This window comes from Bacillus cereus group sp. BfR-BA-01408 (assembly GCF_022663305.1).
Classification (GTDB): domain Bacteria; phylum Bacillota; class Bacilli; order Bacillales; family Bacillaceae_G; genus Bacillus_A; species Bacillus_A pacificus.
Genome location: NZ_JAKUFF010000029.1, coordinates 1 through 48706, shown reverse-complemented (window position 1 = coordinate 48706; position 48706 = coordinate 1). Strand labels below are relative to the sequence as shown.

Sequence of the window (48706 nt, the reverse complement as noted above, 5' to 3'; positions counted from 1 at the left end):
AGGGGGAAATGAAAAATGGGAACAATCGTATGCCAAGTATGTGAAGGAACAATCGGACATTTTGAAGATGAAAAATCAACAGTACTATACGGGAAATGTGGATCTCATTGCGACTGTGACCATAAAGAACATTCAAAAGCTTAAATAAAAAAAGCGCCTACATATGTAGGTGCTTTTTTAATAAACTGTAGTTGTGTTGCCAACTGTTGCAACAATTGCATCATCTCTAATCGGAATAAATCCTATGGATGTCTGTGGTGTGTTAGGAGAAGCGTGGTAGCTCATAAGACGGCTATCGATACGGGTAATAGTATCGGTTAAGAAAGCGGAAATAAAAGCGTAAGGGACTCGTCGCTCATTTAACGCGTATATAATTTCTTCTTTTGTTTTTACACCTACGCCATGCCCATAAAAAAAGAAATTTCCTAGATAGATTGTATTTTCTCCTTGCCACTCGATTGTAGCTGGGTTCACTTGTGGATTTTTAAAGTAAACGAGATCACCTGGGACAAGATCGCCACCCGTCTTTGTTATGAGCTTTAAATCTTGATCGTAGTCCCACGTATAAAGTAAAAGGTTTGCAAAGAGACGGTTGAAGGTTTCTTCCTCATATAATGCTAGTAAAGCTTTGTAAAAAATAATGATCATAGCGGTGGCACATTCAGTTCCATATAGTTTTCCGTTTTTGAAAATATCTTGTATGGCAATGGAAGGGGGTATGTTTGGAAGGAGCTCGAATCCTCCAAGAGATGTTCTTTTCCAATACTGAGGGTTACAAAAAGATTGTTGAAATGTGCGAAACTGAAAACCACTTTGAAAAAGTTCTAATGCAGAAGTAATAATATGAACACGCAAATTTAGATCAAAGCTGAGTTCACCAGATGTTCGGAAGGAATAGATTTCTTGATTTCCTGCCATTATAGATAAAATTTGTTGTTTCTCATTTGCAAATGGCTCATATTCATTTGTGATATAAGGATGTACAATAGAACGGCCTATTACAATCATAATAGTATCCCCACCTATACGTTACATTACATAATATCGTATGATAAAAGGCCAAAAAGGTGAAAGAAAAGCCTATCAACTGATAGGCTTGTGCTCTTTAATCACGCGTAATGTTTGTAATGTCATATCTTCAGGACCTTGTACAGGTAAACCTGCTTCTAAGTTTTTACGAATATACTCTAAGTTATCTTGTGTAATAATTTCCCCCGGAGTAAAGATTGGAATCCCTGGCGGATAAACCATAACGAAATCAGCTATAATACGACCTGCTGCATTTTCAAATGGGATGACTTCTGTTTCCGAATAAAAAGCATCTCGAGGAGAAAGTGCTAAAACAGGTATTTCTGGAATTTCTACTTGTACTTGAACACCTTTATCAGCTTTATTTTTAAATGTTGCTGATAAATCTTGTAATGCTGCAATAAGTGTATTTGTCTCACTTTCTGTATCCCCAAAAGTGACAAGACATAGTATGTTGTATAAATCTGAGAGCTCTACTTCAATGTTATATTGTTCTCTAAGCCATACTTCAGCCTGATGGCCTGTAATACCTAAATCTTTTACAGATACAATTATCTTTGTGGGATCATAGTTAAAAGTAGCATCCGTACCTAGCATTTCTTTCCCTGGACAGTAAAGATGTTCAATATCATTTATAGCATCACGAACTTGTTCCGCTAATTGTATTGTTTGTTCTATGAGTGCCGTTCCTTCTGTAGCAAGACGTTTTCTAGCAACATCTAGGGAGGCTAACAAGATGTAAGACGTTGATGTAGTCGTAAGCATGCTAATAATAGATTGAACATGTTTTACGTTCACAAGGCCTTCTTTTACATTAAGAATAGAACTTTGCGTTAAAGATCCACCTAATTTGTGAACACTTGTTGCTGCCATATCTGCACCGGCTTGCATCGCTGACATCGGCAGTTCATCGTGAAAATGAATATGAACACCATGAGCCTCATCAACGAGTACAGGGATATCGTAAGAATGTGCTAATTGTACAATCTGTTCTAAGTCCGCAGCAAAGCCAAAGTATGTTGGGTTAATAACAAGTAGGCCTTTCGCATCTGAGTGCTCTTCAAGTGCCTTTTTGACAGATTGAATTGTGATTCCATGTGAAATACCAAGTTTTGGATCAATTTCAGGATGCATGAAAATAGGTTTTGCACCTGAGAAAATAATAGCTGACATTACTGATTTATGCACGTTTCGTGGTACTAGTATTTTGTCACCAGGACCGCAAACGCTCATCACCATTGTCATAATTGCGCCACTTGTACCTTGAATAGAAAAGAAAGTATGATCCGCACCAAATGCAGCGGCTGCTAAATCCTGTGCTTCTTTAATCATACCTTTTGGATGATGTAAATCATCGAGCGGCGCAATATTAATTAAATCAATTGCTAATGCATTATGCCCAATAAATTCGCGAAATTCCGGATCCATGCCCTGTCCTTTTTTATGCCCTGGAATATGGAATTGAATTGGATTTCGCTTACTGTGCTCAACTAAAGCGGTAAACAATGGTGTTTCGTATTGGGACAATCTATACACCCCTTCTTTTTTTTATATTTATTAGAGTTTGTTTTATATAATCTTGTTCTAAAAAAGTTACGTTCTTTTTTAGAATGAGACTTGTTTTTCTGCCATTCACAAAAGCTTTTTTGAGATGGGAGCTTCACTTTATTTTCTATAAAACAAAAGCATTATATCACCAATAATTATAGATGTATAGCAAAAAATATTTTTACGGTGAGTATGTTAAATAGTAGCTTCCTACTAACTTCTAGTGGAAGGCAATTCCATTAAAATGAATAAATAGTGTATAATGCAAAGTGGCTATAGTGAAGTAGAAAAAATCACTTTAAGATAGCGTATTCAAATAAGAAGAAATGATAAATGAGGTGCGAAATGGAATATCAATATCCGTTAGATTATGATTGGTCAAATGAGGAAATGGTTACAATTGTGAAGTTTTATGAAGCGATTGAGAAAGCATATGAAAAAGGAATTGTAAGAGAAGAATTAATGGGTTTATATCGTCGTTTTAAAGAGATTGTTCCATCGAAAGCAGAAGAAAAGAAAATTGATAAAGAGTTTCAAGAAGTAAGTGGATATTCTATATACCGTGCGATTCAGAAGGCTAAAGAAATTGAAGAAGAAAAGCTTGTGAAAATGTAAAAAATATTTTGAAAAATAAAAACTGAAGTGATATAATGTGATAACAACTAAAAACGGACAATATAAATTGTCCGTTTTCTACTATCGATTACAAAGTGCATATAAAGGAAGGAGTGATTGCATCGTAGATTCAATCTTAGCAAGGAATTGTTCGTTGGTCATTGCTGAAAACTCCTCTGGTGATATATGAATACCAACTAATAATTCTGCTTTTTTCACAGTAGCTAGACGTTCAATCATCTTTTGTAAATCATTTGTTTCAAGTGTTTTATGTAATTTTACACTTGGTTTAGTATGGTCAATGGACCAAACGAAGTCATTTGGAATATTTGTTTTTAAATCATTTATATGTTCTAAGAAGGCGTGAGCCGTCTCCACTTTTTGTGGACACTCATAGATTAAACCAAAGTATATGAAGGCATGAGTACCCCATAATCCAATTTGGAAATGTGGTAGCATTTTATATCCGCGTTTATTTGTTGAAAAAGCAACCCAAGTATCGTTTGGTGGATTGACTTTGCGACGTGCGTGTTTTGCTACATGATAAAAAAAGTTCTCATCAGTTTGTTTGGATAAATACGCTGCAAACTGTTCCCCTAAAGCTTCTAGCTTAGGATGAATGTTCGTTTTAATTGCACTCATTCGTTCTTCGAGACCATCAACTGTAAAGACCTCAAAATCAGTTGATTTGAATGTTTGTAGTGTCATGATTGTTCCTCCAACTCCTATTTTGCTTTTATTTTAGCATAGCTTGTACTATTCATAAAAAAAACAGCACAAAAAAATTTAAATAAAAAAATATAATTTTGTTGCATAGATGATTTATCCAACATAGTATAGTATAAAACAAAAAATCAGAAAATTGAATCAATTCTAGTCCGAGGGCAGACGAATATTGGGAGGAGGCAAATAATATGAGACAGGTGATTAATGCGTTAAAGAGAACAGATGCTGAAAAGAGAATACCGGTGCTACGTTTGGAGCTAGATTATGAATTAGCGACTTTATATGATGCGATGATGGAAAATGATAAACAGAAAAAAGAAGAGTGTGTACAAAAGTTAGAAGTGTTAAGACTTGAAATGATTCGTTTAGAAGCGTAATAATAGTATATGTATAAAAAATTAGTTGGTGCGAACCTTATAAAGGGTTCGTTTTTTCTGTGAACAGTATAGATCGGAGTGTTTAAACATGCAAGAAGTATGGAAAGACATCGATGCACACGCCAAACAGTGGATTCGGGATGCGGGAGAGCGTTTAATGGCATCAATGAAAAAAGCACTTATTATAGAAACAAAATCAAATGCAGCTGATTTAGTAACAAATATGGACCGAGAAATAGAGCAGTTTTTAATTGGGAAAATTAAAGAAACATTCCCACATCATCATATTTTAGGTGAAGAGGGCTATGGAGACGAGGTAACTTCTTCTGACGGGGTTGTTTGGTTAATTGATCCAATTGACGGCACGATGAACTTTGTTCACCAAAAAAGAAATTTTGCAATTTCAATTGGAATTTATGAGAACGGTATCGGAAAGATTGGACTTATTTATGATCCAGTTCATGATGAATTATATCATGCGTTAAAAGGGGCTGGAGCATTTTGTAATGAAGTACCAATACCTTTATTACAAAAAGGTACTGTAGAGCAAGGTATTGTAGCTTTAAATGCGATATGGCTTACCGACAATCCATTGCTTAATATGGAAAGTATGATGGCACTTGTTAAGAAAGCAAGAGGCACGAGATCATATGGCTGTGCAGCATTAGAGATGGTATACGTTGCAACTGGAAGAATCGATGCATATGTAACGCCTAGATTATCACCATGGGACTTTGGTGGGGGACAGATAATTATAGAGGAAGTTGGAGGCAAGGTAACAACATTCTCCGGAGCGCCACTTTCTATCGTAGAGAAGAGTAGCGTATTAGTTGCGAAGCCAGGGGTGTATGAAGAAGTGTTATCGTTTATATCCAAGTAACAAAAAAAGTAAGAGGCTGTATACAGGCTTCTTACTTTTTGACGTTATTGCGATTTACGCATTTTTCTTTTTGTTACAAAACCGTATCCAACTGTAACAAATGTGCCGATAATGCAAATAATAATACCGATTGGACTATTTTCAGCAATCATAATGCCGATACCGATTAAGAAAATAACACCGATAATTGCAGTTAATAAAAAGCGATATTGAATGTGTTCCATTTCTTCACCCTCCAATCTCATTTTACTTTCACAAAAGTAAGAATACAACTATATTTTCATTCTTGATTTTATTTTAATTGCTATTGTATCCCCTTCGCTCTTATAATAGAGAAGGATTAAAAAGACATTAGGAGTTGGACATGTTGAAAAAACGACAAGATTTACGTAATATAGCAATTATTGCCCACGTTGACCATGGTAAAACAACACTTGTTGACCAGTTATTACGTCAAGCGGGGACTTTCCGTGCGAACGAACACGTTGAAGAGCGCGCAATGGATTCAAATGATCTAGAAAGAGAGCGCGGTATTACAATTTTAGCGAAAAATACTGCGATTCACTATGAAGATAAAAGAATTAACATTTTAGATACACCAGGTCACGCTGACTTCGGTGGAGAAGTAGAACGTATTATGAAAATGGTTGATGGTGTTTTACTTGTTGTTGATGCATATGAAGGTTGTATGCCACAAACACGATTTGTTTTAAAGAAAGCTCTTGAGCAAAACTTAACTCCAATCGTAGTTGTAAATAAAATTGACCGTGACTTCGCTCGCCCTGATGAAGTAGTTGATGAAGTAATCGACTTATTCATCGAACTTGGTGCAAACGAAGATCAATTAGAGTTCCCAGTTGTATTTGCATCAGCAATGAACGGAACAGCAAGCTTAGATTCAAACCCAGCAAATCAAGAAGAGAATATGAAATCATTATTTGATACAATTATTGAACATATTCCTGCACCAATTGATAACAGCGAAGAGCCACTTCAATTCCAAGTAGCACTTCTTGATTACAACGACTATGTTGGACGTATTGGAGTTGGACGCGTATTCCGCGGTACAATGAAGGTTGGACAACAAGTTGCTTTAATGAAAGTAGACGGAAGCGTAAAACAATTCCGCGTAACAAAATTATTTGGTTACATGGGATTAAAACGTCAAGAAATTGAAGAAGCAAAAGCTGGAGACTTAGTAGCTGTTTCTGGTATGGAAGACATTAACGTTGGTGAAACAGTATGCCCAGTTGAACATCAAGATGCGTTACCATTATTACGTATTGATGAGCCAACACTACAAATGACGTTCCTTGTAAATAACAGTCCATTTGCAGGTCGTGAAGGTAAATACATTACATCTCGTAAAATTGAAGAGCGTCTTCGTTCACAATTAGAAACAGATGTAAGTTTACGTGTAGATAATACAGAGTCTCCTGATGCATGGATCGTATCTGGACGTGGGGAACTACATTTATCTATCTTAATTGAAAACATGCGTCGTGAAGGTTATGAACTACAAGTATCTAAGCCAGAAGTAATTATTAAAGAAGTTGATGGCGTAAGATGTGAGCCTGTAGAGCGTGTACAAATCGATGTACCTGAAGAATACACTGGTTCTATTATGGAATCTATGGGTGCACGTAAAGGTGAAATGTTAGATATGGTGAATAACGGAAACGGTCAAGTTCGCCTTACTTTCATGGTTCCAGCACGTGGTTTAATTGGTTACACAACAGAATTCTTAACATTAACTCGTGGTTACGGTATTTTAAACCATACATTCGATTGCTACCAACCAGTACACGCTGGACAAGTTGGTGGACGTCGTCAAGGTGTTCTAGTTTCACTTGAAACAGGAAAAGCATCACAATACGGTATTATGCAAGTTGAAGACCGTGGTGTAATCTTCGTTGAACCAGGTACAGAAGTATATGCTGGTATGATTGTCGGAGAACACACTCGTGAGAATGACTTAACAGTTAACGTTGTGAAAATGAAACAACAAACTAACATTCGTTCTGCGACGAAAGATCAAACTTCAACAATGAAAAAACCACGCTTAATGACTTTAGAAGAATCATTAGAGTACTTAAACGATGACGAGTTCTGTGAAGTAACTCCAGAATCCATTCGTTTACGTAAAAAGATTCTTGATAAGAGCGAACGTGAAAGAGCTGCTAAGAAAAAGAAATCTGTAGAAGCGTAAAATAGTAAAACAGCTACCTTTAATTAAGGTAGCTGTTTTTTTATGTTTATTTTTTAGAATATTTACTCTTTTTGTGGACAGTATTTTTTTCACAGGTTACTCTTGTATTAAGTACATAAAGAAAAATGGTTTGATTTATGAGGAAGGGGGATAAATAGTGTTAGAAAGAATGTCGTTTTTTGCGAAGTTATGTAAAGTTGATGAAAATCCAGAACTAGGGATGTGGTTACTGTATGGCGTCATTATTATATTAAGTGCACTTGTGTATAATTTAGGTTTTGCAAGAAAGCTATCTATGATAAAAAATATAGTGATATATATATCGTTAGCGATTGGGTGTACAGTGTTAACTTTCTTTGCAGTTTTTTTACCTGTTGGAGAGGGGCTTGTTGTAGCAGCAATTGTACTTGGGATTTATAGGTTGAGATTACGTCAAGCAAGACAACAAAAAGCAGGATGAGGGGGAAGCTTTATGCGTTCCGTACAAGATGCGTTATATAATTGGTTAACAATTAAAACAGTTGCCGAAGCACGTCCGGATGATAGTGCTGCAAAAGAAACGTATTTGTTATTTCAAAATATGATATATGAAGAACATAAATTGAGAAATGTGGAAGTTAAGAAGAACGAGGAAATGTATGTAGTTACATATGAAATAAATGGAGAAAGAAAATCTGCAAGGTTTCCATTAGAAGCTATTGATTGTTTTTTGGATCAAATGAATCGCGAACCTGAAAAATATAAATAAGTCCTTTATCATATTGATAAAGGACTTATTTATATTTTACCAATCGTCTTCGACTTTTTTATCACGATATAATCGGAAATTACCACTTGCATGACGTTCCATCGTACGTTCAGCAATTCGTTCCGAACATTCCATGCACATATATGTATGAATAGGGCGATTACGCAGTTTTTTTGCCATAGGATTTTCATCATCTAACATATCTTTTTTATCACAAATCATACATTTGACTCTCATTTCGTCACCTCAATACGAATTCTATCAGTATAAGTATATCATGGAAGTGTAATGTTTTTGAATAATAGCGGGAAAAAATAATATTTTCGCAATTCAAAAAATAGGTTATGATAAGGATATATGAAGTATATTTGGAGGTGGAAATATGGCGAATGTAGTAGAGCCCACATTAACGGATGATTTAGTACAAACGTTACGTAAAGAGTGTATTGTTATGGTAGCAACAACAGATTTTGAAAAACAAGTTCCTAACGTAAGTGCTATTTCTTGGGTGTATGCAGTGAGTAAAACTAGTATTCGATTTGCAGTAGATCAACGTTCACGTATTGTGGAAAATATAAGACATAGTACTGGAGTGGTATTGACTATAATGGCGAATGAATCCGTATTTTCCATAAGTGGTGCAGGTGAAATTTTGACTGATAGAATGGAAGGCATTCCTTTAAAATTGACTGTAATAGAAGTAAATGTACAAGAAGTACGTGATGTTATGTTTTATGGTGCAAAACTTGCAATTGAACCAACATATGAAAAAACGTATGATCTTCGTGCAGCTAAAAAGCTCGATAACCAGGTGTTAGCAGGAATGAAAGAATTATAAATGTGATAAATAAGAAAGTCAGTTATTAACTTTTGTAATTACTTATTGTGATTTTATGTTAATAATTATAATTAAAAGTAATATATTGAATAGAAATGAATAAAAAATAAATAAAAGGTTTAATGGCTATAAATTTCGATTCTACCTCGTTTATACGGTACATATAATTATAACAATGGTTCGTCCATATTTTATGGATGAAACCCTTGTTCTACAAATTTAAAAGTGGAGTCAGGGGGTAACAGGTTGGATAAAATTTATGTGTTAGATACGAATGTACTTTTGCAGGATCCTTTATCTATTTTTTCATTTGAAACCAATGAAGTAGTGATTCCAGCAGTTGTATTAGAAGAGGTTGATTCGAAAAAACGTTATATGGATGAAGTAGGACGAAACGCTCGTTATGTATCTAAGTTAATAGACAAATTTCGTGAAATAGGAAAACTGCATGAAAGTATTCCGCTAGAAAACGGCGGTACATTTCGTATTGAATTAAATCATCGTTCGTTTGTCCAACTACAAGATATTTTTGTAGAAAAAACAAATGATAATCGAATTTTAGCTGTAGCAAAAAATCTATCTTTAGAAGAACAAGAAAAAGAGGACGGGAAGTCTGTTATTTTAGTAAGTAAAGACGTGCTCGTAAGGGTAAAAGCAGATGCAATAGGTTTAAAGGCGGAAGATTATTTAAGTGATCGGGTTATTGAAGTGGAAAATATATATTCAGGATTTTTAGAAGGATATATATCAAAAGAACAATTGGATTATTTTTATGAAAAAGGCGAATTGCCTTTATCCGAAATTGCAAATCATCCTTTTTATCCAAATCAGTTTGTAGTAATGAAAGATGCGTTAGGTGGATCTAGTTCAGCACTAGGTATTGTGGATCATTTAGGTAAGAAGGTAAAGAAACTTATTTTTCATAATGAACAAGTATGGGGAATACGACCACGAAATGTGCAGCAAATTATGGGATTAGAATTGTTGCTTCGTGAAGATATTCCGCTAGTCACGCTAACAGGGAAAGCTGGTACAGGAAAGACATTACTAGCTTTAGCTTCGGGGCTCATGCAAACGGAAGATTTAGGGTTATACAAAAAACTACTCGTTGCACGGCCAATTGTTCCAGTTGGGAAAGATATCGGTTATTTACCGGGAGAAAAAGAAGAAAAGTTAAGACCGTGGATGCAACCGATTTTTGATAATCTAGAGTATTTATTTAATACGAAAAAACCAGGAGAGTTAGATGCTATTTTAGCTGGAATGGGTTCGATAGAAGTAGAAGCTCTTACGTATATACGCGGGAGAAGTATTCCAGATCAATTCATTATAATTGACGAAGCACAAAATTTAACGAAGCATGAAGTGAAAACGATACTAACGAGGGTAGGAGAAAAAAGTAAAATCGTATTAATGGGAGATCCTCAGCAAATTGATCATCCGTATTTGGATGAGTATAATAACGGTTTAACATATGTTGTAGAGAAATTTAAAGAGCAACGTATTAGTGGTCATGTGAAATTTGTAAAAGGGGAGCGATCTAATTTAGCTCAACTAGCAGCAGATTTATTATAAAAAGGAGTGAGCTGAAGCTCACTCCTTTTCTTTAAATAATTGTAAATTTGCGGATGTTACGGATTGGATTTTGTCTATTAGATCCATCATTGTAATATAAATGAACAGGTCCATCTTCTTTTAATGGTTTTCCCTCTTTTGAAAAACCAAGAATAGCATGTTTGACAGTTTCTAATGGAAGCGTTATTGTATCATCTACTGTTTCGATCTCGACTTGCGTAGCGTCATCTGAAATTTCGGCGTTAGCAAGAAAAGGTTGAAATGGTATACCGAACGTTCCAGTAATTAGCTGTTCTTTTTTAAATTTCTTTACACTTTGTTGTATCGGCGGGAAAGCAGCACCATCACGGATTTCGCGATCCCAATGTTCCGAAGTGTTTTTTAAATAAGCTTCTAGTTCTGAAGTGTTTTCTCTCGTTTCATCAAAGTAAGTTGTCAAATCTACTTTTCGATCATCAAAGATCCAAACGGTTGGATCGATAGTGATTGGAAAACGAACTTTTCCATTAATAAATAAAATTTCGCTCATTGTTGTTCCCCCATTTGTGTTATACTCCCACTTTTCAGTATAATAGTATTAGACACTATTGTCACAAAAAATGTTTCTATTGCAATTTATTAAAACTATCGCTAATATTAATAGATAGGAGAGAGTAGGACGGAAACGGAGGGAATCAATTTGGCGTCTGAGACAGTATCAAATCATCAGGAAAAGGCACTAGCCCTTCTACAAGCGGATGCGGAGAAGATTTTAAGACTTATTAAGGTGCAAATGGACCATCTTACAATGCCGCAATGTCCATTATATGAAGAAGTGTTAGACACACAAATGTTTGGACTATCCCGCGAAGTCGATTTTGCAGTTCGCCTTGGTCTTATTTCAGAAGAACAAGGGAAAGCAATGTTAGGAGAGCTTGAACGTGAGTTATCTGCACTTCATGAAGCATTTACAAACAAACAACAATAACGGGTTCAAATAAGGGGGCTCAAACTGAAAAAGTTTGAGCTTTTTATTTGTATAATAAAGCAGGAAGAATCAATGTACATATGGAATACAACAATAATTAAATTGAAACAGAGAGAGGAAATGAAATGAAAAGAGTATGGAAATCAATGGATTATTCATTATTACTTCCTCTTGTTATCTTATGTGTGTTGGGAGTTATAATGGTATATAGTTCTAGTTCCATTGTTGCGATTTCGAGATTTGATAAACCAGCAAATTTCTTTTTTAAAAGACAATTAATTACTTTAGTTGTTGGGACAATGGTATTAATAATTATTGCTACTATCCCATATAAAGTTTGGAGAAAACGAATTTTTTTATTGGGGAGTTATGGTGCTAGTGTTGCCTTATTAGCTGCAGCTGCCTTTTTCACTAAGAAAGTAAACGGTGCAAACGGGTGGATATTTGGAATACAGCCTGCAGAATTTGTTAAGATAACAGTTATTCTCGTCTTAGCTCATTTTTTTGCGAAAAGACAAGAAACGAATACACCTGTTTTCAAAGGGTCAGGTCCAGTACTTATTGGTGTTGGAATAATCATGTTTTTAATATTAAAGCAAAATGATTTAGGTACTGATTTGTTAATTGCAGGAACAGTAGGAATTATGTTTCTTTGTTCGGGAGTACAGGTTAACTTATGGATTAAACGAATTGCTTTAACTTCTATAGTATGGATTCCGGCACTATATTTTCTTGGTAATTATGCATTAAATCCATATCAAAAGGCACGTTTTTCTGTTTTTCTTGATCCGTTTAATGATCCTCAAAAGGATGGGTTTCAATTAGTGAATTCATTTATTGGAATTGCTTCGGGAGGGCTAAATGGTAGAGGATTAGGAAATAGTGTACAAAAGTATGGTTACTTACCAGAACCACAAACGGATTTTATAATGGCAATTATATCTGAAGAACTTGGTTTTATAGGTGTGGCTATTATTTTAATCTGTTTATTACTTATAATTATTCGGGCCTTTAGAGTTGCACAAAAGTGTAAAGATCCATTTGGAAGTTTAATAGCTATCGGAATTGCAAGTTTGTTTGGAGTCCAAACATTTGTTAATGTTGGTGGTATGTCTGGATTAATACCACTTACAGGAGTTCCTTTACCGTTTGTTAGTTATGGTGGGAGTTCCTTATTAGCTAATCTACTTGCGATGGGGATATTACTCAATATTGCTAGTCATGTAAAACGACAAGAGAAACAACAGAACGAGACAGTTAAAGAAAGAGAACAAGGTGGACCACATCTTGTAGTTGTAAAATAAAACACATTGTGCTTTAGAGCATGATGTGTTTTTTTATTTTTAAGTAGTTTTTAAATATGATGTATTAATTTCTCTTTCAGGTAAAAGGTATATCACATTAATCCAAAAGTGATATACAATTAAGTTGTTAGAAAAGGAAGAGGTATGCTATACTATTTTTGTGAGACAAATTGCTCAGAAAACTTATCATTTGTTAAAAAATAAGGTATGATGGATAAAAATAAAGTGAAGCTTTCTAAGTATAATATAATGTAGAAAGTGAAGAACTTCACGCTCTTTATGGTGTGTATATATTTTATCTCTAGAGTGGTAGGAAAGTAGAGGGGGAAAATCATGACAAAGCTGCAACGTATTCAAAAAGTATTGGTAGCTAACCGTGGAGAGATTGCAATTCGTGTGTTTCGAGCTTGTTCGGAACTGGGATTAAAAACAGTTGCAATCTATTCTAAAGAGGATAGTGGTTCTTATCATCGTTATAAAGCCGATGAATCCTATTTAGTTGGGGAAGGAAAAAAGCCAATTGATGCTTATCTAGATATTGAGGGCATTATTGAGATTGCGAAAAGTAATCATGTAGATGCAATCCACCCTGGATATGGTTTCTTGTCAGAAAATATTCAATTCGCAAAACGTTGTGAAGAAGAAGGGATTATCTTTATCGGTCCAAAAAGTAAGCATTTAGATATGTTTGGAGATAAAGTAAAAGCAAGAACACAAGCGCAGCTAGCACAAATTCCAGTTATTCCTGGTAGTGATGGGCCAGTAGATTCATTAGAAGAAGTCGAAGAATTTGCTGAAAAGTATGATTACCCGATTATTATTAAAGCTTCCCTTGGCGGTGGCGGTCGTGGTATGCGTATTGTACGTACTAGTGAAGAATTAAGAGAATCGTATAATCGAGCAAAGTCAGAAGCGAAAGCAGCCTTTGGTAATGATGAAGTATACGTAGAAAAATTCGTTGAAAAACCTAAACATATAGAAGTTCAAATTTTAGCAGATGAAGAGGGCAATGTTGTTCATTTATACGAGCGAGACTGTTCTGTACAACGTCGTCATCAAAAAGTAGTAGAAATTGCACCTAGTGTGTCGCTTTCAGATGATTTGCGTCAGCGTATTTGTGATGCTGCTGTGAAATTAACGAAAAATGTAAATTATTTAAACGCAGGAACAGTTGAATTTCTTGTAAAAGATGATAATTTCTATTTCATTGAAGTAAATCCGCGTGTTCAAGTAGAACATACAATTACAGAAATGATTACAGGAGTCGATATCGTTCAATCACAAATTTTAATAGCTGATGGACATGCATTACATAGCAAATTGGTGGGTGTTCCAAAGCAAGAGGAAGTTGTTGTACATGGATTCGCAATACAATCTCGAGTAACGACTGAGGATCCACTAAATAATTTCATGCCGGATACAGGAAAAATTATGGCATATCGATCAGGTGGTGGCTTTGGAGTTCGTCTTGATACAGGTAATAGTTTCCAAGGTGCTGTTATTACACCGTACTATGATTCTTTACTTGTAAAAGTTACAACATGGGCGCTTACTTTTGAACAAGCTGCTGCAAAAATGGAACGTAACTTAAAAGAATTCCGTATTCGTGGTATTAAAACGAATATTCCATTCCTAGAGAATGTAGTAAAACATAAAAACTTCTTATCAGGGGAATATGACACTTCATTTATTGATGCGTCACCTGAACTATTCTTGTTCTCGAAACGTAAAGACCGAGGAACGAAAATGTTAAATTACATCGGGACAGTAACAGTAAATGGCTTCCCAGGAGTAGGGAAAAAAGAGAAACCAATATTCCCAGATGCTCGTATACCGAATGTATTACACTCAGAGCCAATCCAAAATGGAACGAAACAAATTTTGGATGAGCGTGGAGCAGACGGATTAGTAAAATGGGTACAAGATCAAAAACGTGTACTTTTAACGGATACAACATTCCGTGATGCGCATCAGTCATTACTTGCAACGCGTATTCGTACAAAAGATTTACACCAAATTGCAGAGCCGACAGCGAGAATGTTACCGAACTTATTCTCAGCAGAAATGTGGGGCGGTGCGACGTTTGATGTTGCATATCGTTTCTTAAAAGAAGATCCGTGGGAACGATTACTAGATCTTCGTGAAAAAATGCCAAATGTTTTATTCCAAATGTTACTTCGTTCTTCAAACGCGGTTGGTTACAAAAACTATCCGGATAATTTAATTCAAAAGTTTGTGGAGTGTTCTGCTCAAGCTGGAATTGATGTGTTCCGTATTTTTGATAGCTTAAACTGGGTAGAAGGTATGAGAGTTGCGATTGATGCTGTACGAGATACTGGTAAAATTGCAGAAGCAACTATGTGTTACACAGGGGATATTCATGATCCGTTACGTAGTAAATATGATTTAAATTACTATAAAAATTTAGCAAAAGAATTAGAAGCATCAGGAGCTCACATTTTAGGTATTAAAGATATGGCGGGCTTACTAAAACCAAATGCAGCATATGATTTAGTTTCAGCATTAAAAGAGACGGTATCGATTCCGATTCACCTGCACACACACGATACGAGTGGAAATGGTATATTAACGTATACGAAAGCAATTGAAGCAGGTGTTGACATTGTCGATGTAGCAGTAAGTTCTATGGCTGGTCAAACGTCACAACCAAGTGCGAACACGCTATACTATGCGTTAGGTGGAAACGAAAGACAGCCAGATGTTAATATAGATTCATTAGAAAAATTATCTCATTACTGGGAAGATGTACGTAAATACTACGCACCGTTTGAAAGTGGTATGAATGCTCCTCATACAGAGGTATATATGCACGAAATGCCAGGCGGACAGTATAGTAATTTACAACAACAAGCGAAAGCGGTTGGCTTAGGCGATCGTTTCGATGAAGTGAAAGTAATGTACCGCCGTGTGAATGACATGTTTGGTGATATTGTTAAAGTAACGCCATCATCTAAAGTTGTCGGTGATATGGCATTATTCATGGTTCAAAATCACTTAACAGAACAAGATGTTTTAGAGCGTGGACATTCTATGGACTTCCCAGGATCTGTTGTTGAAATGTTCTCTGGAGATTTAGGACAACCATATGGTGGTTTCCCGAAAAAGTTACAAGAAATTATTTTAAAAGGGAAAGAACCATTAACAGTAAGACCAGGTGAATTATTAGAACCAGTAGATTTCGACGCGTTAAAAGAAGAGCTATTCCATAAACTTGGACGCGAAGTGACGATGTTTGATGTAGTTGCATATGCATTATATCCAAAAGTATTTATGGATTACGAAAAAGTTGCTGAGATTTATGGAAATGTATCTGTGCTTGATACACCGACATTCTTCTATGGTATGAGACTTGGTGAAGAAATCGATGTGGAAATTGAACAAGGTAAAACATTGATGGTTAAACTAGTATCAATTGGAGAGCCTCAGCCAGATGGAAATCGTGTTCTTTACTTGGAGTTTAACGGTCAACCACGTGAGATTGTTGTGAAAGACGAAAGTGTGAAAGCGACAGTTGCACAACGTGTGAAAGGAAACCGTGAAAATCCAAACCACATTAGCGCAACAATGCCAGGAACGGTTATTAAAGTAGTTGTAAAAGAAGGCGATGAAGTGAAAAAAGGCGATTCTATGGCAATTACAGAAGCGATGAAAATGGAAACGACAGTTCAAGCGCCGTTTAATGGTAAAGTGAAAAAAGTATATGTTAACGATGGAGATGCAATTCAAACGGGTGACTTACTCATTGAATTAGATCACTAAAATAAAAAAGGGTTGTGGAAACACAGCTCTTTTTTATTACGAAAAAATACCTTGCCAATTCGGGCAAGGTATTTTCATTTATTTTGTTTGTTTAGAAGTTGATGCAGCTTCTTTTGCATTCACTTTACTTCTTGTACCTAACATAACTAAATAGCATAGTACAGCAAACAAGCAAGAAATGAATAGTGAATGTAATAATGCCATTGATAAACTAGCATTTGTAAATACGACTAAAATTCCTACGATAGCTTGAAGTGTAACAAGGATAAATGAGATGATCCATCCCCAGTATACGACAGGCTGCTGTTTGTAATGGCGGATAGCGAGAATCATCGCGTATAGTATCCAAGCGAAAATTAACATCGCTGCAACTCTATGTCCCATTTGAACCCATTCATGTAATTGAGTTGGCATAGGTCTATTTTTGCTACATAAAGGAAAGTCTGGACAGGCTAAGCTAGCTCGTTCGTGACGTACTAAAGCCCCTGTGTAGACGACAATATAACTGTAAATTGTTACACCATAAATATGAAATTTCATTTTTTTGTCCATAATAAGTGAACGTGCATCAAATTTTTGGTCGATTTCAAAGATAAGACACGTTAATAAAATGACAGAAGCAAATGAAATTAAGGAAATACCGAAATGGATAGCAAGTACAGCTGGCATTTGCCCCCAAACAACCGCTGCGGCTCCCATTAATGCTTGTGCAACTAAAAATACGAAGGATAAAATTGCTAACGTTTTTGTTTCGCGCACATGTTTATAATATTTCCAGGACAAAATACAAAGGAGAGTGACAAGAATTCCTGCTGATCCTGATGTAAGGCGATGACTTAGTTCAATAATAGTTTCCATTGATAAATTAGATGGAACAAATTCACCGTTACAAAGTGGCCATGATTTACCGCATCCTTGGCCAGAGCCTGTTTTTGTAACTAAGGCGCCTCCTAATAAAACTATTAATAAATCAAGACTCGTAATGACTGCTAACCATTTAATAAAGCGTTGCAATCTCTTTCACCATCTTTCTGCTATGAAGTTATTGCGAAATATTTTCATTCCATTATGTATAGAATAAAACGCGCTAGTTCCTATGATATATAAAAAATAATAAAATAGCAAAGAAATGGAGGGGGAAGACAGGGAAGAGAAAACGGGTGTGGAAATAAGGTTTATAAGGAAATTTTTAGGTGAAAAATAGGCTATTTTGAAAAGAAATGGGGAGAATACGTGTTAAATATGACAAAAAAGTTTATTATAGAAGGTAACATCATGTTATGATATGGATAAGTAACAATTAAGTTTTTTATGTTCGACACAAAAAGTTCATGTTTTCTTCACAAAATGTTCGGGAAATATGATTTAATATATTGGAGTATGGGCGTAGATTAGTAGTAGAATGGGTTAACAATGTTTCTACTGTAATAATATTGCTATATAGAAGCGAAATATTTCAATTTGAAATAGGCGCAAAAAGAAAGATGAAAGTTTTAAGAGGGGGTTAAAGTGATGAACCATGCAACAAGTGAGCTGCATGATGAGTCTGCTGTTACAAGCGTACCGGAAACAACTCGGTTACAAGATTTAAAAGCGCTCGTTAAAATGGGGATTGTAAACTCAAATACACTTACTGTATTTACAGGATTTTGGTTGGCATTACACTTTAATGGATTAAGTGTAATGGACAATCTGGATAAGTTATTCTTTACAATCGTTGGTTCTGGATTAGTTATGGCAGGGGTATGTTGTTTAAACAACTACATTGATCGAGACATCGATCCATTAATGGAAAGAACAAAGACCCGTCCAACGGTTACTGGAAAGTATAAACCAGGATTTGCACTTACATTTGGACTAGTTATATTACTTCTTGGTTTTGTATTTTTATTATTAACAACACCAATGGCAGTCTTAATGGGATTTATTGGTGCTTTCACATATGTTGTTCTATATAGTTTATGGACAAAGAGAAAGTATACACTAAATACTGTTGTAGGTAGTATATCTGGTGCAGTTCCACCTTTAATTGGATGGGCAGCAATCGATCCATCTTTAGGCCATCCAATTGCTTGGATGTTATTTTTAATTATGTTTATTTGGCAAATCCCACATTTCCTTGCATTAGCAATGAAACGTGTTGATGAATATCGAAACGCAGGAATTCCAATGCTTCCTGTAGTTCATGGATTTGAAATTACGAAACGCCAAATTATGATTTGGACAGTATGTTTATTACCACTACCATTTTATATGAGTGGACTAGGGATAACATTTATGGTAATTGCAACACTGCTTAACATCGGATGGATCGTTTTAGGTTTTTATGGCTTCCGTAAGAAAGATGACATCAAATGGTCCGTGCAAATGTTTGTTTATTCCCTAAATTATTTAACAATCTTATTTGTATCAATGATTGTAGTTACATTCTTCTAAGACAACGACATAATTGGATTTCTTTACGTTGAGATTTACTTTACTTAACTATAAAGTACAATCTAATTCACAAGGAAAGTGGGGGTTGTTTGTATGAAGAAACAGTGGCGACTGCTTTCGTTCGTTTCACTGCTGGCTTTACTGTTAGGGGGATGCGGTAAAGCCTTTCAATCTACTTTAATTCCGCAAGGAGAGGTAGCAAAAATGCAATACGATCTGCTCTTACTAGCAAGTGCGATCATGGTAGGAGTAGTACTAGTAGTTACTATTATTTTCTTATATGTAATTGTGCGTTTCCGACAAAAGAAAGGTCAGGAAGATTATATTCCGGAGCAAGTTGAAGGGAATCACAAACTAGAAATTATATGGACAGTTATTCCGATTATTCTTTTGCTAATCTTAGCTGTTCCGACGGTTACATATACATTCAAACTTGCTGATGTAAGTGCGATGGAGAAAAAGAATATTGATAAAGATACTATCGTTGTTGATGTAACAGCGAATCTTTATTGGTGGGAATTTTCTTATAAATCAGAAAAGATAGTAACTTCTCAAGATTTAGTCATCCCCACAGGTAAGAAAGTGTATTTGAATTTGAAGGGTGCCGATATTAAACATTCGTTTTGGGTTCCATCTTTAGCTGGGAAAATGGATACAAATACAGATAATGTAAACAAAATGTGGTTAAAGGCAGATAAATCGGGCACTTATAATGGTTTTTGTACAGAATTTTGCGGCCCATCACATTCTTTAATGCAATTCAAAGTGAAAGCTTTAGATGAAAGCGAGTACAAAAAGTGGCTTGCTGATATGAAGAAAATTGATGGGAAGAAAGAAGTAGCTTCAACAAAGGCGCAAGAAGGCCAAGAAATATTTAATAAAAGCTGTATTGGTTGTCACGCAGTTGGATCTAATGATAGTAGACCACCTTCCGCTCGTATCGCACCAAACTTAGCAAACTTTGCGGATCGCGATACAGTTGCCGGCATTGCTGAAAACAATGAAGAAAACTTAAAAAAATGGCTGAAAGATCCTGAAAATATGAAACCAGGAAATAAAATGACTGGTAAATATGGCAACTTAACAGACGATCAAATTGATGCATTAAATGCATATTTACAAACGTTAAAAGTTGAAAAGTAAAGAGGGATTATTCGCGAAGGGGAGGTTGAAAACGTGAGTTCTGTAGCAAAAAAACAGGGGATGGGTGCTGTCATATGGGATTATTTAACGACAGTAGACCATAAAAAGATTGCCATTCTCTATTTAATTGCAGGTGGATTGTTTTTTATAATAGGCGGAATAGAAGCTCTATTTATTCGCCTTCAATTAGCGATTCCTAACAACGCTTTTCTTGTTGGGGATGCTTATAATCAAGTATTAACTATGCACGGTACAACAATGATTTTCCTCGCAGCTATGCCACTCGTGTTTGCATTTATGAACGCCGCTGTACCACTTCAAATTGGTGCACGTGATGTAGCGTTCCCGTTTTTAAATTCACTCGGATTTTGGTTATTTTTCTTTGGTGGAGTATTTTTAAATTTAAGTTGGTTTTTAGGTGGAGCACCTGATGCAGGATGGACATCTTATGCATCTTTAGCTTTAGCCTCTAAAGGCCATGGTGTTGATTTTTATGTGCTTGGCTTGCAAATCTCCGGTATAGGTACATTAATTGGAGGTATTAACTTCCTTGTAACCATTATTAATATGCGTGCGCCAGGGATGACGTATATGCGTATGCCGATGTTTACATGGACGACATTTGTAACATCTTCATTAATATTATTTGCTTTTCCGCCGTTAACTGTAGGATTAGGACTTTTAATGTTAGACCGCTTATTTGGAACAAGTTTCTTTAATCCAGCACTGGGCGGGAATACAATTATATGGGAGCACTTATTCTGGATTTTCGGTCATCCAGAAGTATACATTCTTATACTCCCAGCTTTCGGAATATTCTCAGAAATCTTCGCGACGTTTTCGAAAAAACGATTATTTGGTTATTCGTCGATGGTATTTGCGACAGTATTAATTGGATTTTTAGGGTTTATGGTATGGGCGCATCATATGTTTACTGTTGGGCTTGGTCCAGTTGCAAATGCTATTTTCTCAGTTGCAACAATGGCGATTGCGGTTCCGACCGGTATTAAAATATTCAACTGGCTCTTTACAATGTGGGGCGGAAGTATTCGTTTTACGACACCGATGATGTGGGCAGTAGCCTTCATTCCATCATTCGTAATGGGAGGAGTTACAGGCGTTATGCTAGCATCTGCACCAGCTGATTATCAATTTCATGATAACTATTTCGTAGTAGCTCACTTTCATTATGTAATTGTCGGTGGTGTTGTATTTGGTTTACTTGCAGGAGCCCATTATTATTGGCCACTGATGTTTAATAAAGTATTGAATGAAACGTTAGGAAAGATAACATTTTGGTTATTCTTTATCGGTTTCCATTTAACGTTCTTCATTCAGCATTTCCTTGGCTTAATTGGTATGCCACGTCGTTACTACACATATCTTGAAGGTCAAGGGTTGGAAATGGGCAATATGATTAGTTCTATTGGAGCGGTATTTATGGCTCTTGGAACGATTGTTCTTCTATTCAATGTAATTAAAACAACAGTATCAAAAGAAAAGGCTGGTCGTGATCCGTGGGATGGACGTACATTAGAATGGACAATGCCAGCACCTACACCAGAATATAACTTTAAACAATTACCATTTGTTCGCGGGTTAGATCCGTTTTGGATTGAAAAACGTGAAGGGAATAAAGAGATGACAGCGGCGGAACCAGTGGGTGATATTCATATGCCAAATCCATCATTTTCACCATTTATCATTTCTTTAGGATTGTTTATAGCGGCATTCGGTGCAATGTATATGCAGGGTGGAAAAGATAAGTTTTGGTTATTAGTAGCAATTATCGGTTTAATTATTACGTTTGGTACAATGTTCCTACGTTCAGTAATTGATGATCATGGATATCATATTCATAAAGAAGATTTAGAAGATAAGGGGGGCAAGGCGTAATGCATGTAGATGAAAAATTAACGAATGAAACATTTCCAGCAGAGCCTGAAAAAGCAACCCTTGAGGGGAAAAATAAGTTTGTCGGTTTTTGGTTATTTCTTGGAGGCGAAACAGTATTGTTCGCTTCCTTATTTGGCACATATTTAGCGTTAAAGAATTCTACAAATGGCGGACCAACATCTCAAGAGATGTTCCAAATGCCACTCGTTTTCATTATGACGATGCTTTTATTAACGAGTAGCTTAACGAGCGTATATGCGATGTATCATATGAAAAACTTTAATTTTAAGAAAATGCAACTTTGGCTACTGGTAACAGTGCTGCTAGGATTAGGGTTTTTAGGGTTTGAGATCTATGAGTTTTACCATTATACACATGAATTTAAGCATACTATGAGAAGTAGTGCATTTGGTTCTGCGTTTTATGCTCTTGTTGGTACACATGGACTCCACGTATTGTTTGGATTGTGTTGGATTTTAACATTAATCTTTAGAAATGCGAAGAGAGGTCTAAATTTATACAATGCACCGAAGTTTTATGTTGCATCAATTTATTGGCATTTTATTGACGTAGTTTGGGTGTTTATTTTCACTGTAGTATATTTAATGGGAATGGTGGGATAAACAATGGCGATAAAGCAAACGAATAATCCTAAAGTTGATCTCGTTTACCGGAAGAGGAAAAGTGCGGAGGAAATGAAGCATCAAGTTATTACATTTGCATTAATGATATTTTTAACATTAGTTGCATTTGTAGCAGTAGCATATCCGAAAACTTTCAGTCCGATTTTCTCAGTACCATTTATTTTACTATTAGCGGTGGTACAAGTAATTTTTCAATTGTACTATTTTATGCATATGAGTCATAAAGGACATGAAGCAGCGAGTTTCTTTCTTTATTCTGGTCTGCTAATCGGGTTAATTACAATTTTAGCTTTTATGACAATCGTGTGGATTTGAAAAGTGAAGAGGGAGCTTGTGTTGCCACAGCTCCCTCTTCATATTATGTGAAAAGATAACCTGAAGAAGGTAGGTGTGACAATGAGTAACTTGTGGATATTTGGTTTTCAAGCGCTATGGAGTCCAATCTTTTTATTATTTATGCTTTCGATCCTCATTGGGTATTTTTTAATTATTGGGCCATATAGAATGCGATTTGAACATGCGACAAAGGTAAGTAAGAAGCAAGTTTTTTATTTTACGACCGGGATTGTTCTTTTGTATTTTGTAAAGGGAGGGCCTATTGATTTAATTGGTCATATTATATTTAGTGCACATATGTTTGAAATGGCAGTTATGTATATTGCCGTTCCGCCGTTATTGTTGCTTGGTATACCAGTTTGGTTATATCGTTATATTACTTCTTTTAAGTTCGTTCAAATTATATTGAAGATATTTACTAAGCCACTTATCGCATTGTTTGTATTTAATGGCCTGTTTTCTTTTTATCATTTACCAGTTGTTTTTGATACAGTAAAACAAAGTCAAATTGCTCATCCTATTTGTCTCGCTATATTGTTCTTTACGGCAATCATGATGTGGTGGCCGATGCTAAATCCATTACCAGAATATCAAACGTTAAGTGATATAAAGAAACTTGGTTATATGTTTGCTAATGGTATATTATTAACGCCAGCTTGCGCGTTAATTATTTTTGCGACGGCACCGTTGTTTGCAACGTATACGGATCCAGCTGCTTGGATGAAGGCGATGGAATTATGTGTACCAGCGGGAACTTTATCTGATTTAAATATAACTGGACCAGAATTTTTACACTGGATGCCTGTTTTACAAGACCAACAAACAGGCGGCATCATTATGAAAATTGTCCAGGAAATAGTGTACGGTACGATTATTGGTTATGTTTTCTTTCGATGGGCGCGTCGAGAGCGTGAAAAGGATAAAGAGCAGTTACAACAATTGCCGCCGTATTTACAAACGAAATAAAAGTGAGTGCATCAATATGATGCACTCACTTTTATTTTACTCAATGATTTGGAATTCTTTTAACTCTTTTTCGACATTTTGTAGGAGTTGTTCGCTTTTTTGAAGTACATTCGTTGGGAAAATTTCACCATCACCATATTCAACGCCGTGAGGATAATAGTGTTTACCTAATAAGGGAGGAAGTAGCTTTATTTCAGCGTGTCTACTACCAATGTCACCTTCAACAGCTAAACCTTGTACACGTAAATAATAAACATCGTTTAATATTTCGAATTTATAATCGTATGTAACTCGTTCATAATCCCACTGTCCAGCAAGTACAAAATGGTTCTTTTCCATAATCTCTGTTAATAGTGTTAAATCAACGACGGCTCCATTAAATTTTGTATTTGTAAATTGCATAAAATACCTCCTTTTTTTATGTTACATCATTATTTTTATAATAGTATGAATAATAAGAAAGTGCAATTCATATTGAGAGAAAAGGGATAATCCAGACTTTTTTTGCAAAAATATGATATAGTGAAAAGAGTACGGTACACACAAAAAAAGGAAAGAAAAGGATTTGTGTATATCTCAATTTTATGTTTTGTGCAGGAGGTATATCGATTGAAGAAATTATTGCGTATCGTAATGATTACAATTTTAATTTTAGCTGTTGATTTATACGGGAAATTACTCGTTTCACAATATATATTAACCCCATCTCAATCAAAGCAAGAAAATAAAATTGTGAAAAAGAAAAAACAAGTGAATGAAGACTCTTCCGATACGGTTTTAAATATGATTGGTGGGGACTCTGAAAATTTATTAGCAAAATGGGGCGAACCTTCTCGAATAGAACCATCTGCTTACGGATATGAATGGTGGGTATACAATCAAGATTTATCTCAGTATGTTCAATTTGGGGTTGCTGAACGCAAAATTGTAACGGCGTATGTCGCTGGTGAGCAAGTTAAGGTGCCACCTTATTATATAAATGAAAAGTATGAAGATGTGTATAAAAAGAATCCACTTTCTCATGAGATTTCGTTAAAAAGAGGAAAGAATAGTTATCAATTTGAGTTATCTGATACTGAAGTGATGGAACAACCATTAGTACCAGTAGAAGATGGTTGGGCACAATTATATTTTGATCATTTTACGCATGAGCTTGTCGGTGTTCGTTATATGGATGACGAAACGTTATTGCGTCAAAGACCGTATCAGCTCGTTTATTCGGGTGAATTATTAGCAGAACAACCATTAACTCCAGATAAAATGAAACAAATAGAGAATGGGAATATGCAACAAATTTTTGATTTAACAAATATTATTCGAAGTCGTCATAATTTACCGTTATTAGCGTGGGACCAACAAACGGCAGAGGTGGCAATCGGTCATAGTAAAGATATGAAGGATAATAATTACTTTTCACACGATTCACCTACATTAGGTACGTTAGGAGATCGTTTACAGCGCGGGAAAGTAGGATTTCAGCTTGCCGGTGAGAACATAGCGGCGCAACATAGTGATGGGGTTGCGGCATTGCAAGGTTGGTTAAATAGTGAGGGACATCGAAAGAATTTATTGAATGAACAATTTACAGGATTAGGTGTTGGCGTATACGATAAGTTTTATACACAAAATTTTATTCGGAAATAAAATGAAACTGTAAATTGTGGATGGGAATCTTCCCCTATGCAAATAGTAGGATAAAAAGGTGCATGAATCGTCTAAAAATAGGCGAACCATGCGCCTTTTTTTTCTTATTATATAGTAGATATACATGAAGAGGTGAGGATTATGCCGACAACAAAAGGACCGTTACATCCATCGGTTCAACAGTTTAAAGAGTTTGTAAACCATCACCCTAAAATGGTTCATGAAGTTCGAAGTGGTCATAAAACTTGGCAACAGTTTTATGAGGAATGGTACTTACTTGGTGAAGAAGATCCAGTATGGGCAACTTTTAGACCGGATGGAGCGCCTGCTTTTTCTTCGGTAAAAGAAAAGAAAAAAGAAAAAGGAAAAGAAAAGGATACTCGAACTGAAGAGGAAAAAACTGCTGATGTGATGGGACAAATGCTTTCTTTCTTTAAAAAGTTAGACGTGGAACAAATGCAACATCATTTAGCGAATGTGACGAGTGCGATTGGTAGTGTGCAACAAGTTTTTCAACAATTTCAAGGGAAACGCACGCAGCAAGAAGAGAGTACTTCCGAAAATAATCCATTTTTCTTTCAGAAGGATTAGGAGGAAAGCGGATGAGAGCAGAAATTATGGAGTTTATAAAGGCTGATGAGGATTTATCTCGCTATATTAGGGAGCAACCGTACTGGTATAGAAAACTAACGCGAAACCCTGAAGAAAAAGAGGCATTTGAGTTAGCAGCTATGCAACATTTCAAAAAAACGATACCAGATAAAGTTGAGAAATTTCAAAATCAATTGGCAGTTGCTTCCATTATGATTGATATGTTTCAGTATATGAAGCAGCAAAATGCAACATAATTGGAAGGGAAAACTATGTCCGTCATGCAGAACTTTTGATACAATAGAAGCGGATTATTTAAAAAGGAGTTGCAGCATGAGCATGACGGAAATTTGTTTAGTACGACATGGACAAACTGATTGGAATTTTCAAGAGATTATTCAGGGACGTGAAGATATTCCGCTTAATGAAGTGGGGAAGAAGCAAGCGAGTCAAAGTGCAGCTGCTTTGCAAGCGGAGGCATGGGATATAATTATAAGTAGCCCATTAATTAGAGCGCAAGAAACAGCTAAGGAAATTGCAGAGGCAACTGGATTACAATCAATTTTATTAGATGAGCGATTTGTTGAACGTAATTTTGGTGAAGCTTCTGGGAAGCCAGTTGCGACTGTTAGGGAATTAATTGCAGAAGGTAAAGTAGAAGGTATGGAGCAAGATGAAGAAATTGTAGCTCGTTGTTTTGCTGCGGTAAAAGACGTTGCAGAAACTCATTCTGGCAAACGTATTATTATTGTAGCCCATTCTCATGCGATAAAAGCAATTTTACATGCAATTGCTCCGGAAGATATTTCGTTTAAGACACCGTTAAAAAACGCATGTATTAGTTATGTGAATGAAAATAGTGGGAAGTGGGATGTTGTTAAATACAACATTGCGGAACATATTAATGTATAAATGCGTACTGAAATTATTAAAAAATAGTTAGAATGATATCTTTCTGTTTAGTGAGACACTTCAATTAGTAGTTCTATTCTAAATGTGGTATGATAAATACTCGGAGGTGTCTCTCATGATTGTAGCGACGCTAGAAAGCGTATTAATATTAGATAAGGCAGAGCAGCTTGCAAAAGCGATCATCTGTTCAGATATAGCAGAAGATTACCGTAAATGTTATAAAGACTTGCATGAAGATATGGAAGTTCAAACGTTAATTCAGCAATTTACAGCGATGAAAGAACGATATGAGGAAGTGCAACGTTTCGGTAAATATCATCCTGACTATACTTTCGTTTCGACGAAAATGAGGGAATTGAAGCGTTCTGTAGATTTACATGATAAGATTGCAGCTTTTAAACGAGTAGAAACGGCTTTACAAAAGTTGTTAGATGAAGTGAGTGTAGCAATCGGTTCTGAGGTGTCCTCTTCCATCAAAGTTCCAACAGGAAATCCATTTTTTGATGCTGGTGGCTGTGGTGGCGGTTGTGGTACCGGCGGAGGTTGCGGTTGTAAAAAAACGGGGTAAATCACCCCGTTTTTTAGAAGATAGAAGAAAACGTATACAGAGTTTGTCCTGTAATGTCATAAATTTCTGATTGGTTTTCATAAAATATAAAATATATGTTTTTAAAAGGAGAAGATGGAGAAGATTATGTTCGGGCAACGACAAAGTATGATTGTTTATTTACATTCATTGAAACATGCCAAGATTTTAAGAAAATATGGTAACATACATTACATATCAAAACGTTTAAAATATGCAGTAGTATATTGTGATATGGAACAAATTGAGCATATGATGCAAAAGTTGAACAAACTTCCTTTTGTGAAAAAGATAGAACAGTCGTACCGCCCGTATTTAAAAACGGAATTTGAAAATTCACGTCCTGATCGGGCAAAAGAATACGATTATAGCTAATAGAAAAAATCCCCTGCTAATTTTAACAGGGGATTTTTTATTTGAAATAACACATTATTTCATTGGAGGAATAAAATTATTCATTCGTAAAATACCAATTAAATGATTGAAAAACAGTTCTTTTTCTGGGAAAGTTGTGGATGGTTTTACCGTAAAGGTAGTCACTTTTTTTCCAAGTTGTTCTGCCGTTTCTTCAAATAAAATGACGCGTTTACTTTTTTTATTTTCAAGTACAGGAATGCCTTCACGACATATGTATAATGGTTGGAAATCACCAGTAGTAGTTGGTTTTAATATTACAACAAGTGAGCACACTTTTTTTTCATTTTTAATTGTTTCAAATTGTAACATATGTGTTATACGTTCTTGATTTGCTTTGGCAATTTCAAGTAATTCATATAAATCAGAGTAGCCCTCTCCGAGTTCTATAAAGCGTTGAATCATATCTTTTCCTCCTCTTTCTTTTACTGTACCATCTCACTTTTTAAATGAAAAGTAGACAAAGAAAAAAAACCCTGCAAAGCAGGGCCCTTCTTATACTAGCATGTACTAGTAAGAAGGCAAAGGGAGAGGAGAAACCGGAGGAAGAACTTATGGGGAAACGTAAGTCTTCTCCGCGGTTGGCAACAACATCGAAGGTGATGTTGTTATAGTTATTTATGTCCAATCTAAATGAAGATATACATGATGAAATTAAATTTTATGTTGGGCTTTTTATTTTTCTTTTTTTTATTTTATGATAGGATAAAAAAGATAAAGTGAAACGAATAGTTCGTGTTAGCGAATGGTGAGATGAATACATAAAAATGCAGAGCGGTTATTTTAAGCTAAGTTCTTCTAGTCTTCGTTGGAAGATGAATGGAATCGTAAAGTTTGGTAGCGGTTACCGAATGGAGAAGGGCTTTCTATAATTGCTCGATAGATTGAAATAAAGGTAGTGACAACAGATGAGAGTAGTTTCAGGAAAATGTAAAGGACACCCACTTAAAGCGGTGCCAGGTAATACAACACGTCCAACGACTGATAAAGTAAAAGAATCCATTTTTAATATGATAGGCCCTTATTTTGATGGGGGTGTCGCTCTTGATTTATTTGGTGGTAGCGGTGGTCTTGGAATCGAAGCTATAAGTAGAGGGATTGATAAAGCGATTTTTGTTGATCGAGACAATAAAGCGATAAAGGTAATCCATCAAAATTTAGAAAGTTGTAGAATACAGGAACAAGCTGAAGTATATCGGAATGATGCAGAACGTGCGATAAAAGCACTTATAAAACGTGAAATGTCATTTGATCTTATATTAATTGATCCTCCATATAAAGATCAAAAAATTGTATCTTTAATTAGTGTAATGGATCAACATGGATTGCTACATAACGATGGTTTAATTATGGCGGAGCATGGTAATGATGTAGTTTTACCCGAGTCTATAGGAAGACTTGTAAAAGTGCGAGCTGAAAATTATGGTATTACAGCGATATCGATTTATAAGTATGAAGGTGAGGGGACGGAATGACAAGTATAGCTATTTCTTCGGGAAGTTTTGATCCAATTACCCTTGGGCATCTGGATATTATTAAAAGGGGAGCAAAAGTATTTGACGAGGTATACGTAGTAGTTTTAAACAACTCGTCAAAAAAACCGTTCTTTTCAGTGGAAGAGCGTTTAGATTTAATTCGAGAAGCAACAAAGGATATTCCTAATGTCAAAGTAGATTCACATAGTGGACTACTAGTTGAGTATGCAAAAATGCGTAATGCGAACGCGATTTTACGTGGATTACGAGCAGTTTCTGATTTTGAATATGAGATGCAAATTACTTCTATGAATCGAAAGTTAGATGAAAACATTGAAACCTTTTTTATTATGACAAACAATCAATACTCATTTTTAAGCTCGAGCATTGTGAAAGAAGTTGCGAGATATGGAGGAAGTGTAGTAGATCTTGTACCTCCTGTTGTAGAACGTGCTTTAAAAGAAAAGTTTCAAACCCCGTTAAAGTGAACGGGGTTTTTCTTTGTTGCTTCGAAAAAATAATAAGATGACATATACATGTAAACAAAATAATGTAAATATCGGTCCGTAGTGTATAAAAGATGTCCAAATTTCATGCAGAATAGAAGAATGATTCGATAAAAAGACAGGGATATCTTTTTGCATAGGTGAAAAAGAGCTTACTTTTTCATAAAATGGTTTCCAAAATATAAAAGTAAAAATAGGAGCAAGAATACTTTGGATAATTCTTGCGAAAAAATAGGGCTTAAATCTAATGTCTGTTTCAGCTAATATGCTAGCGACTTGTGCCTGAATAGAAAGGCCGCTAAATGCTAAAATAAAGCTTGTTACCATAGCTTGCTGCAGGAGGGGTGTTTCATTTATTTGACTAATCATTTGGCTTCCAAGTGTCATTTCAAACATGCCAGATAATATTGGGATACTAAATTCAGTAGTTAGTTGGAAGAATGATAAAATATGTTGCATAATAAAAGAAAGGGCTGCTGTAATATGAAATACAGTAATCATTTTATTTAAAACAGAGAATAAAATAATAAATCCACCAATCATAAGTAGCGTTTGAATAGAAGAAACGATAGCGTCCCCAAGTAATTTTCCTATTGGTCTTTTTTCTTGCATACGTGTCTCGTGTAGAATTGAAAAAGGGTTTTGAAAAGGGTGTTTTTTAGTAACATGTTTATCATGCGTGGAACTGTTGTTATTGCCGTAAAAACGCATCAGTAACCCGACAGCAAAATTACTTAAATAATGTGCAGCAGCTAATACGATTCCTAATTTCGGATTATTGAAAAAACCGATAGAAACAGCGCCAAAAATAAAAAGTGGATTGGATGAGTTTGTAAAAGATACGAGGCGCTCTGCTTCAATTTGTGTTAGCTGATTGCTTTTGCGCAGTCTAGCGCTTAATTTGGCGCCAGCGGGAAAGCCTGAAGCCATTCCCATTGCCCAAACAAATCCGCCTATTCCTGGAACGCGGAAAAGTGGTCGCATAAGTGGTTCTAATATAACGCCTATAAATTTTACAACACCAATACTAATGAGAAGTTCGGCAATGATGAAAAACGGTAAAAGTGAAGGGAATACAACTTCCCACCATATATTTAACCCTCGAATGGAAGCTTGTAAAGCAGCTTGGGGGTGGAGTACAAGAGAAAAGGTTAAAAAAAGTGTTGATATGGTAAGGAAAGCCGTTTTCCATTTTTCATACATGTAAGTAAATCCCCCTTTGTCCCAAAAAACGTTCATTTCAGTATACGTGGATACGTAGTGAATTTAGACCATAAGTATGAAAAAGGAACGAAAAAAATTAAAGGGTGAGAAAAGTGAAAGAACCGAAAATTGGCTTAGCTCTTGGATCTGGGGGCGCAAAAGGTTTTGCTCATATTGGTGTTATAAAGGTTTTAAGGGAAAATGATATACCGATTCATATGATTGCAGGAAGTAGTATGGGGGCTTTAGTAGGTACATTTTATGCCGCTAGTTCAAACGTTGAAAGACTGTATAAACTGGCAAATGTTTTTAAGAGGAAATATTATTTAGATTTTACGGTTCCGAAAATGGGATTTATTTCTGGAAAACGTGTCAAAGATATGATTAAAATGTTTACATATAATAAAAATTTAGAAGAATTAGATATCCCGACGGCTGTTGTGGCTACTGATATCTTAAAGGGGGAAAAAGTTGTTTTTACAAGTGGTCCAGTTGCAGAGGCGGTGAGAGCGAGTATTTCTGTACCTGGAGTGTTTGTGCCAGAGAAAATAGATGGACGATTATTGGTAGATGGCGGAGTGATTGATCGCATCCCAGTATCGGTTGTGAAAGAGTTAGGTGCCGATATTGTCATTGCTGTTGATGTATCCCCGATTAAAGTAAATGGAGAGGTTACGTCTATTTATGATGTAATTATGCAGAGTATTGAAATTATGCAACATGAGCTTGTGATAAATCGGCAAATTGCATCTGATTTAATGATGCGCCCAGCTGTAGAACAATTTAGTTCCCGGGCTTTTACAAACATTGAAGACATTATTCGAGTTGGAGAGGTAGAAGCGGAAAAGCATGTTGCAAATATTCATTTATTAATTGAGCAGTGGAAGGAGAAACATAATGTTTAAGCGTTTTCGGTTTATATATGCAATTTTAATAGGGGTTATATTGGCAATGTTACTTGTTTACGTACGCCTGCCGTATTATGTGACGAAACCAGGAATGGCTGCAAAATTAGAGCCTTACGTTCAAGTTGAGGGAGGAACAAAAGAATCTGGTGATTTTATGCTTGTTACGGTTTCAATGGGACCGGCAAATGTAGTGAATTTAATAGCGGCACAGTTTAATAAATATACACATATTTCAAAAGCGGAAGAAATATTGCAAAAAGGTGAAAGTGATGAAGAATATCAATTTCGCCAAAATTATGCAATGAAAGATTCGCAAAATGCAGCGATTTATAATGCTTATAAACGTGCAAATCGTACTGTTTCTTTTGAAAATAAAGGTGTGTTGGTTGCTGGTGTAGCGAAAGGGATGCCTTCAGAAGGAAAGCTTAAACTTGGAGATGTTATCATTGCCGTCGACGGAAAAACATTTGAAAAGACAGAACAATTTATTGAATATATGACAGGGAAAAAAGAAGGAGATACAGTAAATATTGAGTACAAGAGGGATGGGAAACAGTTAAAAGAAAATTTAAATGTAAAGACTATTCCGAATGGAAATGGACGTGTTGGTATAGGTGTTTCTATCGTTACGGAAAGAGAATTAGTGGTAGATCCGAAAGTGAAAATTGACTCTCATGAAATAGGAGGACCATCGGCAGGTCTAATGTTTACATTAGAAATATATAATCAGCTGGTGGACGAGGATTTAACAAGAGGGCATGAAATAGCTGGAACAGGTACGATTAATGAAAAGGGAGAAATTGGCCCGATTGGCGGTATTCAGCAAAAAGTAGTCGCTGCAAGTGATGCTGGTGCTGAAGTGTTCTTTGCACCAAATGAAAAAGGTGCGGAGAAATCGAATTATAAAGATGCACTTGAGGCTGCGAAAGATATTAAAACGAAAATGAAAGTTGTGCCAGTTGATACGTTGGATGATGCATTAATGTATTTGGAAAAAATGGGCAAGAAATAAAAAAATCTCTCTGAAAAGAGAGATTTTTTATAGGAATTTTGCAGTTGTTTCATCGTAACGAATTGGGTGATGTGTTGCATCTTGTTTTAGTAGTTGTGTTCGTAATGGTTCTTGTATGATGGAGAAATATACAGAATTGGCTTTTCGATCTATGTGTAAAGTAGGATGGTCAAATGTTTTTGTATGGGTAAGGATTGGAAGCTCTATTTTTTTCTTGTTTTTTGAAAGGTACGTTTGTCCTTTTTGTGACATGCCTAATAGACGAATGTATGGTGCATGTTGTTCTATATTTGCGCAATGTATTTCTTCTTTTGTTGTATTTGTTAAAATATGTGTACAAGCTCTTTGTAATCTAGTCCACGTATAACGTTTCGTTTTTAACGCTTCCATGAATGAATGGAAGGAGGAACTGGTTTGTATTTTTGATAAAATACGATGCTCTAACCCTTCCTCAATTTCATATATATGTCGTAAGTCTTCTGGAGACATTGTCATAAGTTTGTATTTAAAAAATGAAAAGTATTGTTCCCAATTATGTAATGTCCCGTAGTTTTGTTTATAACTTGCTAAAAGAGAAGCAGTCGCTTTTGGGATGAAAGGCTCAATTTCTGTAAAGGAACTATTTTCACTAAAAAGTTGTTTGCGAATACTTGTTGCGCTTGCAATATGTTGGTCGTTAAATGTTTCATCATGATAATGAGATGCGAACCTTTTTATCGTTTGTGCTTGCATAGAACTATTTTGCATTAGAATTGCTTTTATGTATTGGAAGCCTAAAATGTTATTTGGTTGTGACATGTCTATATTTTTTTCAGAAGATAAAATGTGTAGGAAAGCTTCAGATGTAGCTTTTGCGTAACTATTACCTGCGTTCATAAATTGCTTTACAAGACGATTAAAAGTCTCTTCTTCATTTTTCTGCACAGAGATGGTGTTATAAAAATTTTCGATTTGTCCATCTTCACTGCCGAAACAAATTTCAGAAACGTGTAGGGCGTTTAAAATAGAAATAGCGCCATTTGCAAAGGTTTCGGCCTTTTGCGTTGAAAAGGCATAAGGAAGCTCTACAACGAGGTCTACACCGCATGCTAAGGCCATTTTGGTACGATACCATTTGGATACGAGTGCTGGCTCACCACGTTGTAAAAAAGGGCCACTCATAACAGCGATTGTAATATCAGAGTGTGTTAACTTTTTTGTTTGTTGCACATGATAAGCATGACCGTTATGAAAAGGGTTATATTCAACAACAATACCACTTGCTTTTATGGTAATCTCTCCTTTCGATGTAGCATCTTTTTGAAAAACGTGATACTCTATATATTATTTACTATGATGACTTCATTATAGTGTAAAGAAAAAACATTGACAAATATAAAATGGCTAGCTATAATTTTGTTTGTTGCCTTGAGGTGATATGATATGAAATGGTCCATCCATCAATTGAATAAATTGAGAAATAAAGGATTGACATTGGATGAGATGGTAGATGTAAGTGAGCTAAAAGAGGTCGAGAAAGATATTCGTGAAATTAATCCTGTTCACGTAACAGGAAGAGTTGATTTTGGCTCCGGTAAGTTTACGTTCCATCTACATATAACTGGAAGCATGGTTTTACCATGTTCTCGCTCTTTAGTAGATGTGACATTACCATTTGACATTAAAACAACTGAGGTGTTCCAAACTTCACAAGAAGAATTTGAAACTGAAGCTGAAATTCATTGTTTAGAAGGAGAAGTACTTGACTTACTGCCCGTAATCAAGGAAAATATACTTTTGGAGATTCCAATGCAAATTTTCAGTGATGATGTTTCTGGTGGAGCACCGACGCAAGGTCAAGACTGGCAAGTGATTTCGGAAGAAGACAAAGAAAAGCCTGTTGATCCAAGATTGGCAGGACTTGCAAAGTTTTTTGACAAATAATCGGAAGACTGGTTCAGGCCTTCATATGAAAATAACTATTTCTTTTAAGGAGGTGGGAAGAATGGCTGTACCTTTTAGAAGAACTTCTAAAACAGTAAAAAGAAAGCGTCGTACGCATTTCAAATTATCAGTACCTGGTATGGTAGAGTGCCCAAGCTGTGGTGAAGCGAAATTAGCTCACCGTGTATGTAAAGCATGCGGTACTTACAAAGGTAAAGAAGTAATCAGCAAGTAATTGCGGGAAAATAAACGTAGAAGATATCTTCTACGTTTATTTTTTTTGTCTTATTCTTCATTTGTTGTATTCTATCTTTTCTAGTAACTGCATATGTTTAATAAAAAATGCATAGGGAGGACTAGAGAGATGGCGACAACAAGACAAGATGCTTGGACTGATGATGAAGATTTGCTTCTGGCAGAAGTAGTACTCCGGCATATTCGAGAAGGTGGAACGCAATTATCTGCCTTTAAAGAAGTGGGAAGACATTTATCTCGTACACCAGCAGCATGTGGCTTTAGATGGAATTCTTACGTTAGAAAGCAATACAAAGAACGTATTGAAGAAGCGAAGCAACTGCGTAAAGTGGAAAATTATGAAGTGAAAGAGACGAAGGTATTAGAACCTACGTCAATTACATTGAATGATGTTATTGATTTCTTGCAAAATTATAAAGATGAAAACTCTTTAGTGGTGTTGCAACAGCAAATTGAATCGTTACAAACAGAGAAAGAGAGCCTGTTGGAGCGATTATCAGTATATGAGGAAGAATATAGAACATTGCTTGATTATATCGATCAAAAAAGAAGTGTAATGGTAGCGGAAAGAAATAGCGCTCGTTCGAATGGGAAATTAGAGAAGTTAAAGAAATAAAAAAACAGCTGCTATGTAGCTGTTTTTTTATTTCTTATGCAGACTCTTCGTTTGTAACCGTATTCAAATTTGTTTCTGGGTGCCAAACGTAAAAATCACCATCAGGTACTGACACAGGTTGGAAATTTAATTTATCCCAAAAACCAGCTGAATGGATACGTGCGATCGTTTTAATTGGGAACTGTAGTCCCTTCGCATAATTTACAAGCATTTCTCCGAATCCTTGTTTTTGGAAAGTTGGTAATACTTCAAGTTTATAAAGTTCTAGGTAAGTACCTGTAATTTCGAATGGTTCCCCGCCGTTCCTTTTCATGTATAGACTCATACGTGCAATGAGTGATCCACCATAATAAATACCGTAAAATGGAGATTCACTATTGTTTTCAATAATGTTTGCTTGTAATTCTTCTAACATGGATAGTTCTTGAGCTCCGCAGCCTTTAAATTTTTTAAACTCGTCTAATGTTTTATAATTGATGAGCAAGCGCTCAACTTTTGGGAATCCCATAACATCACATCCTTTTTGTCTCATTGAATGCAGAAAAGTGAAAATATTTATAATAATATTATAACTCATTTTTTTACTTTTATGAAGATGATAGTGTATTTCTTTTATTATTTTTTGAGGATTTGCTAAACTAAGAGTAGAAGCATAGTAATAAGTAGTCTATACATATTGGAAGAAGAGGTGGCATTTGTTCATCTTTAGTTAATTATGATTCCACACGAATCGAATCGAGTGTTTGAGGAATAAAAGGGGAGGGGAAAAAGGGACTTGTGTATCGTGTTCAGATGAGTTCCTTACGTGAAAATGAAAATCGGAGTTGTGGGACCAGGAGCTATTGGTCTATTGTATACATTTTATTTACAAAAAAGTAATCAAGATGTTACGTTGTTTACAAGGACAGCTAAGCAGGCTGACGAATTAAATATAACGGGTGTAACTTGTATTAGGGAGGGGAAACGTGAAACGGTATTCCCGCCAGTATTACCAATAGAAAGTATGCTAGACCAGCAACTAGATTATATATTTATTGCTGTTAAGCAATATCATATAACTGACATACTACCTTTTGTGCGAGGGAAATCCTCAGTAGTCTTTTTGCAAAACGGAATGTCACACCTTCATGCTATGCAGAAAATAGAGAATGAAAATATTGCAGTTGGAATTGTAGAGCATGGTGCAAAAAAAGAAGAAAGACATACCGTTTATCATACAGGGATAGGTGTAACGAAGTTTGGAATCGTGCGCGGTCGGTCTATACATTTTGAAAAAATATTTAATTGCTTTCCTTTTCCACATTTTCCAATTCGAATAGAAGATGATTGGAAGGGTGTTATGCACAAAAAATTAGTAGTGAATGTATGTATCAATCCATTGACGGCATTATTACAGGTCAAGAACGGAGAATTGATTACGAACCCGTTTTTTAATCAGATGATGGAGCAAGTATTCCAGGAGGTCGTTTTTCTCGTTAAAGAAGAAAAAGAAATGGTATGGGAAATGGTACGTCATGTATGTGAAAGAACGTCTCATAATACATCATCTATGTTGGCAGATGTAAGGGCGAATAGACAAACAGAGATTGGTGCGATTGTTGGATATGTATTAGAAGAAGCGAAGAAACAGCAACGATCCGTTCCGACACTTCAATTTTTGTTTGATGCAATAAAAGGGTTAGAAGTAAAAGTATAAGTGTAATTCTTTGCTTTTACGTGAAACATTGACTACAATGTGGATTGGTGAGAGAACAGGATACGAAAGGAAGAATTATATGGAGATAAAAGAAATCTCTGTTCCGCAACAAGGTGTTGTAGCGGACTATATGAACGGTAAAAAAGAGATACAGTCGTGTTTTGATTATATGTTAACAGAAGATGCTTTTAAACAGCGTGTACAAGATTTGCGTGAGAGGGAGTTTTTCCGCCAAGATTTAGTAGCGCATTTATTAGAATATAATACAAAATTACAAGCGGGAGAAGCTACAATTCAAAATGTAAAAGCGCTTGGAGATGAAGATACATATGTTGTTATAGCTGGACAACAAGCTGGTTTATTAACTGGACCACTTTATACGATTCATAAAATTATTTCAGTTTTACAGCTTGCGAAGGAAAAGGAAGAAAGTTTAGGCGTTAAAGTTGTTCCTGTTTTCTGGATTGCTGGTGAAGACCATGATATGGATGAAATTAATCATACTTTTGTAACGAAGAATAAAAAAATAAAAAAGACCATTTTTCATGATCGTAATCCGAAAAAGGCGAGTGCTTCAGAGTCTGAGCTTTCTTTGGAAGACTGTAGAAAGTGGATTGAAGAAATTTTTAAAACATACCCTGAAACGAATTTTACAAAGGATGTACTGCAATTTATTGATGATTCTTTAGGGGAATCGAATACGTATGTAGATTTCTTTGGTCACCTTATTATGAAAATGTTCATAAATTCTGGTTTAATTCTTGTCGATTCGCATCATCCTGAATTAAGAAAATTAGAAGTGCCGTTTTTTAAACAAATTATAAGTAAGTATAAAGAAGTGCAAGAGGGGCTTCATAACCAACAGGAAGTAATTAAAGAATTAGGGTATAAGCCAATTATTGAAACAAAGTCTAATGCAGTACATATATTCATGGAAATTGATAATGAGCGAGTGTTGCTTGAAGATAATCAAGGGAAGTTTGTTGGGAAGGATGGGACGTATTCCTTTTCATATGAGGAATTGATTGAAGAGATGGAAAGAAGCCCAGAGCGCTTTAGTAATAATGTTGTAACGCGCCCTCTTATGCAAGAGTATGTATTTCCTACGTTGGCGTTTATTGGAGGTCCAGGGGAATTAGCTTACTGGAGTGAATTACAACAAGTCTTCCATACTATCGGTTTCCGGATGCCGCCTGTCGTTCCTCGTATTACAATCACTTATATTGAGAGGGATATAGCGACAGATTTACACGATTTACAATTGCAAGAGAGTGACCCGTTTTTAAATAACGTAGATAAGTTGCGTGAAAACTGGTTATCTAATCAAATAGAGGAACCGATAGATGAACGATTTGTAGAGGCGAAAAAAGAAATAATTGATATTCATAAGTCATTACAACAGTTTGTGAAGAAAATAGATCCTGGATTAAGTTCGTTTGCAGGGAAAAATGAGTTCAAAATTAATGAACAAATTGAACTGTTGGAAAGGATGTTGAAAAGAAATGTTGAGAAAAAACATGAAGTGGAACTAAATAAATTCCGTCGTATACAATTTGCAATCCGTCCATTGGGAGCGCCACAAGAGCGTGTGTGGAATGTATGTTACTATTTAAATCAGTTCGGTTTGGATTTCGTTGATCGTGTAATGGAAAACTCGTTTTCTTGGAATGGAAAACATCACGTTATAAAACTATAGAATCTTGCTCTTAGGAGCAGGATTTTATTTTTATCCCGTTGAATTTACTGTGAAGTGAATTTTTTCTGAATTATTAATTTTTAAAAAGCTAATATCGTAATTATGCAGGATACTTAAATATATGACAAAATAGCACAAAATGTAAACGTATTATTATCTTTTTCGACAGTTTTTTATTTAAATTCCCGCAAAAGATGATAAAATTTAGTATATAATAAAAGAAAATAGCGATTTGTATAGTATGCTGCCTTTGTAGGCAAGTTAAATGAGTCGTTCTTTCATAGTATTTCGTTCTCTAGTCGTGAGATATACGTTTAGAGGAGGAGATACATTCAACATAATTAATTGGAAAAAGAGTAGGTGCAACAATGTTTAATCACGTAACAGTGCTTTTGAAGGAAACAGTAGATGGCTTAGATATAAAGCCAGGTGGTACATATGTAGATTGTACACTGGGGGGAGGAGGACATAGTTCTTATTTATTATCCCAATTAACTGAAGGCGGAAGATTAATCGCGTTTGATCAAGATGAGATAGCAATTCAAAATGCGAAAGAAAAATTCTCTTCATACGGTGAGCAGTTCATAACAGTAAAGAGCAATTTCCGTTACCTATCTGAAAAACTACAGGAATTAGGTATAACAGAAGTAGACGGTATTTTATTTGATTTAGGTGTTTCATCCCCGCAATTAGATACACCAGAGCGTGGCTTTAGTTACCATCATGATGCACCGTTAGATATGCGAATGGATCAAGATGCCCCATTAACAGCCTATGATGTTGTAAATAGTTGGTCATATGAACAACTTGTAAGAATTTTCTTCCAGTATGGCGAAGAGAAATTTTCAAAACAAATAGCAAGAAAAATTGAAGCGTATCGTGAGAATAAAGCTATTGAAACGACAGGGGAATTAGTAGAACTAATTAAAGAGGGTATTCCAGCTCCTGCTCGTAGAACGGGAGGACATCCTGCGAAGCGAGTGTTCCAAGCGATCCGTATTGCGGTAAATGATGAATTGAAAGTATTTGAAGAAGCGTTGGAATCTGCAATTGAGATGGTCAAGCCAGGCGGAAGAGTTAGTGTTATAACATTCCATTCTTTAGAAGACCGTATTTGTAAAACGACGTTTAAGCGAAATAGTACAACGCCACAATTGCCACCAGGATTACCAATTATTCCTGATGAGTTTAAGCCGAAATTAAAGCTTATTACAAGAAAACCGATTTTACCTTCTGATATAGAGTTAGAAGAAAATAATCGAGCGCGTTCTGCGAAATTGAGAATCGCTGAAAAACGATAAAAAGGGGAGAGAGGTATGAGTAACTTAGCTGTAAAGTACAAGCAACAAGCGCAAGAAGAGGTTCAGATTCAAACGCCCCCACAGCAGATGGTTCAGCCAAAAGCTAAAGCGAAGATTACAAGAATCGAAAAACTGTTGTATGTAGCGTTTATTGGCTTTTTATTGTATGCCTGTGTAGCGTTTATTGGAAATAAAGCAGGCCTTTATCAAGTTAATGTAGAAGCTGCGACAATAGAACAAAAAATTGTACAGCAGCAAAAAGAAAATCAAGAATTACAGGCTGAAGTAGAGAAGTTAAGTCGTTATGAACGAATCGCTGAAGTTGCAAAAAAACACGGGCTAGAAATTAATGCGAATAATGTGAAAGGCCTCAAATAAGGCAATAGGTGTGAAGGGAAAATGAAGAGAGATATGACTAAATTTCATACCAATAAGGGAGCAGGGTATTTTATGATTTTATTCCTCCTGCTCTTTTTGCTGTTATTAGCCCGATTTTTTTACATACAAGCGACAGGAACAGTGCATAATCAGGATTTGGATAAACTTGCTAAGCAAAAACATAGTAAAACAGGAGTTCTCGAAGCAAATCGCGGGACGATTTATGATCAAAACGGTCATGTGTTAGCGCAAGATGCAAACTCTTATAAGCTTGTAGCCGAATTAAAAGGTGCAAAGCCGGTTGAGAATAAAGAGGATACTGCAAAGAAAATTGCGGGCGTACTCGGAAAAGATGAAGAGAAGATTTTAGCTACATTAAATAAAAAAGATAAAAGTCAAGTCGAATTTGGAACGCTAGGTAAAGATTTGACGAAAGAACAGAAGGAACAAATTGAAGCATTGAAATTGCCAGGTATATCTTTTATTACTGAAAATGCAAGAGTGTATCCGAACGGTGATTTTGCATCTTACGTTATAGGTCATGCTAAACCGAATGAAGAGGGAACTTCGGTGGGACAATTTGGTTTAGAAAAAAGTTTAGATAAGTATTTAAGTGCTTCTAACGGAAAAGTAGCTTATACAGGTGACCGTAAAGGTGTGTCTCTTGACGGTGGAACAGTGAATGTAAAGGCACCTAAAAACGGAGATAACACGTATTTAACGATAGATCAACGTGTTCAAAGTTATTTAGAAGATGCGATGAAATCTGCAAGTAAACATTATGACCCAGAAAGTTTAATAGGGATTGTTGCAGATCCAAAAACAGGGAAAATATTAGCGATGTCTAGTAAACCTAGTTATGATCCGAATGATCGTCAAATTCAATATTTCTTCAATGACGCAATTGCAAATGCATTTGAACCTGGATCAACCATGAAAATTTTCACGCTAGCAGCAGCTATTAATGAAGGTGTGTATAAGGGACAAGATTATTACCAGTCTGGTACATATCAAGTCGGGAACCGCAAAATAAAAGATCATAATGGCGGCGCTGGATGGGGATCTATCACATTTGATGAAGGGGTAGAGCGCTCTTCCAACGTAGCGTTTGCTATTTTAGGTGATCAAAAACTTGGTCCAGACCGTTTCAGAAAGTATATCCATGCTTTCGGATTAGATGAAAAAACGAATATTGATTTACCTGGTGAAGGTTCAAATACCATTTTATTCGATCAGCAAATACAGCAAGTAACGACAGCTTTTGGACAAGGCTCCACTGTAACACCAATTCAGCTTGTACAAGCTGCAACTGCTATTGCGAACGATGGAAAAATGATGAAACCTTATACAATTGATAAAATTGTAGATCCGATAACAGGGGAAGTAAAATTAGAACATAAGCCAGAAGAAGTGGGCAAACCGGTGACAAAAGAGACAGCAGCGCAAGTAAGACAGTTATTAGAACGCGTTGTTACATCGCCGAAAGGAACAGGAACTGCTTATAAAGTTGATGGCTATTCAGTTGGTGGTAAAACAGGAACAGCGCAAATTCCGGATGGAAAAGGAGGCTATATGACGGGAAGAGAGAATTATATATTCTCGTTCTTAGGTATGGCACCTATGGATGATCCGCAACTTGTTGTGTATGTAGCTGTTAAACAGCCAAAATTGAAAGATGATGAGAGTGGTGCACAACCTTTAGCTGATATTTTTAAATATGTAACGAAGAATAGTTTAGAGTATTTAAAGATTAAGCCTAATGAAGTGAAAGATCCGAAGAAATATGTGAAAGAGCAGCAAACTGCTGTTCCAGATGTAACGGGAAAAACGATGGAAGAAGCGAAAAAAGCCATTGATAAAGCAAAACTTCGTCCAATCGTATTAGGTGAAGGGAAAGTGCAGCAACAAGTACCGAAAGCAACCGAACAAACATTGAAGGGTGATCGAGTGTTCTTAGTGGGAGATCAACCTACAATGCCGAATATACAAGGCTGGGCACTTCGTGATGTTATGAATTTAGCAAAAACATTAAAGCTTAACCTAAAACCTACTGGTACCGGATATGTAACCGAACAAAGTGTACCAGAAGGAACATTGTTGCAACCTGGTACAGAGTTAGGTGTAACACTTGTACCGCCACTTGAACCACAACAAGAAGCAGAAAAGCCGTAATGGTAAAAGAGAAGAAGTTCTAATTAAATAAGTACAAGCATATATTGGAACAAGCTAGGCGTAAGGGAGGCTTGTTCCAATATGCGTGTATCAAATGTAACAGTTAGAAAACGACTTATTTTTATACTCATATCAGGTATACTTATTTTCACTATCATCGATATTCGTCTTGGATATGTGCAATTTTTTCTTGGGAATATGTTAACGGATCGTGCGAAAGATTCATGGAGTCGTAATATTACTTTTGAACCTGAACGTGGGAAGATTTTAGACCGAAATGGTGTGGAACTTGCTACGAATAAAAGTGCTCCAACTGTCTTTGTTGTACCGAGGCAAATTGAAAAACCAGCAGAGACTGCAGAGAAGTTAGCTGCAGTATTAGGTGTGGAAAAAGATGAGATTTATAAGAGAATTACAAAAAAAGAATCAATTGTAAGGTTAGATAAAGGCGGAAGGAAAATATCACATGATAAAGCGAAAGAGGTAAGAGGATTAAGTTTGAAAGGTGTTTATATCGCAGAGGACTCTATCCGGTACTATCCATTTGGCAACTTTTTATCACACGTATTAGGGTTTGCAGGTAGTGATAACCAAGGTCTTATGGGACTAGAAAAATATTATGATAAAGAACTAAATGGTGATGAAGGTCATGTGCGCTTTTTTGCAGATGCAAAAGGGCAAAGGATGCCTAATGTTGGCGATGATTTCAAAAAACCAGAAGCTGGTTTGAATTTAGGCTTAACAATTGATGCACGTATTAATAGAATTATGGAAAGAGAAATGAATATTGCAGAGTCGACATATAATCCAGATGGTATGATTGCGATTGCGATGAATCCGAAAAATGGTGAAATTTTAGGTATGTCGAGTCGGCCGAGCTTTGATCCAGCAGATTTTCAAAGTGTTTCTCCAGAAGTGTACAATAGAAATTTACCAGTATGGAGTACGTATGAGCCTGGTTCAACATTTAAGATTATTACGTTAGCTGCAGCTTTGAATGAAAATTTAGTAGACTTAGAGAAAGATACGTTTTATGATGATGGAGCAGCTGAAGTTGGTGGAGCTAGATTGAAATGCTGGAAAGCAGGAGGCCATGGTAGCCAAACGTTTTTAGAAGTAGTTCAAAACTCTTGTAACCCAGGGTTTATTGAACTGGGTGATCGCCTTGGTAAAGACCGATTATTTAAATACATTCGTAATTTTGGCTTTGGACAAAAAACCGGAATTGACCTGCAAGGTGAAGGTAGTGGGATTTTATTTAATTTAGACAAAGTCGGTCCAGTTGAGCAAGCAACAACTTCATTCGGTCAAGGTGTTTCTGTTACGCCAATCCAACAAGTAGCGGCAGTAGCAGCGGCTGTAAATGGTGGGACATTGTATCAACCGTATATAGCTAAAGAATTTATTGATCCGAAAAACAATCAAGTTGTAAGTAAAAAGACACCTGTAGCAAAAAGAAAAGTTATTTCCAAGGAAACTTCAGAAAAAGTTCGGTATGCATTAGAGAATGTTGTAGCAAAGGGATCTGGTAAAGGTGCTTTCATTGATGGGTATCGTGTAGGTGGAAAAACAGGTACGGCTCAAAAAGTGAAAGATGGTAAATATTTAGAGAATAATTATATTGTATCTTTTATCGGTTTTGCTCCAGCAGATGATCCAGAAATTGTTGTATATGTTGCTGTTGATAATCCGAAAGGTGTAACGCAATTTGGTGGAGTAGTAGCAGCTCCAATTGTTGGGAATATTCTTCGGGATGCACTTCCTGTTATGGGAGTGAAACCGAGAAAAGAACAAGTTGAGAGAGAATATAAATGGGGCGATACACCAACTGTGGAAGTTCCGAATTTAATTGGTATGAAAAAGAAAGACTTACAGACGCAACTCGTCGATTTGAAGCTTGATATAAGCGGAGATGGAGAGAAAGTCATTAAACAGTCACCAGAAGCAGGAGCTAAAGTGAAAGAAGGCTCAAAAATTAGAATTTACTTCGGGAATTAAAGGTAACCTAGTACGTTTTATGGTACAATTGGTGGAAGTGAGTTCTTTATAGAAGAGTTACTTAATTTGAGACCGCAAGAGTCTCGGTTATAAATAGGTCTATTTATTAGACAGAGTAGCACTTACCTCCTATTTTACATAATTAGGAGGTAACGTGTTGCTTATTAATAAAAGAGATAAATACACAATGTAGAGAGGGTTTAGTGAAATGAAGTTGCATACACTTGTATCATGTTTGCATGATTTTCCAGTTGTTCCAAAAGAAAATCCAGAAATCACATCTATAGAAGCTGATTCACGTAAAGTGAAAGAAGGAAGCTTATTTGTATGTATGAAAGGATATACGGTTGATAGCCATGATTTTGCTAAGCAAGCAGCGGCACAAGGAGCGGCTGCTATTGTTGCGGAAAGACCAATTGATGTTGACGTTCCAGTTGTACTTGTGAAAAATACTTTTCGTTCGTTAGCGGTTTTAGCTGATTATTTTTATGGTCAACCAACACACAAGTTACATTTAATCGGTATTACAGGTACAAATGGAAAGACAACAACATCGCATATTATGGATGAGATTATGCGCGCACATGGTCATAAAACGGGGCTAATTGGAACGATTAATATGAAAATCGGTGATGAAACATTTGAGGTGAAAAATACAACACCAGATGCACTAACACTTCAACAGACGTTTGCAAAAATGGTTGAACACGGTGTGGATAGCACAGTAATGGAAGTTTCGTCACATGCTTTAGATCTTGGCCGTGTACACGGATGTGATTACGATGTAGCAGTGTTTACAAATTTAACACAAGATCATTTAGACTATCATAAAACGATGGAAGAATATAAACATGCAAAAGGGTTGCTATTTGCGCAACTTGGCAATAGTTATAATCATAATCGTGAAAAATACGCGGTATTGAATAACGATGATGCTGTAACAGCGGAATATATGAGAAGTACTGCAGCAACTGTTGTAACGTATGGAATTGATACAACAAGTGATGTTATGGCCAAAGATATCGTTATGACAAGTGGTGGAACTACATTTACGCTTGTAACACCGTATGAGAGTGTAAATGTTACGATGAAATTAATTGGGAAATTTAATGTATATAACGTACTAGCTGCGACAGCGGCAGGACTTGTTTCTGGTGTAAGTTTAGAAACAATCATTGATGTAATAAAGGAACTAGCTGGAGTTCCAGGACGTTTTGAAGTGGTTGATGGTGGACAAAATTATACAGTTATTGTTGATTATGCACATACACCAGATAGCTTAGAAAATGTATTGAAAACAGCAAAACAGTTTGCAAAAGGTGACGTATATTGCATCGTCGGTTGTGGCGGTGATAGAGATAGAACGAAGAGACCAATCATGGCAAGTGTTGCAACACGATATGCAACTCACGCTATTTACACTTCAGATAATCCAAGAAGTGAAGAGCCAGGAGCTATTTTAGATGATATGGTACATGGTGCAAATGGAAATAATTATGAAGTAATTATTGATAGAAAAGAAGCGATATACCATGCAATTGCTAACGCAAAAGCTGAAGATATCATCATTATTGCTGGTAAGGGTCATGAAACATATCAAATTATTGGTAAAGATGTTCATCATTTTGACGATCGTGAAATCGCTAAAGAAGCAATTACAGAGCGTTTAAACAACGAAGAGTAACAACGTGAGAGGAGGACTACATGTGCTTGAGCAAGGTTTATTAGTAACGGCTGGGGTAGCATTCTTAATTTCTGTTGCCCTTTCGCCATTGTTTATTCCATTTTTAAGAAAATTAAAGTTCGGACAGAGTATTCGTGATGAGGGACCAAAATCACATCAAAAAAAATCAGGGACACCGACAATGGGTGGTATCGTCATATACGTATCTATGATGGTAACTTCACTTATTATGGCGATTAAGTTTAATCATTTAGGTGCAGAGGTATCGTTATTACTATTAGTGACATTTGGTTACGGATTGATTGGATTTTTAGATGACTACATAAAGGTAGTTAAGAAGAGAAATCTTGGTTTAACATCAAAACAAAAATTAGTAGGTCAGCTTGTTATTGCTATTGCGTTCTTTTTAATTGGAAAAGGGCAAGCGTTCCACACATACATCATGATTCCGGGAACGGATGTTAAGTTTGAATTAGGTTGGGCGTATTTTGTACTTGTACTATTTATGCTTATTGGTGGATCGAATGCAGTTAACTTAACTGACGGTTTAGATGGTTTATTATCAGGAACAGCTGCTATTGCATTTGGAGCATTTAGTATTATTGCTGTGGCACAAGAGCAATTTGGAGTAGCGATATTCTGTATGGCAGTTGTAGGAGCTGTACTTGGATTTTTAGTATTCAATGCGAATCCAGCAAAAGTGTTTATGGGAGATACAGGTTCATTAGCTTTAGGTGGAGCCATTGCAGCTGTAGCAATTTTATTAAAACAAGAATTGCTACTTGTAATCATTGGCGGAGTATTCGTAATGGAAACTTTATCGGTTATTATTCAGGTTATTTCGTTTAAAACAACAGGAAAACGTGTCTTTAAAATGAGTCCATTACACCATCATTATGAATTATGTGGTTGGTCAGAATGGCGTGTTGTTGTGACGTTTTGGTCTGTAGGATTTTTATTAGCTGTGTTAGGAATTTATATCGGGGTGTGGATGTAATTGAAAACTGTAACTGAATTTCAAAATAAGAATATTCTTGTATTAGGCATTGCAAAAAGTGGTTATGCAGCAGCTACATTGTTACAAAAGTTAGGGGCAAATGTTATTGTAAATGACGGAAAGCCTTTAGCAGAGAATGTACTTGCTGCAGAATTACAAGCAAAAGGAATGGATGTTGTATGCGGTGGTCATCCTTTAGAATTATTAGAGAGAAATATTTCTCTTGTAGTAAAAAATCCAGGAATCCCGTATTCTAATCCAATATTAGTTGCTGCGAAAGAAAAGCAAATTCCAATTGTTACGGAAGTTGAATTAGCATATCGTATTTCAGAAGCACCATTTGTTGGGATTACGGGGTCTAACGGTAAAACGACGACGACAATGCTTACATTTGAAATGCTAAAAGAAGGACAAAAGCATCCCGTAATTGCAGGGAACATTGGAACTGTTGCGTGTGAAGTAGCACAGGATGCAAAAGAAAATGAAGTTGTAGTTACAGAGCTTTCATCGTTCCAATTGATGGGAGTAGAATTGTTCCAACCTAAAATTGCTGCGTTTTTAAATTTATTTGAGGCCCATTTAGATTATCATGGGACGAAAAAAGAATATGGCTTAGCAAAAGCGAATATTTTTAAAAACCAAACAGAAAATGATTATAGTGTAATAAATGCAGATGATGCAGATGTGATGGCTTTATCTGCTTATAGTAAAGGTCAAAAAGT

General features: G+C 35.9%; 51 protein-coding genes and 1 pseudogene. 40 read left to right on the top strand and 12 right to left on the bottom strand.

All coding sequences use genetic code 11. The features are described 5' to 3' along the window. Nucleotides 1–15: 15 nt before the first annotated feature. Nucleotides 16–144, top strand: a complete 129-nt coding sequence (locus MR083_RS14215) for a GapA-binding peptide SR1P (protein ID WP_000536793.1) — start codon at nt 16–18, stop codon at nt 142–144. Nucleotides 145–177: 33 nt separating this feature from the next. Here MR083_RS14215 and MR083_RS14210 read toward each other — a convergent pair whose 3' ends face one another. Both MR083_RS14210 and speA read right to left on the bottom strand, forming a co-directional pair. Further along, on the bottom strand, nt 178–1008 hold the full coding sequence (locus MR083_RS14210) for a protein-glutamine gamma-glutamyltransferase (protein WP_000635350.1): 831 nt from the start codon (nt 1006–1008) through the stop codon (nt 178–180). A gap of 75 nt (nt 1009–1083) precedes the next feature. Further along, entirely contained in the window at nt 1084–2556 is a 1473-nt protein-coding gene (speA, locus tag MR083_RS14205) for an arginine decarboxylase (protein ID WP_242269484.1), read from the bottom strand. A 366-nt stretch (nt 2557–2922) separates the two neighbouring features. Between speA and MR083_RS14200 the strand changes: the two genes are divergently transcribed. After that, on the top strand, nt 2923–3192 hold the full coding sequence (locus MR083_RS14200) for a UPF0223 family protein (protein ID WP_000456556.1): 270 nt from the start codon (nt 2923–2925) through the stop codon (nt 3190–3192). Nucleotides 3193–3273: 81 nt separating this feature from the next. On the opposite strand, the gene MR083_RS14195 is transcribed toward MR083_RS14200, so the two are convergent. Then, nucleotides 3274–3900: a YktB family protein gene (locus tag MR083_RS14195; RefSeq protein WP_000175082.1), complete on the bottom strand. Its 627-nt coding sequence runs from the start codon at nt 3898–3900 to the stop codon at nt 3274–3276. Nucleotides 3901–4106: 206 nt separating this feature from the next. On the opposite strand from MR083_RS14195, the gene MR083_RS14190 reads away from it, so the two are divergent. Both MR083_RS14190 and MR083_RS14185 read left to right on the top strand, forming a co-directional pair. Further along, the gene (locus MR083_RS14190) at nt 4107–4295 is read left to right on the top strand and encodes a hypothetical protein (protein ID WP_001250168.1); all 189 of its coding nucleotides are present in this window, start codon (nt 4107–4109) and stop codon (nt 4293–4295) included. 88 nt (nt 4296–4383) lie between these two features. Then, the gene (locus MR083_RS14185; protein ID WP_242269483.1) at nt 4384–5175 is read left to right on the top strand and encodes an inositol monophosphatase family protein; all 792 of its coding nucleotides are present in this window, start codon (nt 4384–4386) and stop codon (nt 5173–5175) included. Between the two features lie 44 nt (nt 5176–5219). Here MR083_RS14185 and MR083_RS14180 read toward each other — a convergent pair whose 3' ends face one another. Further along, nucleotides 5220–5399, bottom strand: coding sequence for a DUF5325 family protein (locus MR083_RS14180; protein ID WP_000400127.1), 180 nt, complete (start codon nt 5397–5399; stop codon nt 5220–5222). 140 nt (nt 5400–5539) lie between these two features. On the opposite strand from MR083_RS14180, the gene typA reads away from it, so the two are divergent. The 3 genes from typA (at nt 5540) to MR083_RS14165 (ending at nt 8132) form a co-directional block, all read left to right on the top strand. Further along, on the top strand, nt 5540–7384 hold the full coding sequence (gene typA / locus MR083_RS14175; protein ID WP_000914763.1) for a translational GTPase TypA: 1845 nt from the start codon (nt 5540–5542) through the stop codon (nt 7382–7384). 157 nt (nt 7385–7541) lie between these two features. Beyond that, entirely contained in the window at nt 7542–7844 is a 303-nt protein-coding gene (locus MR083_RS14170) for a YlaH-like family protein (protein ID WP_073531183.1), read from the top strand. A gap of 12 nt (nt 7845–7856) precedes the next feature. Then, on the top strand, nt 7857–8132 hold the full coding sequence (locus tag MR083_RS14165; protein WP_001258149.1) for a hypothetical protein: 276 nt from the start codon (nt 7857–7859) through the stop codon (nt 8130–8132). 36 nt (nt 8133–8168) lie between these two features. Here the strand turns inward: MR083_RS14165 and MR083_RS14160 are convergent, their stop codons facing one another. Further along, nucleotides 8169–8369 (bottom strand): YlaI family protein, encoded by a 201-nt coding sequence (locus MR083_RS14160; protein ID WP_001995040.1) that lies wholly within the window; start codon nt 8367–8369, stop codon nt 8169–8171. A 145-nt stretch (nt 8370–8514) separates the two neighbouring features. On the opposite strand from MR083_RS14160, the gene MR083_RS14155 reads away from it, so the two are divergent. Further along, nucleotides 8515–8970, top strand: coding sequence for a pyridoxamine 5'-phosphate oxidase family protein (locus tag MR083_RS14155; RefSeq protein ID WP_000024588.1), 456 nt, complete (start codon nt 8515–8517; stop codon nt 8968–8970). Nucleotides 8971–9216: 246 nt separating this feature from the next. Beyond that, nucleotides 9217–10545 carry a PhoH family protein gene (locus MR083_RS14150; protein ID WP_000358083.1) on the top strand — a complete coding sequence of 443 codons (1329 nt, stop codon included), beginning with the start codon at nt 9217–9219 and terminating at the stop codon, nt 10543–10545. Nucleotides 10546–10576: 31 nt separating this feature from the next. On the opposite strand, the gene MR083_RS14145 is transcribed toward MR083_RS14150, so the two are convergent. Next, complete coding sequence (locus MR083_RS14145) at nt 10577–11074, bottom strand: molybdopterin-binding protein (RefSeq protein WP_001289788.1); 498 nt, start codon at nt 11072–11074, stop codon at nt 10577–10579. 150 nt (nt 11075–11224) lie between these two features. Here MR083_RS14145 and MR083_RS14140 point away from each other — a divergent pair, with 150 nt between their 5' ends. The 3 genes from MR083_RS14140 to pyc all read left to right on the top strand — a co-directional run bounded on the left by MR083_RS14140 (nt 11225) and on the right by pyc (nt 16596). Next, entirely contained in the window at nt 11225–11512 is a 288-nt protein-coding gene (locus tag MR083_RS14140) for an Fpa/YlaN family protein (protein ID WP_000135697.1), read from the top strand. Between the two features lie 125 nt (nt 11513–11637). Beyond that, nucleotides 11638–12816 carry an FtsW/RodA/SpoVE family cell cycle protein gene (locus MR083_RS14135; protein WP_000832768.1) on the top strand — a complete coding sequence of 393 codons (1179 nt, stop codon included), beginning with the start codon at nt 11638–11640 and terminating at the stop codon, nt 12814–12816. 333 nt (nt 12817–13149) lie between these two features. After that, nucleotides 13150–16596: a pyruvate carboxylase gene (gene pyc / locus MR083_RS14130; RefSeq protein ID WP_000164051.1), complete on the top strand. Its 3447-nt coding sequence runs from the start codon at nt 13150–13152 to the stop codon at nt 16594–16596. A 78-nt stretch (nt 16597–16674) separates the two neighbouring features. On the opposite strand, the gene ctaA is transcribed toward pyc, so the two are convergent. Next, complete coding sequence (ctaA, locus tag MR083_RS14125) at nt 16675–17610, bottom strand: heme A synthase (RefSeq protein WP_001188737.1); 936 nt, start codon at nt 17608–17610, stop codon at nt 16675–16677. A gap of 498 nt (nt 17611–18108) precedes the next feature. Between ctaA and ctaB the strand changes: the two genes are divergently transcribed. The 6 genes from ctaB to ctaG all read left to right on the top strand — a co-directional run bounded on the left by ctaB (nt 18109) and on the right by ctaG (nt 24017). After that, a complete protein-coding gene (ctaB, locus tag MR083_RS14120) occupies nt 18109–19032 on the top strand; it encodes a protoheme IX farnesyltransferase (RefSeq protein ID WP_001015058.1) in 924 nt (307 codons plus the stop codon). Between the two features lie 93 nt (nt 19033–19125). Then, nucleotides 19126–20175, top strand: a complete 1050-nt coding sequence (gene coxB / locus MR083_RS14115) for a cytochrome c oxidase subunit II (protein WP_000745271.1) — start codon at nt 19126–19128, stop codon at nt 20173–20175. 60 nt (nt 20176–20235) lie between these two features. Then, nucleotides 20236–22071 (top strand): cytochrome c oxidase subunit I, encoded by a 1836-nt coding sequence (gene ctaD, locus MR083_RS14110; RefSeq protein WP_011040617.1) that lies wholly within the window; start codon nt 20236–20238, stop codon nt 22069–22071. Continuing rightward, a complete protein-coding gene (gene ctaE / locus MR083_RS14105) occupies nt 22071–22694 on the top strand; it encodes a cytochrome c oxidase subunit III (RefSeq protein WP_000557861.1) in 624 nt (207 codons plus the stop codon). The genes ctaD and ctaE overlap by 1 nt, the downstream gene beginning before the upstream one ends. 3 nt (nt 22695–22697) lie before the next feature. Next, complete coding sequence (ctaF, locus tag MR083_RS14100; RefSeq protein WP_000985700.1) at nt 22698–23030, top strand: cytochrome c oxidase subunit IVB; 333 nt, start codon at nt 22698–22700, stop codon at nt 23028–23030. A gap of 81 nt (nt 23031–23111) precedes the next feature. Next, a complete protein-coding gene (gene ctaG, locus MR083_RS14095; protein ID WP_000069015.1) occupies nt 23112–24017 on the top strand; it encodes a cytochrome c oxidase assembly factor CtaG in 906 nt (301 codons plus the stop codon). A 36-nt stretch (nt 24018–24053) separates the two neighbouring features. Here the strand turns inward: ctaG and MR083_RS14090 are convergent, their stop codons facing one another. Next, the gene (locus tag MR083_RS14090; RefSeq protein ID WP_001160939.1) at nt 24054–24419 is read right to left on the bottom strand and encodes a YugN family protein; all 366 of its coding nucleotides are present in this window, start codon (nt 24417–24419) and stop codon (nt 24054–24056) included. A 207-nt stretch (nt 24420–24626) separates the two neighbouring features. Here MR083_RS14090 and MR083_RS14085 point away from each other — a divergent pair, with 207 nt between their 5' ends. The 6 genes from MR083_RS14085 to MR083_RS14060 all read left to right on the top strand — a co-directional run bounded on the left by MR083_RS14085 (nt 24627) and on the right by MR083_RS14060 (nt 28125). Further along, nucleotides 24627–25661 carry a CAP domain-containing protein gene (locus MR083_RS14085; RefSeq protein WP_000735396.1) on the top strand — a complete coding sequence of 345 codons (1035 nt, stop codon included), beginning with the start codon at nt 24627–24629 and terminating at the stop codon, nt 25659–25661. 141 nt (nt 25662–25802) lie between these two features. Further along, nucleotides 25803–26252: a YlbD family protein gene (gene ylbD / locus MR083_RS14080; protein ID WP_001143348.1), complete on the top strand. Its 450-nt coding sequence runs from the start codon at nt 25803–25805 to the stop codon at nt 26250–26252. 11 nt (nt 26253–26263) lie between these two features. Then, on the top strand, nt 26264–26509 hold the full coding sequence (locus MR083_RS14075; protein ID WP_001200990.1) for a YlbE-like family protein: 246 nt from the start codon (nt 26264–26266) through the stop codon (nt 26507–26509). An 82-nt stretch (nt 26510–26591) separates the two neighbouring features. Further along, on the top strand, nt 26592–27164 hold the full coding sequence (locus MR083_RS14070; protein WP_001998138.1) for a histidine phosphatase family protein: 573 nt from the start codon (nt 26592–26594) through the stop codon (nt 27162–27164). 115 nt (nt 27165–27279) lie between these two features. Then, complete coding sequence (locus MR083_RS14065; protein WP_000634351.1) at nt 27280–27732, top strand: YlbF/YmcA family competence regulator; 453 nt, start codon at nt 27280–27282, stop codon at nt 27730–27732. 126 nt (nt 27733–27858) lie between these two features. Then, the gene (locus MR083_RS14060; protein WP_002080814.1) at nt 27859–28125 is read left to right on the top strand and encodes a YlbG family protein; all 267 of its coding nucleotides are present in this window, start codon (nt 27859–27861) and stop codon (nt 28123–28125) included. 54 nt (nt 28126–28179) lie between these two features. Here the strand turns inward: MR083_RS14060 and MR083_RS14055 are convergent, their stop codons facing one another. After that, nucleotides 28180–28569: a DUF7147 family protein gene (locus MR083_RS14055; protein WP_000616011.1), complete on the bottom strand. Its 390-nt coding sequence runs from the start codon at nt 28567–28569 to the stop codon at nt 28180–28182. A gap of 503 nt (nt 28570–29072) precedes the next feature. Between MR083_RS14055 and rsmD the strand changes: the two genes are divergently transcribed. Together rsmD and coaD are read left to right on the top strand one after the other, a co-directional pair. Further along, on the top strand, nt 29073–29639 hold the full coding sequence (gene rsmD / locus MR083_RS14050; RefSeq protein ID WP_001266989.1) for a 16S rRNA (guanine(966)-N(2))-methyltransferase RsmD: 567 nt from the start codon (nt 29073–29075) through the stop codon (nt 29637–29639). Continuing rightward, complete coding sequence (coaD, locus tag MR083_RS14045; RefSeq protein WP_000200598.1) at nt 29636–30127, top strand: pantetheine-phosphate adenylyltransferase; 492 nt, start codon at nt 29636–29638, stop codon at nt 30125–30127. The genes rsmD and coaD overlap by 4 nt, the downstream gene beginning before the upstream one ends. Here the strand turns inward: coaD and ylbJ are convergent. Continuing rightward, nucleotides 30119–31348 carry a sporulation integral membrane protein YlbJ gene (ylbJ, locus tag MR083_RS14040; protein ID WP_000273095.1) on the bottom strand — a complete coding sequence of 410 codons (1230 nt, stop codon included), beginning with the start codon at nt 31346–31348 and terminating at the stop codon, nt 30119–30121. The genes coaD and ylbJ overlap by 9 nt on opposite strands. A gap of 113 nt (nt 31349–31461) precedes the next feature. On the opposite strand from ylbJ, the gene MR083_RS14035 reads away from it, so the two are divergent. Both MR083_RS14035 and MR083_RS14030 read left to right on the top strand, forming a co-directional pair. Next, nucleotides 31462–32253, top strand: a complete 792-nt coding sequence (locus MR083_RS14035) for a patatin-like phospholipase family protein (protein WP_000662598.1) — start codon at nt 31462–31464, stop codon at nt 32251–32253. Beyond that, nucleotides 32246–33268, top strand: coding sequence for a SepM family pheromone-processing serine protease (locus MR083_RS14030; RefSeq protein ID WP_000476300.1), 1023 nt, complete (start codon nt 32246–32248; stop codon nt 33266–33268). The genes MR083_RS14035 and MR083_RS14030 overlap by 8 nt, the downstream gene beginning before the upstream one ends. Nucleotides 33269–33295: 27 nt before the next feature. Here the strand turns inward: MR083_RS14030 and MR083_RS14025 are convergent, their stop codons facing one another. Continuing rightward, entirely contained in the window at nt 33296–34477 is a 1182-nt protein-coding gene (locus MR083_RS14025; RefSeq protein WP_001187903.1) for a nucleotidyltransferase, read from the bottom strand. 213 nt (nt 34478–34690) lie between these two features. On the opposite strand from MR083_RS14025, the gene MR083_RS14020 reads away from it, so the two are divergent. From MR083_RS14020 to MR083_RS14010, 3 genes are all read left to right on the top strand, one after another. Further along, nucleotides 34691–35191, top strand: coding sequence for a YceD family protein (locus MR083_RS14020; RefSeq protein ID WP_000872145.1), 501 nt, complete (start codon nt 34691–34693; stop codon nt 35189–35191). Between the two features lie 61 nt (nt 35192–35252). Continuing rightward, a complete protein-coding gene (rpmF, locus tag MR083_RS14015) occupies nt 35253–35426 on the top strand; it encodes a 50S ribosomal protein L32 (protein ID WP_001984764.1) in 174 nt (57 codons plus the stop codon). Nucleotides 35427–35555: 129 nt separating this feature from the next. Further along, nucleotides 35556–36062, top strand: a complete 507-nt coding sequence (locus tag MR083_RS14010; RefSeq protein WP_000246478.1) for an RsfA family transcriptional regulator — start codon at nt 35556–35558, stop codon at nt 36060–36062. Between the two features lie 34 nt (nt 36063–36096). Here the strand turns inward: MR083_RS14010 and MR083_RS14005 are convergent, their stop codons facing one another. After that, complete coding sequence (locus MR083_RS14005; protein ID WP_000506708.1) at nt 36097–36570, bottom strand: N-acetyltransferase; 474 nt, start codon at nt 36568–36570, stop codon at nt 36097–36099. Between the two features lie 297 nt (nt 36571–36867). On the opposite strand from MR083_RS14005, the gene panE reads away from it, so the two are divergent. The 9 genes and pseudogenes from panE to murD all read left to right on the top strand — a co-directional run. Then, complete coding sequence (gene panE / locus MR083_RS14000) at nt 36868–37758, top strand: 2-dehydropantoate 2-reductase (RefSeq protein ID WP_000782390.1); 891 nt, start codon at nt 36868–36870, stop codon at nt 37756–37758. Nucleotides 37759–37837: 79 nt separating this feature from the next. Next, nucleotides 37838–39454, top strand: coding sequence for a bacillithiol biosynthesis cysteine-adding enzyme BshC (bshC, locus tag MR083_RS13995; RefSeq protein WP_000403055.1), 1617 nt, complete (start codon nt 37838–37840; stop codon nt 39452–39454). Between the two features lie 368 nt (nt 39455–39822). Further along, nucleotides 39823–40755, top strand: a complete 933-nt coding sequence (gene rsmH, locus MR083_RS13990) for a 16S rRNA (cytosine(1402)-N(4))-methyltransferase RsmH (RefSeq protein WP_000481789.1) — start codon at nt 39823–39825, stop codon at nt 40753–40755. A gap of 15 nt (nt 40756–40770) precedes the next feature. Continuing rightward, nucleotides 40771–41133, top strand: a complete 363-nt coding sequence (gene ftsL, locus MR083_RS13985; RefSeq protein ID WP_000067081.1) for a cell division protein FtsL — start codon at nt 40771–40773, stop codon at nt 41131–41133. Nucleotides 41134–41154: 21 nt separating this feature from the next. Then, complete coding sequence (locus MR083_RS13980) at nt 41155–43305, top strand: penicillin-binding protein (protein WP_011040611.1); 2151 nt, start codon at nt 41155–41157, stop codon at nt 43303–43305. Nucleotides 43306–43386: 81 nt separating this feature from the next. Next, the gene (locus tag MR083_RS13975) at nt 43387–45303 is read left to right on the top strand and encodes a stage V sporulation protein D (protein ID WP_001266225.1); all 1917 of its coding nucleotides are present in this window, start codon (nt 43387–43389) and stop codon (nt 45301–45303) included. Between the two features lie 208 nt (nt 45304–45511). Further along, nucleotides 45512–46987 carry a UDP-N-acetylmuramoyl-L-alanyl-D-glutamate--2,6-diaminopimelate ligase gene (gene murE / locus MR083_RS13970; protein WP_000766300.1) on the top strand — a complete coding sequence of 492 codons (1476 nt, stop codon included), beginning with the start codon at nt 45512–45514 and terminating at the stop codon, nt 46985–46987. A gap of 22 nt (nt 46988–47009) precedes the next feature. Beyond that, complete coding sequence (gene mraY / locus MR083_RS13965; RefSeq protein WP_000893058.1) at nt 47010–47984, top strand: phospho-N-acetylmuramoyl-pentapeptide-transferase; 975 nt, start codon at nt 47010–47012, stop codon at nt 47982–47984. Continuing rightward, nucleotides 47985–48706: pseudogene (murD, locus tag MR083_RS13960) on the top strand (UDP-N-acetylmuramoyl-L-alanine--D-glutamate ligase); the annotation flags it as partial.

Excerpts from the sequence above, each read along its gene's own strand:
- MR083_RS14215 (WP_000536793.1), top strand. The coding sequence starts at position 16 with ATGGGAACAATCGTATGCCAAGTATGTGAAGGAACAATCGGACATTTT.
- MR083_RS14210 (WP_000635350.1), bottom strand. The coding sequence starts at position 1,008 with ATGATTGTAATAGGCCGTTCTATTGTACATCCTTATATCACAAATGAA.
- MR083_RS14200 (WP_000456556.1), top strand. The coding sequence starts at position 2,923 with ATGGAATATCAATATCCGTTAGATTATGATTGGTCAAATGAGGAAATG.
- MR083_RS14195 (WP_000175082.1), bottom strand. The coding sequence starts at position 3,900 with ATGACACTACAAACATTCAAATCAACTGATTTTGAGGTCTTTACAGTT.
- MR083_RS14190 (WP_001250168.1), top strand. The coding sequence starts at position 4,107 with ATGAGACAGGTGATTAATGCGTTAAAGAGAACAGATGCTGAAAAGAGA.
- MR083_RS14185 (WP_242269483.1), top strand. The coding sequence starts at position 4,384 with ATGCAAGAAGTATGGAAAGACATCGATGCACACGCCAAACAGTGGATT.
- MR083_RS14180 (WP_000400127.1), bottom strand. The coding sequence starts at position 5,399 with ATGGAACACATTCAATATCGCTTTTTATTAACTGCAATTATCGGTGTT.
- typA (WP_000914763.1), top strand. The coding sequence starts at position 5,540 with ATGTTGAAAAAACGACAAGATTTACGTAATATAGCAATTATTGCCCAC.
- MR083_RS14165 (WP_001258149.1), top strand. The coding sequence starts at position 7,857 with ATGCGTTCCGTACAAGATGCGTTATATAATTGGTTAACAATTAAAACA.
- MR083_RS14160 (WP_001995040.1), bottom strand. The coding sequence starts at position 8,369 with ATGAGAGTCAAATGTATGATTTGTGATAAAAAAGATATGTTAGATGAT.
- MR083_RS14155 (WP_000024588.1), top strand. The coding sequence starts at position 8,515 with ATGGCGAATGTAGTAGAGCCCACATTAACGGATGATTTAGTACAAACG.
- MR083_RS14145 (WP_001289788.1), bottom strand. The coding sequence starts at position 11,074 with ATGAGCGAAATTTTATTTATTAATGGAAAAGTTCGTTTTCCAATCACT.
- MR083_RS14135 (WP_000832768.1), top strand. The coding sequence starts at position 11,638 with ATGAAAAGAGTATGGAAATCAATGGATTATTCATTATTACTTCCTCTT.
- pyc (WP_000164051.1), top strand. The coding sequence starts at position 13,150 with ATGACAAAGCTGCAACGTATTCAAAAAGTATTGGTAGCTAACCGTGGA.
- ctaB (WP_001015058.1), top strand. The coding sequence starts at position 18,109 with ATGAACCATGCAACAAGTGAGCTGCATGATGAGTCTGCTGTTACAAGC.
- coxB (WP_000745271.1), top strand. The coding sequence starts at position 19,126 with ATGAAGAAACAGTGGCGACTGCTTTCGTTCGTTTCACTGCTGGCTTTA.
- ctaD (WP_011040617.1), top strand. The coding sequence starts at position 20,236 with ATGGGTGCTGTCATATGGGATTATTTAACGACAGTAGACCATAAAAAG.
- ctaE (WP_000557861.1), top strand. The coding sequence starts at position 22,071 with ATGCATGTAGATGAAAAATTAACGAATGAAACATTTCCAGCAGAGCCT.
- ctaF (WP_000985700.1), top strand. The coding sequence starts at position 22,698 with ATGGCGATAAAGCAAACGAATAATCCTAAAGTTGATCTCGTTTACCGG.
- ctaG (WP_000069015.1), top strand. The coding sequence starts at position 23,112 with ATGAGTAACTTGTGGATATTTGGTTTTCAAGCGCTATGGAGTCCAATC.
- MR083_RS14090 (WP_001160939.1), bottom strand. The coding sequence starts at position 24,419 with ATGCAATTTACAAATACAAAATTTAATGGAGCCGTCGTTGATTTAACA.
- ylbD (WP_001143348.1), top strand. The coding sequence starts at position 25,803 with ATGCCGACAACAAAAGGACCGTTACATCCATCGGTTCAACAGTTTAAA.
- MR083_RS14075 (WP_001200990.1), top strand. The coding sequence starts at position 26,264 with ATGAGAGCAGAAATTATGGAGTTTATAAAGGCTGATGAGGATTTATCT.
- MR083_RS14070 (WP_001998138.1), top strand. The coding sequence starts at position 26,592 with ATGACGGAAATTTGTTTAGTACGACATGGACAAACTGATTGGAATTTT.
- MR083_RS14065 (WP_000634351.1), top strand. The coding sequence starts at position 27,280 with ATGATTGTAGCGACGCTAGAAAGCGTATTAATATTAGATAAGGCAGAG.
- MR083_RS14060 (WP_002080814.1), top strand. The coding sequence starts at position 27,859 with ATGTTCGGGCAACGACAAAGTATGATTGTTTATTTACATTCATTGAAA.
- MR083_RS14055 (WP_000616011.1), bottom strand. The coding sequence starts at position 28,569 with ATGATTCAACGCTTTATAGAACTCGGAGAGGGCTACTCTGATTTATAT.
- rsmD (WP_001266989.1), top strand. The coding sequence starts at position 29,073 with ATGAGAGTAGTTTCAGGAAAATGTAAAGGACACCCACTTAAAGCGGTG.
- coaD (WP_000200598.1), top strand. The coding sequence starts at position 29,636 with ATGACAAGTATAGCTATTTCTTCGGGAAGTTTTGATCCAATTACCCTT.
- ylbJ (WP_000273095.1), bottom strand. The coding sequence starts at position 31,348 with ATGTATGAAAAATGGAAAACGGCTTTCCTTACCATATCAACACTTTTT.
- MR083_RS14030 (WP_000476300.1), top strand. The coding sequence starts at position 32,246 with ATGTTTAAGCGTTTTCGGTTTATATATGCAATTTTAATAGGGGTTATA.
- MR083_RS14020 (WP_000872145.1), top strand. The coding sequence starts at position 34,691 with ATGAAATGGTCCATCCATCAATTGAATAAATTGAGAAATAAAGGATTG.
- rpmF (WP_001984764.1), top strand. The coding sequence starts at position 35,253 with ATGGCTGTACCTTTTAGAAGAACTTCTAAAACAGTAAAAAGAAAGCGT.
- MR083_RS14010 (WP_000246478.1), top strand. The coding sequence starts at position 35,556 with ATGGCGACAACAAGACAAGATGCTTGGACTGATGATGAAGATTTGCTT.
- MR083_RS14005 (WP_000506708.1), bottom strand. The coding sequence starts at position 36,570 with ATGGGATTCCCAAAAGTTGAGCGCTTGCTCATCAATTATAAAACATTA.
- bshC (WP_000403055.1), top strand. The coding sequence starts at position 37,838 with ATGGAGATAAAAGAAATCTCTGTTCCGCAACAAGGTGTTGTAGCGGAC.
- rsmH (WP_000481789.1), top strand. The coding sequence starts at position 39,823 with ATGTTTAATCACGTAACAGTGCTTTTGAAGGAAACAGTAGATGGCTTA.
- ftsL (WP_000067081.1), top strand. The coding sequence starts at position 40,771 with ATGAGTAACTTAGCTGTAAAGTACAAGCAACAAGCGCAAGAAGAGGTT.
- MR083_RS13980 (WP_011040611.1), top strand. The coding sequence starts at position 41,155 with ATGAAGAGAGATATGACTAAATTTCATACCAATAAGGGAGCAGGGTAT.
- MR083_RS13975 (WP_001266225.1), top strand. The coding sequence starts at position 43,387 with ATGCGTGTATCAAATGTAACAGTTAGAAAACGACTTATTTTTATACTC.
- murE (WP_000766300.1), top strand. The coding sequence starts at position 45,512 with ATGAAGTTGCATACACTTGTATCATGTTTGCATGATTTTCCAGTTGTT.